The sequence below is a fragment of the Dokdonella soli genome, assembly GCF_039523175.1.
GTDB classification, from domain to species: Bacteria; Pseudomonadota; Gammaproteobacteria; order Xanthomonadales; family Rhodanobacteraceae; genus Dokdonella_A; species Dokdonella_A soli.
Window position 1 is genome coordinate 113,474 of record NZ_BAAAEU010000001.1, and the last position, 55,325, is coordinate 168,798.

58 protein-coding genes, 1 other RNA gene and 1 pseudogene (2 of these 60 running past the window's edge) are annotated in these 55,325 nt (G+C 65.0%); 32 read left to right on the plus strand and 28 right to left on the minus strand.

From position 1 onward, the window contains the following. Positions 1-195 carry the final stretch of a transglutaminase-like domain-containing protein gene (locus tag ABD002_RS00515; RefSeq protein WP_343786034.1) on the plus strand. It extends 1,257 nt beyond the left edge of the window, so the window shows 195 of its 1,452 coding nt (coding positions 1,258-1,452); the start codon falls outside the window, past its left edge; it ends in the stop codon at positions 193-195. Between the two features lie 96 nt (positions 196-291). Here the strand turns inward: ABD002_RS00515 and ABD002_RS00520 are convergent, their stop codons facing one another. Both ABD002_RS00520 and cysK read right to left on the minus strand, forming a co-directional pair. After that, positions 292-804, minus strand: a complete 513-nt coding sequence (locus ABD002_RS00520) for a glutaredoxin domain-containing protein (protein WP_343786725.1) — start codon at positions 802-804, stop codon at positions 292-294. Between the two features lie 9 nt (positions 805-813). Then, positions 814-1,794 (minus strand): annotated as a pseudogene (gene cysK, locus ABD002_RS00525) (cysteine synthase A); the annotation flags it as partial. A 286-nt stretch (positions 1,795-2,080) separates the two neighbouring features. On the opposite strand from cysK, the gene ABD002_RS00530 reads away from it, so the two are divergent. The 5 genes from ABD002_RS00530 to ABD002_RS00550 all read left to right on the plus strand — a co-directional run bounded on the left by ABD002_RS00530 (position 2,081) and on the right by ABD002_RS00550 (position 5,226). After that, entirely contained in the window at positions 2,081-2,959 is an 879-nt protein-coding gene (locus ABD002_RS00530; RefSeq protein ID WP_343786035.1) for an SPFH domain-containing protein, read from the plus strand. A gap of 1 nt (position 2,960) precedes the next feature. After that, on the plus strand, positions 2,961-3,152 hold the full coding sequence (locus tag ABD002_RS00535; protein WP_343786037.1) for a type II toxin-antitoxin system antitoxin: 192 nt from the start codon (positions 2,961-2,963) through the stop codon (positions 3,150-3,152). Beyond that, positions 3,149-3,913, plus strand: coding sequence for a CPBP family glutamic-type intramembrane protease (locus ABD002_RS00540; protein ID WP_343786039.1), 765 nt, complete (start codon positions 3,149-3,151; stop codon positions 3,911-3,913). The genes ABD002_RS00535 and ABD002_RS00540 overlap by 4 nt, the downstream gene beginning before the upstream one ends. Positions 3,914-4,004: 91 nt before the next feature. Then, positions 4,005-4,598: a DUF3887 domain-containing protein gene (locus tag ABD002_RS00545; protein WP_343786041.1), complete on the plus strand. Its 594-nt coding sequence runs from the start codon at positions 4,005-4,007 to the stop codon at positions 4,596-4,598. A 43-nt stretch (positions 4,599-4,641) separates the two neighbouring features. Next, a complete protein-coding gene (locus tag ABD002_RS00550; protein ID WP_343786043.1) occupies positions 4,642-5,226 on the plus strand; it encodes a M15 family metallopeptidase in 585 nt (194 codons plus the stop codon). A 100-nt stretch (positions 5,227-5,326) separates the two neighbouring features. Here the strand turns inward: ABD002_RS00550 and ABD002_RS00555 are convergent, their stop codons facing one another. The 8 genes from ABD002_RS00555 to rimO all read right to left on the minus strand — a co-directional run bounded on the left by ABD002_RS00555 (position 5,327) and on the right by rimO (position 16,287). After that, positions 5,327-8,227 (minus strand): penicillin acylase family protein, encoded by a 2,901-nt coding sequence (locus ABD002_RS00555; RefSeq protein ID WP_343786045.1) that lies wholly within the window; start codon positions 8,225-8,227, stop codon positions 5,327-5,329. A gap of 98 nt (positions 8,228-8,325) precedes the next feature. Continuing rightward, positions 8,326-8,712, minus strand: a complete 387-nt coding sequence (locus ABD002_RS00560) for a DUF423 domain-containing protein (protein ID WP_343786047.1) — start codon at positions 8,710-8,712, stop codon at positions 8,326-8,328. A 70-nt stretch (positions 8,713-8,782) separates the two neighbouring features. Continuing rightward, complete coding sequence (locus ABD002_RS00565; protein ID WP_343786049.1) at positions 8,783-10,027, minus strand: DUF4340 domain-containing protein; 1,245 nt, start codon at positions 10,025-10,027, stop codon at positions 8,783-8,785. Further along, the gene (locus tag ABD002_RS00570) at positions 10,024-11,901 is read right to left on the minus strand and encodes a Gldg family protein (RefSeq protein ID WP_343786051.1); all 1,878 of its coding nucleotides are present in this window, start codon (positions 11,899-11,901) and stop codon (positions 10,024-10,026) included. The genes ABD002_RS00565 and ABD002_RS00570 overlap by 4 nt, the downstream gene beginning before the upstream one ends. A 14-nt stretch (positions 11,902-11,915) precedes the next feature. Beyond that, a complete protein-coding gene (locus ABD002_RS00575) occupies positions 11,916-12,650 on the minus strand; it encodes an ABC transporter permease subunit (RefSeq protein WP_343786053.1) in 735 nt (244 codons plus the stop codon). A gap of 166 nt (positions 12,651-12,816) precedes the next feature. Next, positions 12,817-13,758: an ABC transporter ATP-binding protein gene (locus ABD002_RS00580; RefSeq protein ID WP_343786055.1), complete on the minus strand. Its 942-nt coding sequence runs from the start codon at positions 13,756-13,758 to the stop codon at positions 12,817-12,819. Between the two features lie 245 nt (positions 13,759-14,003). Then, positions 14,004-14,897, minus strand: a complete 894-nt coding sequence (locus tag ABD002_RS00585) for a DUF3025 domain-containing protein (RefSeq protein ID WP_343786058.1) — start codon at positions 14,895-14,897, stop codon at positions 14,004-14,006. A 70-nt stretch (positions 14,898-14,967) separates the two neighbouring features. Continuing rightward, positions 14,968-16,287, minus strand: a complete 1,320-nt coding sequence (gene rimO / locus ABD002_RS00590) for a 30S ribosomal protein S12 methylthiotransferase RimO (RefSeq protein ID WP_343786060.1) — start codon at positions 16,285-16,287, stop codon at positions 14,968-14,970. A 198-nt stretch (positions 16,288-16,485) separates the two neighbouring features. On the opposite strand from rimO, the gene ABD002_RS00595 reads away from it, so the two are divergent. The 9 genes from ABD002_RS00595 (at position 16,486) to pcp (ending at position 24,922) form a co-directional block, all read left to right on the plus strand. Continuing rightward, positions 16,486-18,546, plus strand: coding sequence for a diguanylate cyclase (locus tag ABD002_RS00595; RefSeq protein WP_343786062.1), 2,061 nt, complete (start codon positions 16,486-16,488; stop codon positions 18,544-18,546). A gap of 87 nt (positions 18,547-18,633) precedes the next feature. Continuing rightward, complete coding sequence (locus tag ABD002_RS00600) at positions 18,634-19,311, plus strand: dienelactone hydrolase family protein (RefSeq protein WP_343786066.1); 678 nt, start codon at positions 18,634-18,636, stop codon at positions 19,309-19,311. Next, positions 19,308-19,724 (plus strand): HIT domain-containing protein, encoded by a 417-nt coding sequence (locus tag ABD002_RS00605; RefSeq protein ID WP_343786069.1) that lies wholly within the window; start codon positions 19,308-19,310, stop codon positions 19,722-19,724. The genes ABD002_RS00600 and ABD002_RS00605 overlap by 4 nt, the downstream gene beginning before the upstream one ends. Next, positions 19,724-20,449, plus strand: coding sequence for a 5-oxoprolinase subunit PxpB (gene pxpB, locus ABD002_RS00610; protein WP_343786071.1), 726 nt, complete (start codon positions 19,724-19,726; stop codon positions 20,447-20,449). Before ABD002_RS00605 ends, pxpB begins: the two co-directional genes overlap by 1 nt. Beyond that, positions 20,446-21,522 (plus strand): 5-oxoprolinase subunit C family protein, encoded by a 1,077-nt coding sequence (locus ABD002_RS00615; protein ID WP_343786073.1) that lies wholly within the window; start codon positions 20,446-20,448, stop codon positions 21,520-21,522. The genes pxpB and ABD002_RS00615 overlap by 4 nt, the downstream gene beginning before the upstream one ends. Then, positions 21,515-22,372 carry a LamB/YcsF family protein gene (locus tag ABD002_RS00620; RefSeq protein ID WP_343786075.1) on the plus strand — a complete coding sequence of 286 codons (858 nt, stop codon included), beginning with the start codon at positions 21,515-21,517 and terminating at the stop codon, positions 22,370-22,372. Before ABD002_RS00615 ends, ABD002_RS00620 begins: the two co-directional genes overlap by 8 nt. A gap of 225 nt (positions 22,373-22,597) precedes the next feature. After that, positions 22,598-23,311, plus strand: a complete 714-nt coding sequence (locus ABD002_RS00625; protein ID WP_343786077.1) for a DUF969 domain-containing protein — start codon at positions 22,598-22,600, stop codon at positions 23,309-23,311. After that, positions 23,298-24,269, plus strand: coding sequence for a DUF979 domain-containing protein (locus ABD002_RS00630; RefSeq protein ID WP_343786079.1), 972 nt, complete (start codon positions 23,298-23,300; stop codon positions 24,267-24,269). Before ABD002_RS00625 ends, ABD002_RS00630 begins: the two co-directional genes overlap by 14 nt. Next, complete coding sequence (gene pcp, locus ABD002_RS00635; RefSeq protein WP_343786081.1) at positions 24,266-24,922, plus strand: pyroglutamyl-peptidase I; 657 nt, start codon at positions 24,266-24,268, stop codon at positions 24,920-24,922. The genes ABD002_RS00630 and pcp overlap by 4 nt, the downstream gene beginning before the upstream one ends. A 49-nt stretch (positions 24,923-24,971) precedes the next feature. On the opposite strand, the gene ABD002_RS00640 is transcribed toward pcp, so the two are convergent. From ABD002_RS00640 to apbC, 5 genes are all read right to left on the minus strand, one after another. Continuing rightward, positions 24,972-25,652, minus strand: coding sequence for a hypothetical protein (locus ABD002_RS00640; RefSeq protein ID WP_343786083.1), 681 nt, complete (start codon positions 25,650-25,652; stop codon positions 24,972-24,974). 220 nt (positions 25,653-25,872) lie between these two features. Then, positions 25,873-26,286, minus strand: coding sequence for a hypothetical protein (locus ABD002_RS00645; RefSeq protein WP_343786085.1), 414 nt, complete (start codon positions 26,284-26,286; stop codon positions 25,873-25,875). Continuing rightward, positions 26,283-26,744: a hypothetical protein gene (locus tag ABD002_RS00650; protein ID WP_343786087.1), complete on the minus strand. Its 462-nt coding sequence runs from the start codon at positions 26,742-26,744 to the stop codon at positions 26,283-26,285. The genes ABD002_RS00645 and ABD002_RS00650 overlap by 4 nt, the downstream gene beginning before the upstream one ends. Positions 26,745-26,852: 108 nt before the next feature. Further along, the gene (gene dcd / locus ABD002_RS00655) at positions 26,853-27,419 is read right to left on the minus strand and encodes a dCTP deaminase (RefSeq protein ID WP_343786089.1); all 567 of its coding nucleotides are present in this window, start codon (positions 27,417-27,419) and stop codon (positions 26,853-26,855) included. A gap of 133 nt (positions 27,420-27,552) precedes the next feature. Then, on the minus strand, positions 27,553-28,644 hold the full coding sequence (gene apbC, locus ABD002_RS00660) for an iron-sulfur cluster carrier protein ApbC (protein WP_343786091.1): 1,092 nt from the start codon (positions 28,642-28,644) through the stop codon (positions 27,553-27,555). 121 nt (positions 28,645-28,765) lie between these two features. Between apbC and ABD002_RS00665 the strand changes: the two genes are divergently transcribed. The 7 genes from ABD002_RS00665 (at position 28,766) to ABD002_RS00695 (ending at position 35,228) form a co-directional block, all read left to right on the plus strand. Beyond that, on the plus strand, positions 28,766-29,215 hold the full coding sequence (locus ABD002_RS00665) for a DUF2147 domain-containing protein (protein WP_343786093.1): 450 nt from the start codon (positions 28,766-28,768) through the stop codon (positions 29,213-29,215). 101 nt (positions 29,216-29,316) lie between these two features. After that, complete coding sequence (gene metG / locus ABD002_RS00670) at positions 29,317-31,470, plus strand: methionine--tRNA ligase (RefSeq protein WP_343786095.1); 2,154 nt, start codon at positions 29,317-29,319, stop codon at positions 31,468-31,470. 103 nt (positions 31,471-31,573) lie between these two features. Then, positions 31,574-31,960: a hypothetical protein gene (locus ABD002_RS00675; protein WP_343786097.1), complete on the plus strand. Its 387-nt coding sequence runs from the start codon at positions 31,574-31,576 to the stop codon at positions 31,958-31,960. Between the two features lie 16 nt (positions 31,961-31,976). Continuing rightward, positions 31,977-32,567, plus strand: coding sequence for a putative signal transducing protein (locus ABD002_RS00680; RefSeq protein WP_343786099.1), 591 nt, complete (start codon positions 31,977-31,979; stop codon positions 32,565-32,567). Then, positions 32,564-33,211, plus strand: coding sequence for an RnfABCDGE type electron transport complex subunit B (locus ABD002_RS00685; protein ID WP_343786101.1), 648 nt, complete (start codon positions 32,564-32,566; stop codon positions 33,209-33,211). The genes ABD002_RS00680 and ABD002_RS00685 overlap by 4 nt, the downstream gene beginning before the upstream one ends. Further along, positions 33,208-33,846: an endonuclease III gene (gene nth, locus ABD002_RS00690; protein ID WP_343786103.1), complete on the plus strand. Its 639-nt coding sequence runs from the start codon at positions 33,208-33,210 to the stop codon at positions 33,844-33,846. Before ABD002_RS00685 ends, nth begins: the two co-directional genes overlap by 4 nt. 122 nt (positions 33,847-33,968) lie before the next feature. Further along, positions 33,969-35,228, plus strand: a complete 1,260-nt coding sequence (locus ABD002_RS00695; protein WP_343786105.1) for an OprO/OprP family phosphate-selective porin — start codon at positions 33,969-33,971, stop codon at positions 35,226-35,228. A gap of 94 nt (positions 35,229-35,322) precedes the next feature. Here the strand turns inward: ABD002_RS00695 and dapB are convergent, their stop codons facing one another. The 6 genes from dapB to hrcA form a co-directional block, all read right to left on the minus strand. After that, positions 35,323-36,150: a 4-hydroxy-tetrahydrodipicolinate reductase gene (gene dapB, locus ABD002_RS00700; protein WP_343786107.1), complete on the minus strand. Its 828-nt coding sequence runs from the start codon at positions 36,148-36,150 to the stop codon at positions 35,323-35,325. A 188-nt stretch (positions 36,151-36,338) separates the two neighbouring features. Beyond that, positions 36,339-37,463 (minus strand): molecular chaperone DnaJ, encoded by a 1,125-nt coding sequence (gene dnaJ, locus ABD002_RS00705; RefSeq protein ID WP_343786109.1) that lies wholly within the window; start codon positions 37,461-37,463, stop codon positions 36,339-36,341. Beyond that, a complete protein-coding gene (locus ABD002_RS00710) occupies positions 37,460-38,032 on the minus strand; it encodes a TMEM175 family protein (protein ID WP_343786111.1) in 573 nt (190 codons plus the stop codon). Before ABD002_RS00710 ends, dnaJ begins: the two co-directional genes overlap by 4 nt. Before the next feature lie 92 nt (positions 38,033-38,124). Further along, positions 38,125-40,044 carry a molecular chaperone DnaK gene (gene dnaK / locus ABD002_RS00715; RefSeq protein ID WP_343786113.1) on the minus strand — a complete coding sequence of 640 codons (1,920 nt, stop codon included), beginning with the start codon at positions 40,042-40,044 and terminating at the stop codon, positions 38,125-38,127. A 101-nt stretch (positions 40,045-40,145) separates the two neighbouring features. Continuing rightward, positions 40,146-40,667 (minus strand): nucleotide exchange factor GrpE, encoded by a 522-nt coding sequence (gene grpE / locus ABD002_RS00720; RefSeq protein ID WP_343786115.1) that lies wholly within the window; start codon positions 40,665-40,667, stop codon positions 40,146-40,148. 120 nt (positions 40,668-40,787) lie between these two features. Then, positions 40,788-41,843, minus strand: coding sequence for a heat-inducible transcriptional repressor HrcA (hrcA, locus tag ABD002_RS00725; RefSeq protein WP_343786117.1), 1,056 nt, complete (start codon positions 41,841-41,843; stop codon positions 40,788-40,790). 163 nt (positions 41,844-42,006) lie between these two features. On the opposite strand from hrcA, the gene recN reads away from it, so the two are divergent. Together recN and ABD002_RS00735 are read left to right on the plus strand one after the other, a co-directional pair. Beyond that, positions 42,007-43,689: a DNA repair protein RecN gene (gene recN, locus ABD002_RS00730; RefSeq protein ID WP_343786119.1), complete on the plus strand. Its 1,683-nt coding sequence runs from the start codon at positions 42,007-42,009 to the stop codon at positions 43,687-43,689. Positions 43,690-43,839: 150 nt separating this feature from the next. Further along, positions 43,840-44,448, plus strand: a complete 609-nt coding sequence (locus ABD002_RS00735) for an REP-associated tyrosine transposase (protein ID WP_343786121.1) — start codon at positions 43,840-43,842, stop codon at positions 44,446-44,448. On the opposite strand, the gene fur is transcribed toward ABD002_RS00735, so the two are convergent. After that, a complete protein-coding gene (fur, locus tag ABD002_RS00740) occupies positions 44,421-44,834 on the minus strand; it encodes a ferric iron uptake transcriptional regulator (RefSeq protein ID WP_343786123.1) in 414 nt (137 codons plus the stop codon). The genes ABD002_RS00735 and fur overlap by 28 nt on opposite strands. 92 nt (positions 44,835-44,926) lie before the next feature. Here fur and ABD002_RS00745 point away from each other — a divergent pair, with 92 nt between their 5' ends. Next, the gene (locus tag ABD002_RS00745; RefSeq protein WP_343786125.1) at positions 44,927-45,355 is read left to right on the plus strand and encodes an outer membrane protein assembly factor BamE; all 429 of its coding nucleotides are present in this window, start codon (positions 44,927-44,929) and stop codon (positions 45,353-45,355) included. Here the strand turns inward: ABD002_RS00745 and ABD002_RS00750 are convergent. Both ABD002_RS00750 and ABD002_RS00755 read right to left on the minus strand, forming a co-directional pair. Continuing rightward, complete coding sequence (locus ABD002_RS00750) at positions 45,346-45,660, minus strand: RnfH family protein (RefSeq protein ID WP_343786127.1); 315 nt, start codon at positions 45,658-45,660, stop codon at positions 45,346-45,348. The two genes, ABD002_RS00745 and ABD002_RS00750, sit on opposite strands and share 10 nt — an antisense overlap. Beyond that, entirely contained in the window at positions 45,653-46,087 is a 435-nt protein-coding gene (locus tag ABD002_RS00755) for a type II toxin-antitoxin system RatA family toxin (RefSeq protein ID WP_343786129.1), read from the minus strand. Before ABD002_RS00755 ends, ABD002_RS00750 begins: the two co-directional genes overlap by 8 nt. A 30-nt stretch (positions 46,088-46,117) precedes the next feature. On the opposite strand from ABD002_RS00755, the gene smpB reads away from it, so the two are divergent. Next, entirely contained in the window at positions 46,118-46,609 is a 492-nt protein-coding gene (gene smpB / locus ABD002_RS00760; protein WP_343786131.1) for an SsrA-binding protein SmpB, read from the plus strand. A 130-nt stretch (positions 46,610-46,739) separates the two neighbouring features. Here smpB and ABD002_RS00765 read toward each other — a convergent pair whose 3' ends face one another. Further along, positions 46,740-47,576 carry a sulfotransferase domain-containing protein gene (locus ABD002_RS00765; protein ID WP_343786133.1) on the minus strand — a complete coding sequence of 279 codons (837 nt, stop codon included), beginning with the start codon at positions 47,574-47,576 and terminating at the stop codon, positions 46,740-46,742. 86 nt (positions 47,577-47,662) lie between these two features. Between ABD002_RS00765 and ssrA the strand changes: the two genes are divergently transcribed. The 3 genes from ssrA to ABD002_RS00780 all read left to right on the plus strand — a co-directional run bounded on the left by ssrA (position 47,663) and on the right by ABD002_RS00780 (position 49,681). Further along, positions 47,663-48,017: a transfer-messenger RNA gene (gene ssrA, locus ABD002_RS00770) on the plus strand. 369 nt (positions 48,018-48,386) lie between these two features. Beyond that, positions 48,387-49,133 (plus strand): hypothetical protein, encoded by a 747-nt coding sequence (locus ABD002_RS00775; RefSeq protein ID WP_343786135.1) that lies wholly within the window; start codon positions 48,387-48,389, stop codon positions 49,131-49,133. A gap of 182 nt (positions 49,134-49,315) precedes the next feature. Beyond that, positions 49,316-49,681, plus strand: a complete 366-nt coding sequence (locus tag ABD002_RS00780) for a Rap1a/Tai family immunity protein (protein ID WP_343786137.1) — start codon at positions 49,316-49,318, stop codon at positions 49,679-49,681. 686 nt (positions 49,682-50,367) lie between these two features. Here ABD002_RS00780 and ABD002_RS00785 read toward each other — a convergent pair. From ABD002_RS00785 to ABD002_RS00795, 3 genes are all read right to left on the minus strand, one after another. After that, positions 50,368-51,078: a tyrosine-type recombinase/integrase gene (locus ABD002_RS00785; RefSeq protein ID WP_343786139.1), complete on the minus strand. Its 711-nt coding sequence runs from the start codon at positions 51,076-51,078 to the stop codon at positions 50,368-50,370. A 90-nt stretch (positions 51,079-51,168) separates the two neighbouring features. Beyond that, the gene (locus ABD002_RS00790; protein ID WP_343786141.1) at positions 51,169-51,414 is read right to left on the minus strand and encodes a helix-turn-helix domain-containing protein; all 246 of its coding nucleotides are present in this window, start codon (positions 51,412-51,414) and stop codon (positions 51,169-51,171) included. Then, positions 51,415-51,918: a DUF2975 domain-containing protein gene (locus ABD002_RS00795; RefSeq protein WP_343786143.1), complete on the minus strand. Its 504-nt coding sequence runs from the start codon at positions 51,916-51,918 to the stop codon at positions 51,415-51,417. A 110-nt stretch (positions 51,919-52,028) separates the two neighbouring features. Between ABD002_RS00795 and ABD002_RS00800 the strand changes: the two genes are divergently transcribed. The 3 genes from ABD002_RS00800 to ABD002_RS00810 all read left to right on the plus strand — a co-directional run. Further along, complete coding sequence (locus ABD002_RS00800) at positions 52,029-52,934, plus strand: ABC transporter ATP-binding protein (protein ID WP_343786145.1); 906 nt, start codon at positions 52,029-52,031, stop codon at positions 52,932-52,934. Further along, positions 52,873-53,724: an ABC transporter permease gene (locus ABD002_RS00805; protein WP_343786147.1), complete on the plus strand. Its 852-nt coding sequence runs from the start codon at positions 52,873-52,875 to the stop codon at positions 53,722-53,724. The genes ABD002_RS00800 and ABD002_RS00805 overlap by 62 nt, the downstream gene beginning before the upstream one ends. An 86-nt stretch (positions 53,725-53,810) precedes the next feature. Beyond that, on the plus strand, positions 53,811-55,325 hold the 5' portion of the coding sequence (locus ABD002_RS00810; protein ID WP_343786149.1) for a potassium transporter Kup. It continues 438 nt past the right edge of the window; only the first 1,515 of its 1,953 coding nucleotides appear in the window; its start codon is at positions 53,811-53,813; its stop codon lies off the right edge, out of view.

Genomic DNA, 55,325 nt, shown 5'->3' on the forward strand with positions numbered 1-55,325 from the left:
GTTCCGCACGCCTGGGCACAGGCCTTCGTCGATGGCCGCTGGCAGAGCTTCGACGCGGCCCTGCACGGCTTCGACGCCGGCCATATCGCGCTATCGGTCGGCGACGGCGATCCGTGGCGGTTCTATTCCGGCCTCGATCTGCTCGGCCGCATCGAACTGCGCAAGGCCGAATCGATCGCCGAGCCGATCCAGTAAGGGCGACGCGAAGTGATAAGCGATCGATTTGATCGGGAATATTTGCGTTAGGGAAGGTCTGAACAATTCGCCGTCCGCCGGTAGTTCAGCGGTTCCTTAGCGCGGATGCAGCCAGCCGGGTAGCAGACTGTCAGGGTCGACATGAATGCTTTCGTCGACGAGAACGCCGTGCTGCGCGAGGAGCCGCTGCAGCCGGCCGTCCTTGAAAGCGTCGAGGGTTTCGGTCGCCCCGCCGATGAATTCGCCGCCGACGAAGACCTGTGGAATGGTCTTGCTGCCGCTGCGCTCGCGCAGCACGGCGCGAATCTGTCCACCGCGATCGTCGCGCTGGTAAGCGGTCGAATCCAGATCGACTGACCGGTACGGGATCCGGCAGATTGCGAAGAGTTTGCGCACCGCCCAGCAGAACTCGCACCACTCCAACGCGAACATGACGAGCGGCTGTTCCGCGTCGCCAATGACGCGCGCGACAAAATCCGCGACCTCGGCCGATGCGACCGGTTCGGCTGCCGCCGGCGGTTGCTGAACGATGGGCGCTGCCGCGGACGCAGGCGCATCGAAGCGCGCGCTCGGCGTGGAGCGCGAGATCTCGAGTTCTTCCGTCGTCATGTCGACACCAACGCCTTCGAACAGCGGTGTCGTGAGATAACGCTCGCCGGTGTCAGGCAGCATGCACACGATATTCGCGCCGGTGGTGGCGGCTGCGGAAATCTGCAGCGCACCGGCCAGGGTGGCGCCGCCCGAAATACCCGTGAATATGCCCTCGGCACGCGCCAACTCGCGCGCGCAGCGCAGCGCGTCGGCGCCATTGACCGGCACTATCTTGTCGATCAACTTGAGCGCGACCGCGTCCTCGGTCAGCTTCGGAATGAAGTCCGGCGTCCAACCCTGCATCAGGTGCGGGCGAAAACTCGGATGGCTGTCGACGGGGCTGCCATCTGCGCGACGCGCCTGCACGATGCCGCTGCCGAGCGTCGGCGAGTTGTCCGGCTCACACACGACGATTGCCGTCTCCGGGCGCTGCGCCTTCAGCACGCGTGCGACGCCCTTGAGCGTGCCGCCGGTGCCGCAACCGGTGACCCAGTAGTCGAGCCTGTCGTTTTCGAACGCACCGAGAATTTCCAGCGCGGTCGTGCGCGAATGGATATCGGCGTTGGCCTCGTTCTCGAACTGGCGGCACAGAAACCAGCCATGCGCCTGCGCCAATTCCACCGCTTTGGCCAGCATGCCGGTGCCCTTGAGCGCGGCCGGCGTGAGCACGACTCGCGCGCCGAGAAAGCGCATCATCTTGCGCCGCTCGATGCTGAAATTCTCAGCCATCGTCACGACGAGCGGATAGCCCTTGACCGCGCACACCATCGCCAGGCCGATTCCGGTGTTGCCGCTCGTCGCTTCGATCACGGTTTGCCCTGGGCGCAGCGCGCCGCTGCGCTCGGCGTCCTCGATGACGCCGATCGCGAGGCGATCCTTGACCGAGCCCATCGGATTGAAAGCCTCGATCTTGACGAACAGGTTCACCTGCGGCGGGGCAAGCCTCGTCAGTCGAACCAGCGGCGTGTTTCCGATCGTCCCGAGGACGTTGTTGAATTTGGTAGGCAAGAGTGGATTCCTCGCCTGAACGCAGAGAGATTATGCGGCGCCAGTGTGCTTGGACCAAGCGGAATTCCGCTGCCGCGCCACAGGCGGCGCTCGGCCCGAGGCGGACAGTCACGGGCGGCAGCCATTGGGCAAAACCCGGTCATTACCGGGAGCAGCTCCCCGTAACGGTTCGGGTTGCTGGTCGCATCCGATCACGTGAACAGCTGGGCCGACGCCTACCGAGGGCCGACTAGCAAAATGATATCTTTGTGATATCGTATCTCCATTGACACGGGAGATCCGATCCATGAACGAGCGCAACGCGTTTTCGCTGGCCGGCATTCCGGTCGTCCTGATCCTGATCGCCGGCTGGCTGCTGACCGGCTGGTGGCTGGTGACGACACTGGCGACCCCGTCCGAAGCAGGACCTGCACAGATCATCCCGATCGGCCTCGTGTTCGCCCTGCTCGGCTTCCTCAGCAAGGGCTTCTTCCAGGTTCAGCCGAACCAGGGCCAGGTCGCGCAGCTGTTCGGCCGCTATGCCGGCACCGTGCGCGATGCGGGCCTGCGCTGGACCAACCCGTTCTATGCGAAACGCCCGATCAGCCTGCGCGTGCGCAACTTCGAATCCGGCAAACTCAAGGTCAACGACAGCGACGGCAACCCGATCGAGATCGCCGCGATCGTGGTCTGGCAGGTCGTCGACACCGCCGAGGCGGTGTTCTGCGTGGACGACTACGAGAACTTCGTACAGATCCAGTCCGAATCCGCGCTGCGCCAGATGGCGCAGAGCTATCCCTACGACGCGCACGACGACGGCAAGCCCTCGCTGCGCAGCCATGGCGACGTGATCAACAGCCACCTCGCCAACGAGATCCAGCAGCGCCTCGGCAAGGCCGGTGTCAAGGTGACCGAGGCGCGCATCAGCCATCTGGCCTATGCGCAGGAGATCGCGCAGGCGATGCTGCAGCGCCAGCAGGCCGGCGCGATCATCGCGGCGCGCACGCGCATCGTCGAGGGCGCGGTCAGCATGGTCGAGATGGCGCTCGGCGAACTCGGCAAGCGCGGCGTCGTCGATCTCGACAATGAGCGCCGCGCGGCGATGGTCAGCAACCTGCTGGTCGTGCTCTGCGGCGAGCGCGGTACGCAGCCCGTCGTGAACACTGGCACGCTCTACACCGGCTGAGATGGCCGAGAAGAAAGCCTATCCGCTGCGCATCAGCGCACCGGTGCTCGATGCGATGCAGCGCTGGTCGAACGACGAACTGCGTTCGCTCAACGCGCAGATCGAATACGTGCTGCGCGACGCGCTGCGCGCAGCGGGCCGGTTGAAACCGCCGGCCGACGAGACGGACGACGGCGGAGACGATTCCCGATGAACCGCTTCCCGCCGCAGTTGCGCATCGCCCTGCTGCTCGGCGCCGCCGCCGTGCTCGCCACCGCGGCACTGTTCCCCTACCTGCTCGCACTCAAGCCCGGCGCGCTCACGCTGGCGGCGGCAGCGTACGGATTGCCGCCAGCCGCCGTCATCGCCTTGCAATCGCTGCAGAGCGGGGTGATCTATTTCCTGCTCGCCTGGGCCGGCTTGAAGCTCGGAGCGCCGCTCGGCCTGGAGGCCGGATGGCTCGGCGCGTGGTTGTACGGACGCCCGCGGCCTCACGCATCGAACTGGCTGCTCGCGGCGCTGCTGGGTGCGCTCTGCGCCGGAGCTATCCTGGGCGCGATCGCGCTGTTCGGTACTCCGCTCGATCGTCCTGCCGTCGCTGCACGCGATCCAGCTCCGTGGAGGGGGCTGCTCGCCTCGCCCTACGGCGCGATCGTCGAGGAGACCGGCCTGCGCGTATTCGCGATGGGCTGCATCGCCTGGCTGCTCGCACGCATCACGGCCGGCGTACCGCGCACCTGGACGATGCTCGCGGCGATCGTGCTCGCTGCGCTGCTGTTCGGCGTCGGTCACCTGCCGCTGGCCGCGCAGCTGGGCCCGCTGACTGTTGCGGTCATCGCGCGCGTGGTCAGCTACAAAGCATTCGCCGGACTGGTGTTCGGCGCGCTGTACTGGAAACGCGGCCTGGAGCACGCGATGCTCGCGCATTTTTGTGCGGACCTCGGGCTGCACGTGGTAGCGCCTGCGATCACCTGACCATGACGGCAGCGCCCGCTCAGCGCAAATACAGATTCCCGTGCTAGCGTGCCTCGCGGCACCCAATGTTCACGCACCTGGAGGTCGTCTTATGTCGATTCGTCTGCTTGCCCTGGCGCTCGTCGCTGGTGTTTCGCTTGCCCACGCGGCGCCTCCACCGGAATCCGTGCCGCCGACCGAAAAGAACGCGGCCGCTTCCGAGAACGTTGACGTAGACGCCATGGCGCGTGCAAAGGACGTCGACTCGAACACATCCGCCGCCCACGACCGGGCGCCGCCCGCCGGCGCGGCTCCCGGAGGTACCGCCGCACCGGCACCGCGGCCGACGCCCCTGGCCCCGCCGGATGCCGCCCGGCAACGCCTCGCCGCCGGTTGCGAAACGAACGCGACGAGCCTGCTCGATGCCGCAGAGAAAGGCGACTATGCAGCCGCAACGAAGGACTTCGATGCGAAGATGCGCTCGGCGCTGCCCGTACCAAAGTTCAAACAGGCCTGGGAATCGCTGGCGCAGTTCGGCGCGCTGCAGGCGCGCGGGCAATCGCATGCGTCCGAGAACGAAGGCTATGTCGCGATCACGATCCCATTGATCTTCGAGAGAGCGAACCTGTATGCGCAGGTTGCCTGCGGCAGTGACGGCTTGATCGCCGGCTTCTACGTCAAACCGCTGGCGGTACCGGGTTCGTGAGCGGACATAGGGCGATCGTTCGTTGCTGCCAGAAGGCCGATGCGTGAACGAAGCATTGCCCGAGCCGCCCCGCCGCTGCGACGCGCTTGCGCTCCACACGATCCTGCGCGAAACACGCGCGCTCGGCGTGCCGGCCGACTATGCCCGCTCACGCAACGTGCGCGCGGTTCGCGAGCCGCGCGAACTCGCATACATCGGCCGCGACGTCCATGATCGAGCGCAGTGGCTGACGCCGCGCGCGGCGCGCGCATTTGCGCGCATGCACACGGCAGCCATCGCATCCGGCATCGAGTTGCAACTGGTTTCCGCGTTCCGTTCGGCCGAGTACCAGCTCGGCATCCTCAAGCGCAAGCTCGAGCGCGGCCAGTCGATCGTCGAAATCCTGCGTGTCAGCGCGGCGCCTGGCTACAGCGAGCATCACAGCGGCCGAGCGCTCGACCTGACCGCGCCCGGTTACGCGGCGCTCGAGGAGGAATTCGAGCACTCGCCCGCATTCGCGTGGCTGCGCGAACACGCGCGGCGGTTCGGCTTCGCGCTTTCGTATCCGCGCGGGAACCCGCACGGGATTGCGTACGAGCCCTGGCACTGGTGTTGGCATTCGCCGCGAAAGGCGCTCCGGCGCCCCTGAGAAGCGCACGGCCCATCGATGCCATACATCGATGTTGCCCCGCCCCCTCACCCCAACCCTCTCCCCCAACATGAAGACGTTGGGGGAGAGGGAGTCGATTTTATTGCGGTGTGAAGGTCAGCGTCGATCCGCTCTGCGAGATCGCCACCGATGCCGCGATCGGCAACGCGTGGTACTGGTTGGTCAGCCACAGCGGCAGCTGGTCCGCATAGAACGGGCTGCCGATCACCGCGGAATTGCCGCCGGGGATCACCTCGTTCGCGGCGATCGCCGGCAGCATCTCGCCAACGAAGCGCCGCGCCGAACCGGACCCGAACATGAAGTCGTTCGCGCCGATCGCTCGCAGGCCATGGTCGCCGACGTTGACGGTCTGCCAGGCGCCACCGCGCGCCATCCCCGGCAGACCTGACGCGAGATCCATGTAGCCGTACGGACTGGTCGCGCCGTTCTGTCCCGGGATGCTGAACGGGCCGCCGAGCGGATGGTCGAACACGATGCGGTGCAACTGGCCCCAGCGGTAGTCAGCGAGGTTCGTCGAGCCACCAAATGCGGGAGTCAGCGCGGTGCTCGCGAGTCGGTCGAGCGCCTGCCCGAGGCTGGACAAAAGCACGTAGTCGCGCGCGGCCGCCGCGTTCGGTGCACCCGCCGGCACGCTGGCCGGATGGAAGAATGCGATGCCCGATGCACCCTTGCCCTGCAGCCCGGTGAAATTGTCGAGCATGAACTTGAAGCCGGTGAACGCGTCGCTGTCACCGGGCAGGTAGTTCTGCAGACCCACCTTGGTCAGGCTCGCGTCGATCGTGTTCTGCAATGCATAGCTGCGCCACATCGCCCACAGGGTCGCGGCGACGCTGGCGTCGGCTTCGGCCTGGGTCGGCGTGGGCAGCGCGAGCGGGTTGTCGCCGGGATCGTAGCCCTGCTGGATGCCGGTCGGTGTCGAGAAGTCCCAGGCTTGCAGGCGCGTGATCGCGGCGCCGATGCGCGGGTCGGTGGCGAGCGCGGCCAACGGTTGCCATGCGCCGCCCGCCGTCGCGTTGCCGTAGGCGGCGAGCAGGTACGGCAACACGAGCTCCGCATCGAGCGCCTGCGTGTTCGCCTGCAAAGCCTGCATGTCGGCCACTGTGATCTTGTGTCCACTCGCGATGTAACCCTGGATCACGCGGTCTATGCGGCCCATGCGGAACGCGTCCGCGCCGCCCCAGTCGAGGTAGTAGATGCCGCCGCCCTGGCGATGCATGCCGAGCGGATTGTTGCCGAGCGAGAAGCCGATCGGATCGTTGTTCGCGTTCGCGAAATAGCCTTGCGACGGGTTGATCACGAACGGCATCTCGTCGGCTCGCAGGATCTCGAACGGCGTCGCCTGGTTCGGCTGTGGGTTCTGCACTGGCAGCCAGTCGTGCTGGAGTGCGCCGGAACCGTCGCGGATCAGGAACGGCGGAATGCCGCCGCCCGGTGCATTCTGCGTCTGCAGGTCGGTGCGGATCGGCGCCTCGGCGCTGGTGAAGTAGGCGATGTTGCCGTCGACGTCGGCGTACGCGAAGTTCTGCGAGCCGAAATCGAAATACGTGAGTGCGGTCTGGAAGTCGCTCAGGTTCGCCGCGCGGTTGATGCGGCGGAACGACTCGATCTCCTGCGTCGGGCCCCAACCCGTATACGCGATCGACAGGCCCTTGCCGCTGGCCGCATCGATCTGCACCAACGGGCCGTCGTTGCGACGCGGGATGATCACGGTGATCGCGCCGTTCGTGTAGCCGATCGAGTTGTCGCGCACGACATGGTCCGGCGTGCCGTCGAGTTGGTTCACGTAGAAGCTCTGGAATACCCACTGCACCGGTTCCTGTACGCCGTCATGCACGATCGCGACCGGCAGGCCATAGCTGTCGAATGCGAGGGTTTCCTGGAACACGTCGGTGACGTCGAGCGAGTTGGTTGTCGTGCCCCAGCACACGCGCTGGTTGCAGCCCTGGATCACGCCGGGCGCGCCGGGCACGGTCACGCCGGTGACGTCCAACGGCGAGGCATAACGGCTGTCGGTGGAGTACAGATGCTGCTCGGTGAACACCGGCGGCAGGGAGAGGCTCAGGTGAGGGTCGTTGGAAAGGATCGGTTTGCCCGACGCGGTCAACGCGCCGCTGACCACCCATTCGTTGCTGCCGATCGGCGTGTCGCGGCCGGCCAGCGCCTTCGCGAGCAGCGGGTTGCCTTGCACCTTGTCACGGTAGGCGCTCGCCAGTTTCAGCGTGACAGGATCGATGCGGCCGGGCATCGTTGCAGGGGCGCTCTTCGCAAGCGCCTGCGTCGTCACCACGCCGCCAGGCTGGAAACCCGGCACGGTGACGCGATTGTCAGCGGGAGCGGAACGGCGCACGTCGCCGAAGAACAGTTTGGTGCCGTCGAAACCGGCCGCGGCGCCGGCCTTCTGGTACGCACCGAGTCGCAGTGTCGGGCCGATGTCGAGATCGAACGAGAGCTGGAACGCGAGTCCCTTGCCGACCGCAACCGAATCGACCGGCGTCCACGCATCGGCCTTGGTGATGTCCAGAACGCCGTATTCGGGCGGCAACGGATTCGTCGCCAGCCAGTCGTTCACACCGGCCGCATAGGCGGCCAGCCATCCGCGCGTGTCATCGGACATCGCGGCCCAGCTCTTCTCGGCCGCACGGCGCAGGCCGAGTGTGCGCGCCTGCACGTCGTTGCCGAGCTGTGACGGACCGACCAGCGCGGCCAGGGTTCCGCTGACTTGGCGTCTCGTCAGATCCATCTCGAAGAAGCGGTATTGCGCGTGCGCATAGCCCTGCAGGAATGCGACGTCGTTGTCGCTGGAGGCCTGGATGGTCGGCATGCCACGGGCATCGTAGGAGATCTTGCCCGATGCGGTCAGGCCGGGGGCTGGGAGAGTCTGCGCGACGACTGGCGCAGTCGATACGAGGGCGAGCGAAACAGTCAGCGAAAGCGAGGACAGCGCGGCGCCGCAGCGGCGCGCGAAGAGCGTGCGCGACATGGTTTTCCTCCGGGTGGATAACACTCCGCAACGAAAACGAACGTCTGTTCGAGTCGCGCGATTATGCGACCGGTGTCACAACCCCGGAAGGAAAATCGTCATTGCGGCGCAGCATCGCGCCCTGCGTGCACGGCAAGCGCAAGCCAGCCGATGATGAGGGCGATGCCACCGAGCGGCGTGACCGCGCCAATCCAGCGCGGGGCACCCAATGCGAGTGCGTACAAGCTGCCGCAGAACAGAACGATGCCGACGACGAACGCGAGCGTCGCGACACGCAGTGCCGTCGTGATGCGGAAGCACGCGAGCACACCGACCGCAAGCAGCGCCAGCGCATGCCAGAACTGGTAATCGACGGCGGTGTGCCAGGTCACGAGCGCACGTTCGTCGAGCACGCCGAGCAGCGCATGCGCACCGAATGCACCGAGCGCGACCGCGGTCGCGCCGGCCAGCGCAGCGGCGAGCATCGGAAACGTTGATGACTTCATCGTCGTGGCAGGATCTGGGGCCCTCTCCCCCCAACGATGGAACCGTTGGGGAGAGGGAATCTCAACACCTCTATTGACCGGCCTTGGTCGTTTTCCTGGTTGCCGCGTTCTTCGCTCCCTCAGCCGGTTTCTTCTCCTCGAGCGGCTTCAACAGATCGTCGATCGACTTGTCGATATTCGCGTACTTGTACGCGGGCAGCACAAAGGTCCAGCCGTTGAAGTGCGCGTTGAGGTCGGCGACTTCCTTGTTCAACGACGCGAGTCGATCCTCGCGATCCTTGACCGGATCGCTGACCGCGAGCGGCTTGACCGGCGCTTCGGCGATACTCTTGTCATCCTTCTTCGCGGACGCCGCGGCGGCAGCGGCGGTCTCGAACTCAGCCTTCGCCTTCGCCTGCGCGACGGCAATGCCCTTGTCGGCCCGCGCCGCGTCGAGCGAGGCGACGAACTGTGCCTCGTCCTTGCCATCCCTTTCCCACACGGTCACATCGACGACCAGACCATCGAACGTCGCATAGCGCGCCTTCAGCGCCTTGTCGCCGGCAGTGGCGTCCTTCGCCGGCACGACGTCGTCGAACCGCATGCCGCCCAACGTGGACGCGAGACCGTTCGCGGAGAATTCCGAGCCGGCCTCGCGGCCTTTCGGGATATCGGCGACCTTGAAGTTGGCATCGCCTTCGGCGTCTTTGGCGACGCGCACGCTCTTGCCATCCGCATGCGCGATCGTGGCCGACGCGATGCGGTTCGCCGCGATGTCGACGAGATCCTTCTTCAACCAGTCGGCCGCGCTCTTCTCGACGGTCAGCGTACCCGAGGCAAGCCAGCTCTGCGCATCGCCGGCACGGCGCACGAACGTGCCGGCGCCACGCGGGTTCGTGCTGCCGACGATCAGCTTCAGCGGTTGTGCGAATCCGTCGAGTTCGACCTGCAGGCCCTTCGCGTCCTTCGTCGCGACGTCCTCGACACCGAGTGCCGCGTATTTGTCCTTGTTCGCGGTCTTCTGTTCGAGCAGCTTTGCGTCCGCCAGCTTGAGCAGGAATTCGCGCAGCTTGCCGGTGTCAGCCGCATAGCCGCCCTTCTCCGCGAGACCCCAGCCATTTGCGCCGCGTTCGAGCGTCGCCAGCACCTTGTTGTCGGCACCGGTCACGACGATCTTGCTGACATCATTGACGTGGTCGCGCAGCTCCGGTGCGAGCCAGGCGGTCTTCTCGCCCGCGTTCTCGCTGCGCGGCTTGTTCGTCTGGTTGAGCACGACCGCCGCGACCAGTGCGACGAGCGCGGCGACACCGAGTCCGATCAGGGTTTTCTTGTTCATGCGCGGGCTCCTTGCGCATGGCGCCGACGCTGGTTGCGCCACCACGCAAATGCAAGCGCGGCCAGCGTGACCAGGATCGGCATCAGCGCGATGTTGACGATCTTCAGACGGGTTCCGAGCGACTCGATCTCGGCATCGAGCTGGCGGCGCACCTGGCGCAGCTCCTTGCGGATCTCGAGCTTGCGCTTGAGGAAATTGTCGAGCTCGGCCTTCTGCTCCGGCGACAGGATCTGCGCCTGGTCCTTGCTCTTCGCGCTCTGCAGTTCGGTCAGCTTGCGCTCGGTATCGGAGAGTTCCTTCTGCAACTCCTGCTCCTTCGCGCGGAAGCGTGCGTCGGCGCTGCGCTTGAGCGCCTCGACCGTGGTGAACGGACGCTGCGAGGTCGCGCGGCCGCGGATCGAGATCAGGTCGCTGGAACCGGCCATGTTGTCCAGCGCATTGACCGCGAAATCACCGTTGTTGGCGAACGCATTCATGATCTGCTGGCCGAAGAACGGCCGGATCTGCACCCACAGGCGGTCGCTGAGGAGATCGGTGTCGGCGACCAGCACGACCTGCCCCTCGCCCTTCGATTCGGCCAGCGAACCGGCGTCCTTGCGCTCCGGGAATGCGGTCTTGAACTTGCCGGTCAGCCGCGCCGCGATCACGAACGGCGTGCCGGCCGGCTTGTAGCCTTCAAGCAGCGCGCTCGGATCGGCGAGCATGCGCGGGCGGTCGCTCGGCACGCTCTCCGCATCGGACGTAGTCTGAATCAACGGGATCAGCTTCTCGTCCTTCGCATCCTTCGACAATTCGAAGAAGCCCGCGGACGACACGTTGATGCTGTCGAGGTTCGCGGTGACCACGTCGTCATGGTTGAGGTCGGCCTGGGTCAGGCCGAGGATGCCCGGGTGGCGCACCGGCGGCTGGCCTTCGCCGAGGCTGATCGGCAACGCTCGCGCGCGGTCGAGCACGACCTTGTGCGGGTCGTACTCGATGCCCCAGGCCTTGAACAACTTGGGCAGGTCCGAGGACTTGTCGGCCATCATCGCGGCCATCGGATTGTTCGGATCGGCGCCGCTGTCGTCCAGCTCCGCGCTCGGATCGACGAACGCGAGCAGGTGGCCACCACGCAACACGAACTGGTCGATCGCGTACTGTGCATCGTCGCTGAGATTCTTCGGATGCACGACCACGAGCACGCCGATGTCCTTGTCGACCGCTTTCAGCGTCGCCGCATCGACCTGGCGCATGTCGAACAGCTGCGCCCACTGCTGGTCGATCGCCCAAGGCTGGCGCATCTGCCGCGTCGCCGGATCGAAACCGGCCGCGATCGGCAGGCTCGACAACAGGCCGACGACCGGCTTCTTCGGCGTCTCCAGTTCGTGGATCAGCTTCGCGACGTCGTATTCGAGGAACGATTCCTTGTCCGGCTGCAGGAACGGAATCACCGCCTGCCCGTTCGTCGAATTGGTGCCGGCGAGGCCGAAGAACACCTTGTCGCCGGCGGCCGATACAGGCACCGACTGCAGGCCGAAGCTCGTCGCGCGGTCCTCGTCCTCGGAGAACGGCAACGGGTCGATCACCTGCAGCTTGAGCTTGCCGCCCGAGCGCGAGGCCATTTCCTGCAGCATCTCGCGAACGCGCGTGAAGTAGGTGCGCAACTGCGGCAGGTCCTGCGTGGCCTTGTCGGAATAGAACAGGTACAGGTTGATCGGCTCGTCGATCGATTTGATGATGTTCCTGGTGCCGTCGGACAGCGTGTACAGATGGCTCTGCGTGAGGTCGGCCCGCGCACCGCGGAACACGACGTTCACGAGCAGCATCACCGTGACGAACAGCACGGCCAGCACGATCAGTGCGGTTCCGGAAAGCGCCTTGCGATTGAATGTCATCGTCGGATCCCTCCTCAGGCCGCTTTCTTCATGTCGATGACGACCGCCGTTGCGTACAGCCAGACGCCGATCATCAGCACGAAATAGATCAGGTCACGCAGGTCGATCACGCCCTTGCTGATCGACGCGAAATGCGTGAGGAAACTCAGGCCTGCGATCGCGTCGACCACGCCCTGCGGCGCAACCGCGCGGAAGGAGTCGAGCACCAGCGGAAAGCCGGCGAGCAGCAGCAGGAAGCAGGTGACCACGGTCAGGATGAACGCGACGACCTGGTTGCGCGTCGAGGCCGAGATGCACGAACCGATCGCGAGGAACGCGCCGGCCATCAGCAGCGAGCCGAGATAACTCGCGAAGATCACGCCGTTGTCCGGGTCGCCGAGATAGTTGACGGTCAGCCAGATCGGGAACGTCAGCACCAGCGCGATCGCGATGAACGCCCACGCGGCGAGGAACTTGCCGAACACCGCCTGCCACATCGTCACGGGCAAGGTCAGCAGCAACTCGACCGTTCCGCTCTTGCGCTCCTCGGCCCACAGCCGCATCGACACCGCAGGCACCAGGAACAGGTACAGCCACGGATGGAAATTGAAGAACGGCTGCAGGTCGGCCTGGCCGCGCTCGTAGAAGTTCCCGAGATAGAACGTGAACGCACCCGACAGCAGCAGGAAGATCACGATGAACACATACGCGACCGGCGTCGCGAAGTAGCTGCGCAGTTCGCGCCTGAAGATGGTCAACGTACCGCTCATGTCCGGTCCTCCTTGCCGGCAAGAAACATGAGCGGATTCGCGAAGACCGTTCGCCCTGAGGTATCGAAGGGCGAACCCACGACCGCGTCACGTCCATTCATGCTTCGACACCTCAGCACGAACGGATGGGAAGGTTGCGCGAGTATCGGGAGAACCGAGAGGAAGCTCATGTCCGCGCCTCCTTGCCGACCGCGCCCTGCGTGATCGTGCGGAACACCTCGTCGAGACGGCCCGGCTCCAGCGCGAGTTCGCGCACCGTGACGCCCTGCGCCTTCAACGCATCCCCGACCGCGACGAAGATCGAGCGGCCCGGTTTCGGGAACGCGGTGATGCGGTTGTCCTGCGGATCGACCTCGATCGCCGCGATGTCGGCGACGCGCGCCAACGCGTCCTTGGCTTCCTGCAGGTTCGCGGCGGTCAGCGACACCGCTTGGTGATAGCGCGAGCGCGCCTCCAATTCGGCCGGTGTCGCATCGGCGAGGATGCGTCCGGCCGCGATGATGATCGCGCGATCACATACCGCGTGGACTTCCTCGAGCAGATGCGTCGAGATGATGATCGTCTTGTCGCGCGCCATCGAGTTGATCAAGGTGCGCACTTCCTGCTTCTGGTTCGGGTCGAGGCCGTCGGTCGGCTCGTCGAGGATCAGCACCTTCGGGTCGTGCAGGATCGCGCCGGCGAGTCCGACGCGGCGCCTGAATCCCTTGGAGAGCGTGTCGATGGGCTGTTCGAGCACGCGGTCCAGATGCAGTCGCTCGATCGCGTCGTCGAGGCGCTTGTAGCGCAGATCGCCCTTGAGCTCGCGCACATCGGCGATGAACTCGAGGAATTCACGCACGTTCATCTCGCCGTAGCTCGGTGCGCCTTCCGGCAGGTAACCGAGCGCGCGCTTCGCTTCGAGCGGCTGCGTCTCGACGTCGAAACCCGCGACCGTCGCACCGCCCGAAGTCGGCGCGAGAAAGCCCGCGAGCATCTTCATCGTTGTCGATTTGCCGGCGCCGTTGGGGCCGAGAAAGCCGAGCACCTGACCGGGCTCGACCCTGAAACAGATGCGATCCACGGCAGTGAGATCGCCGTAGCGCTTGGTGATCTGTCGGGTTTCGATCATCGTCGTCTATGCACCTTTCCAGAAATGCACGATTCCCCACGGACCCGAGGTCGCACGGGCTGATTGTTCTCAGTTGGAGACCCTCCGGGCGCCTGCCCTACGAGGCGGCCGACTGCTACCGGCCGCTTTCCGGGCAGGCCAGATCCCGAAGCGCACCGAAAGATACCGCAAAGCTTGCGCAAAGTTCCCGGACGCCGGCGCGCCAACGCACTGCGATTTCGCACGTGCGCCACGCGTGCCGCCGCCTAATGCGCTGGCGCGCCCGGCACAAACGGCGGCGGATAACTGCGACCGTGCCGCAGCGGCCGAAAACACGGCGCGTCGCGATAGAACGCCGGCAATGCGCCGTCAGCGTGCCAGCCCGGAATGCCGACCAGCGGCAACGGTCGCGGCTGCTGCGGATCGGTGAGCAGTTCGCCGTCGCGAATCGCCATCGCAATCCGCGCCTCGGCTTGATCCCAATGCGCGATCGTCGAATCCTCGCCCGTGCAGCGCGACGCGATCTCTTCGGCTTCTACCTGCACCGCGATCGTCTTGGCTGTCGACAAAGCATCGCCGCCGAGGAACTGGCGTTCGAGCAGCGCGTGCCCAAACACAGTGACCGCGATGCGTCTGCGCCAGAGCGCGCGCTCGCGCAGGAACAAACCGGGCCAGTCGTGCGCATCCCACAACGCGATCAGCTCTGGATCGGCACACCAGACGATCGCACCGGCCTCGTCGAACTGGGTCATCGCGCATTGCCCGCGCGTACGCGTCTTCGGGCCGACCTCCGCAATGTCGGCGACTTGCCGTGCGTTGAGCGCGAGTTTCAGGTGCGGATGGCGCAGCCAGACCAGCGCATTGAACAGATCGTGCCAGTTGCCCTCGCGCGTCGCGACGATGCCGCGATCGGCGATGCGCTGCTCATAGTGCAGGCCATCCGCGAGCAGTTCCACGGTCTGCGGGGCGAACACCGGCCGCGCGATGCCGTCGCGCGTGATCGCCTGCCGGCGCCAGGCTTCGAGTGCCGCGCAGTCGGGCCACGCGCCGTCCTGCAGCAGCGCCGCATACTCGCGCCAGTCGGACAGCGGCGGCCGCGCGAGGATTTCGGCGCTCGCGCTCGCGCGCGGTGGTGCCTGGAAGCGTAGTCGTGCGCTCATGGGCGTGCTCGTGCAGCCAATACTTCCCCCGCAGCTCCGCCGCACCGCGGGCTCGCGTGCTGCGTGCCGATCAGGCAGCGAGTCGCGCGATCAGATCGTGCTCGTCCGCATGGACGATCTCGACCTCGACGAACTGGCCCGGCTTGAGCTTCTGGCCGTCGTCGATGCGCACGATGCCGTCGATCTCCGGCGCATCGGCTTTCGAGCGCGCGACCGCGCCGTCGGTGTCGACCTCGTCGACGATGACCTGCTGGCGCGTTCCGATCTTGCGTCCAAGCCGCGCCGCGGAAATTTCCGCTTGCACTTCCATGAAGCGTTCGAGGCGTTCCTCGCGGACCTCGTCCGGCACCGGATCCGGCAGTTCGTTCGCCTTCGCACCATCGACCGGCGAATACGCGAACGCACCGACGCGATCGAGCTCCGCTTCACGCAGGAAGCCCAGCAGCTCCTCGAACTCGGCCTCGGTCTCGCCCGGGAAGCCGACGATGAACGTGCTGCGGATCGTGAGGTCGGGGCACATCGAGCGCCATTTCTGGATCCGCTGCAGGGTCTTGTCGACCGCCCCGGGGCGCTTCATCAGCTTGAGGATGCGCGGGCTTGCGTGCTGGAACGGGATATCGAGGTACGGAAGGATCTTGCCGTCGGCCATCAGCGGTATCACGTCGTCGACGTGCGGATACGGGTACACGTAATGTAAGCGTGTCCACACGCCGAGTTCGGCGAGGCCTTCACACAATCCGTTCATGCGCGTCTGATACGACTGCCCGCGCCACTCGCGCGATGCGTATTTCACATCGACGCCATACGCACTGGTGTCCTGCGAGACGACCAGCAACTCGCGCACGCCGCCCTTGACCAGCCTCTCGGCCTCGATCAGCACCTCATCGACCGGTCGCGACACGAGGTCGCCTCGCATCGACGGGATGATGCAGAAGGTGCATCTGTGGTTACAGCCCTCGGAGATCTTCAGATACGCGTAGTGCTTAGGGGTCAGCTTGATGCCTTGCGGCGGCACCAGATCCAGAAACGGATCGTGCTTGGGCGGCAGCGCCTCATGGACCGCGCTCATCACGCTCGCATAATCCTGAGGGCCGCTGATCGAGAGTACGTCAGGATGCGCCTCGCGGATCAGCTCGGCGCGCTTGCCGAGGCAGCCGGTCACGATGACCTTGCCGTTCTCCTCGAGCGCCTCGCCGATCGCGTCGAGCGATTCGGTTACCGCAGCGTCGATGAAGCCGCAGGTGTTGACGACGACGATATCGGCCGAATCGTAGCTCGGCACGATGTCGTAACCCTCCACGCGCAATTGGGTGAGGATGCGTTCTGAATCGACGAGGGCTTTCGGGCAGCCGAGGCTGACGAAGCCGACCTTGGGGTTGCGGCGTGACATGGAAATACCGAGAGGGGTGTGACAATAGTTTACCCCACGGGCCGACGCGGGGTCGGCGCGAAGCGAACAGGCGCAGCGAGATCTTGGCAGAATGGTCTCGGGGATTTACGCCGATTGCAGCGAACCTGCCCGGGTGGGGAAAGTCGAGTGAAGCTGAAGTGCCATGCAGACAGCCGGCGCGGTATGCGAGGCTCCTGCATGGGCCTCGTATTGTCGTGGGCCTCGATTTGCGCGAGCGCATACGCGGCCGAAACCACCTATCCCAGGGCGCAGGCGGCGGCAGCCGCGCTGCGTACCGCAATGGCCGTCGAAGAATCGCTCTCCTCCGCAGCGAATCGACTGCTCGTGCGTGGCATCGCGGGGCCCCGCGGTGAAGCCAGGCTTGCCTGGATCGCCGCCAACGCGTTCTCGGCCGTAGGCGCAATCACGGCTGCCGATCGCGAGTGGAAGCGCGCTGCCGAACTCGCGCAACGAGACGGCGACACCTCCACCTACGGCACCGCACTCGCTCAGCAAGCCAACATCGCGCTGGCTCGGGGCGACTACGCGCGATGCGCGGACCTGGCCGAAGCATTGGAAACATTGGCGCGTGCCAGCGGCGATTCGAATTACGAGGCGATTGCCCAGGGCAATCTCGGCGTGATCGCCCGCCGGCACGGCCATCTCGACGCTGCGCTCGCCCATCAGCAGCGTGCGCTCGACCTGCATCGTGCCAATCATGATACGGCCGGGATCACGTTGGCGCTGACCGATCTTTCCACGGTCCACCGTGATCGCGGCAGCCTCGCGCAGGCGCTGGATACGGCGCTCGAAGCCGAAGCACTGCGCGAGAAAACCGGCAATCACGTCGAAATCGCCTATCGCAACATCGCGCTTCTGTACCGCGAGATTGAAGACACCACCGCCGCGCGCAGCTATTTCCGCCGCGCGCTCGACACGGCCGCCGGCAATGCCAATCCGCTGGCCTACGCCCCGGTCGTGGGCGCCTACGCCAACCTGCTCAACGATGTCGGCGAGTACGCCGCCGCGCAGGCCGCAGCCTCGGAGGCGCTGGCCATCGACGAGGCGCTGGGCGACCGGCCGCACCAGGGTCTCGAACATCTGGAAATCGGGCGCGCCCTGCTCGGCCAGCACCAGGTGGACGCTGCCGTTGCCGAACTCGAAACAGCGCTCAGGCTCGGCCGCGAGCTCGATCAGAGGGAGATCGTCGCCCGAGCGTTGCTGCATCTCGCCGATGCTGCGCTGCTTCGCCATGACTACCTTCGCGCACACGGCTTGCTCGACGAGGCGATTGCCGGCCTCGAAGCCGCGCAACTGCGCCCGCAGCTTGCGCAGGCCTATGCTTCGCGAGAGCAGCTGGCACATGCCGAGCACGACGATGCCGGCGCGTTGCGCTTCGCACACAAGTACACAACCGCGCGCGAGGAGTTGCTCGGCATTCGCACCAGCCGGCAACTGGCCGCGCTCGAAGTGCGCCATCAGCACGAACAGGCCAAACAACGCATCGTCCTGCTGGCCAAGGACAACGAACTCAAGGCAGCGCTGCTCGAAAAGCAGCGATTGCTGCGGCATGCCTATTTCGTTTCGCTGGTGGGGCTGTGTCTGCTGCTCGCGCTGGTGGGGTGGCGCTTCGCCAGCGTCAGCCGCCACAACCGCATTCTGGCTTCCTGGAATGGCGAAATCGAAAGCCAACGCGCGGCGCTGCGCGACGCCAACCAATTGCTCGAACGCCAGGCACTCGATCTGCATCGAGCCGCCATCACCGATTCGATGACCGGTGTCGCCAATCGCGGTCACGCACTCGAGCAGTTGGCAAGCCGCATCGAGGAATGCGTGCGGGACGGGCGCGAACTGTCGGTGCTGCTGATCGACTTCGATCACTTCAAGCAGATCAACGATCTGTACGGCCATCTGTTCGGCGACGGCGTGCTGATTGCCGGCGTCGAGGCGATGCGAGAATGCCTGCACCCCGACGACCTGATCGGGCGCATCGGCGGCGAAGAATTCATCGTCGTGGTTGCCGGCCGCGGCGCCGACGAGGTCGATGCGCTCGCGGAGCGTCTGCGCGCACGCGTCGCGGAAGAACTCGCGAAACGCGAACCGCAACTGCTCGGCACTGCCACCGTGAGCATCGGCGTGGCAGGCCTCGAACAACTGGAGTCGGCTCCGGGCGCCGAGGCGCTGCTCGAGGCTGCGGATCGCGCGCTCTATGCAGCGAAGCGGGACGGACGTGACCGCGTGCGACGATCCGGGACCTGACCGCACATCGATCCGGGATTTCGCGCTTGCGATTGACAGCGCCGCGCGCCGGCTTACGCTGTGCGCAACGACTTCGCGGAGCGCGCAATGGGCCAGCTCATCCAGATCAACACGGCACGCATGCAATGCATCGGCGCCTATCTGGCCAAACCCGTACGGGCGCCGAAAGGCGGCATCGTCGTCGTGCAGGAGATCTTCGGCGTCAATGCACACATGCGTCACGTCGTCGACCACTTCGCCGAACACGGCTACACCGCGATCGCGCCGGCGTTCTTCGACCACGTCGAGCGCGAAGTGGAGCTCGGCTACGACGAGGCCGGCTACGCGGACGGGAAAAAGCTGGTCGGCGAGATTCCGTTCGACCTCGCCCTCGAGGACGTCGCCAGCGCCGCCGAATCGATCGCTTCAGCCGGACGCATTGGCTGCGTCGGCTATTGCTGGGGCGGCACGGTCGCGCTGCTCGCCGCGACGCGGCTCGGCCTGCCGGCAGTCAGCTACTACGGCGCGCGCAATGTGAACTTCCTTGCCGAGCGACCCAAGGCCCCGCTGATGTTCCATTTCGGCGAGCGGGACACGTCGATCCCGCCCGAAGCAGTCGACAGACATCGCGCGGCGCTGCCGGACGCCGAAGTCCACACCTATCCGGCGGGCCATGCGTTCAATCGCGAGGTCGACCCGAAAGCCTACGACGCGCCAAGCGCGAACCTTGCGCTGGAACGCACGCTGGCGTTCTTCGATCGCCACCTCGCGGCGGCGCAGGCATGACGTTCCTGCTCGATCCGCGCCTCGCCGCCGAAACCCACATGATTGGCGAATTGCCCCTGTCGCGCCTGCTGTTGATGGAGGACGCGCGCTTCCCCTGGCTGATCCTGGTGCCGCGCATCGCCGGTGCGCGCGAGCTGATCGATCTCGACGAAGCCGATCGGCGCAGCCTGCTGACTGAACTCGCCGAGGTCGGGCGCGCACTCGAAACGCTGCTGCGGCCGGACAAGTTGAATATCGCTGCGCTCGGCAACGTGGTGGCGCAACTGCATGTGCACCTGATCGCACGCTACACGGCCGACGCAGCGTGGCCGCGCCCGGTCTGGGGGCATGGCGAGCGCGTCGACTACTCAGCGAACGAGCGCGACACGCTGATCGCCCGGCTGCGCGTCGCGCTGAAATCCGTGCTGACCTGATGCCCACTACCGAGGGCGAATGCGGGTTCACGATCGAGCCGCTCGGCGAAACGCTGCTGATCCTGCATTTCGGCGAACGCATCGATATCGCCCTGAACGCACGCGTGCACGAGGCAGTGGCCACCCTGCACGCGGCCGCGCTGCCGGGCGTCGTCGATCTCGTGCCCGCCTATGCGACCCTCGGTCTGGTCTATGAACCGATGATCTGGTCGCAGGGCGACGGACCGCCGTGGCGGAATCTCGCCGGCGCTGTGCGCGCGGTGTTCGCTTCACCCCCCGGCCATGCGCTGCCAGCGGCCGCGATGATCCAGATTCCAGTCCGCTACGGCGGCGAAGACGGCCCCGATCTCGCGGCAGTCGCCGCGCACTGCGGACTGGCCGAGGCCGAAGTGATCGCGCGCCACACGGCTGCCGGGTACACGGTAGCGATGCTCGGCTTCGCGCCTGGATTTCCCTATCTGCTTGGACTGGATCCAGCGCTGCACACTCCGCGGCGCGCGAATCCGCGCACGCAGGTGCCGCGCGGCTCGGTCGCGATCGGGGGCGCACAAACCGGCGTCTATCCCTGCGCACTGCCGGGCGGCTGGCAGTTGATCGGCCGCACCCCGTTGACGTTGTTCGATTCCGCGCGCCAGCCGCCCTGCCTGTGCGCACCCGGCGATCGTGTGAGCTTTCGTGCGATCGGCGACGAGGAGTTCGCCGAGCTTTTGCGGGGGTCCGCGTGAGCGTCGTGGTACTCAAATCCGGTTTGCTGACGACGTTGCAGGATCGCGGCCGGCGCGGCCTCGCGGCGCTCGGCATAGGCCATGCCGGGCCGATGGACGAAGTCTCATTCCGGCTTGCCAACGCCCTGGTCGGCAATGACGACTCCGCTACGGCGCTCGAAATCACCCTGCTCGGTCCGCGCCTGCGCTTCGACGCCGACGCGGTGATCGCGCTGACCGGTGCCGAGTTCCCCGCGCGCATCGATGATTTCGAGATACCTGCCTGGCAACCGCTGCGGGTCGCAGCCGGCGCGGTGCTCGACATCGGCAACGCGCGACGCGGTGCACGCGGCTATCTAGCCGTCGCGGACGGGTTTGTGGTCGAGCGCACGCTCGGCAGCGCGGCGACCGACGTCAACGCAAGGATTGGACCCCTCCGTGGCCGCGCGTTGGCGACGCAAGACGCGCTTGCGCTTTCCGAAGGAGCGGCTTCAGCCGCGATGCCTTTCGGGTCGTCGCGAGATTCAGCAACGGAAGCATCACCGCTGAAGCCGCTCCTGCCAGAGCCATCGGCAGGCTTGCGGCCACCGTCGAGCCCACAGAACGTCTCGATTCCGGCCTGGTCGCTCGACCCGCGCCCATGGTTCGATTCCGATCCCGCGCGGCCGATCCGCCTGATCCGCGGCGCGCATTTCGACGCGCTCGATGCCGCCTCACGCGCCGCGCTGTTCGACGCCGAATTTCGCATTGCATCCGAATCCAATCGCGTCGGCTTCCGCCTCGACGGCCCGCGTCTCGCGCTCGCCGCGCCGCTGGAACTGGTCAGCGCACCCGTCGCCTCCGGCACCTTGCAGCTGCCACCGGGCGGCCAGCCGATCGCGCTGATGGTCGAGCATCCGACCACCGGCGGCTACCCCCGCATCGGCCAGATCGCCACGATCGACCTGCCCCGTCTCGCGCAGCGAAGGTCGGGCGAGCGCGTGCGTTTCCGCGAGATCAGCCTCGACGAAGCGCAAACGCGTTATCTTGAACGCGAGCGCGAACTCGCGCGCCTGTTCGATGCCATCGCCACGCGCCTCAACGCAAATGACTGAATACGACCACATCCCTGCCGTTCACTCCGAGGTTTCGAAGGGCGGGCCTGCAACGATCGACCTCAACTGCGACATGGGTGAATCGTTCGGCGCCTGGACGATGGGCGACGATGCCAGCGTGCTCGCGCACGTCTCCTCGGTGAACATCGCCTGTGGCTTCCACGCCGGCGATCCGGACACGATGCGGCGCACGGTCGACCTCGCCGCGCGCGCGAACGTCGCAATCGGCGCGCATGTGTCACTGCCGGACCTGCAGGGTTTCGGCCGTCGCGAGATGCGTGTCTCGACCGACGAGACGTACGCGATGACGCTCTACCAGATCGGAGCGCTGGCCGGCTTCGCGCACGCGGCCGGAGCGCGGCTGCACCATGTGAAACCGCACGGCGCGCTGTACAACATGGCCGCGCGCGACGCCGCGCTCGCCGACGCGATTGCGCGTGCAGTGCGCGACTTCGACCCGGCGCTGATCCTGGTCGGACTTGCCGGCAGCGAACTGCCGCGCGCCGGCGAACGCGCCAGGCTCGCGGTTGCGCACGAAGCGTTCGCGGATCGCCGCTACGAAAGCGATGGCTCGCTGACACCACGCCGCGAAGCCGGCGCGGTGATAGAGCACATCGACGCGGCGGTTGCACAGGCGCTGGCGATCGTGCGCGACGGAATAGTCACGACACGCCAGGGCGGGACGCTCGCGCTGCATGCCGACACGATCTGCGTGCACGGCGACCGCACCGACGCCGCCCTGTTCGCTCGTCGCTTGCGCGAGGCGCTCGACGCCGCCAAGGTGCTCATCACCCCGCTCGCAATGAAGCCCTCTCCCCCATCGCCTGCGATGGGGGAGAGGGTTGGGTGAGGGGGCGAGGGTTCGGTTGATGCACGTCCTTGCAGATCGGAAACATGCTCAGATGCGTATTGGTCTACTGCCGACTTCACGCAAGCGCCTGGGCCACATCCTCCGGCTGCCCCCGTCCCCTCACCCTGCCCCCGGCGATGAAGCCGTTGAGGGAGAGGAGACTCGGCTGCCTGGCAACGTCGCCGCATGCCGGCGCGAACAGCCGATACACGAAGAAGGCCGCCGATGAACAACTGGCCGCTGCTGGGCGTCGCGGTGGTGGTGGTCGGCTTCGTGCTGCGCCGCAATCCCGTACTGGTGGTTGTCATTGCCGGTGTCGTCAGCGGGCTCGCCGCCGGCATGGGCACCGGTGACCTGCTCGCATTGCTCGGCAGCTCATTCGTCAACAACCGTGCATTGCTGCTGATGGTGCTGACTCTTCCCGTGATCGGCCTGCTTGAACACTACGGCCTGCGCGAGCGCGCACGCGACTGGATCGTCGGCTTCCGCGGCCTCACGCTGGCGCGCTTCCTCATCAGCTATCTCGGCTTGCGCCAGCTGCTGTCGATGTTCGGCATGATCGATCTCGCCGGTCACGCGCAGACCGTGCGCCCGTTGGTCGCGCCGATGAGCGAGGCGGCGGCCGAGCGCAGCGTCGGCGCACTCGGCGCGGCCGAACGCCATCGGGTGCATGCGCTCGCGGCGGCAACCGACAACATCGGCCGTTTTTTCGGCGAGGATGTTTTTCTCGCATTCGGCGCCGTGCTGCTGATCCAGGGTTTCTACGCGCAGAACGGCATCGCGCTCGAACCGCTGGCGATCGCGCTGTGGGCGCTGCCGACCGCGATCGCGGCGTTCATCGTCCACACGCTGCGCCTGCTGTATTTCCAGCGCCAGCTGGCGCGCAGCGTGCGCGCACAACGCATCAGTGATGTGGAGCGCGCCGATGCTGAAGATTGAACAGGTCTACTGGCTGCTCGGCGCGTTCCTGCTGTTCTCCGCGGCGCTGAACCTGCGCGAACGGCGTCTCGCAATGGCCGGCTTCTGGGCGATCCTCGCCTGCCCGTTCCTGTTCGGCGAGGCGATCCTCGCCGCGCTGGCCGCGGGCACGCGCTGGCCGGCGCAGGCGATGGGCGTCGGCGTGCTTGCGCTCGGCGTGATGGCCGCGCACGGCGGCTTGCGTGCGCATGCAGACAACGCCGAGGCAATCGCCGCGAGGCGTGCGGCGGCGAGTCGGCTCGGCAACCGATTGTTCGGGCCGGCGCTGGCGATTCCGATCGTCACGCTCGCGCTGGTACTGGGCGCCTCGCATCTGCGCTGGCAGGAAACGCCCTTGATCGATGCGCAGCACTCGACCTTGGCCGCGCTCGGCCTCGCCTGCGTGATTGCGTTCGCGGCCGCGCTGCGCGTGACCCGCGCGCCGGTCGTGAGCGGACTCGGTGAAGGCCGCCGTCTGCTCGATGCGCTCGGCTGGGCAGCATTGCTGCCGATGCTGCTGGCCACGCTCGGCAGTGTGTTCGCCGCGACCGGCGTCGGCGACGCGATCGCGGCCATCGTGAGCGCAGTGATTCCGACCGACAGCCGCCTCGCCTGCCTGACCGCGTTCGCGCTCGGCATGGTGCTGTTTACCGTGATCATGGGCAACGCATTCGCCGCGTTCCCGGTCTTGATGGCCGGCATCGGCCTGCCGCTGCTGGTGCTGCGTCACGGCGCGCATCCGGCGGTGCTCGGCTCGATCGGCATGTTGACCGGCTACTGCGGCACCTTGCTGACGCCGATGGCAGCGAACTTCAATATCGTGCCGGCGGTGCTGCTGGAACTGCCGGATCAGTACGGCGTGATCCGCGCGCAGCTTCCGACCGCGCTCGTCCTGCTTGGGGTGAATTTCCTGCTGCTGTGGCTGCTGGTGTTTCAATGACCGAGATGCCGACCATCCTGCTGACCGGCTTCGAACCGTTCGCCGGCGAGCGCACCAACCCGTCGCAGGAAATCGTGCGTGCGCTGAATGGCGAGACGATCGCCGCGCATCGTGTCGTCGGCGCGATCCTGCCGGTCGCATTCGCAGCGACCTTGCCGATGCTCGAGGAACTGCTCGATCTGCACCGTCCCGCGCTGGCGCTCGCGCTCGGCCAGGCCGGCGGGCGCAGCGAGATTTCGCTGGAGCGCGTCGCGGTCAACCTGATCGATGCGCGCATCGCCGACAATGAAGGTCTGCAGCCGATCGACGAGGCGGTCGTCGACGAGGCGCCCGGGGCGTACTTCTCGACCTTGCCGATCAAGGCGATCGAGGCACGATTGCGCTCGCTCGGCATCCCGGTCGCGCCCTCGCTGAGCGCCGGCAGTTTCGTCTGCAACCAAGTGTTCTTCACGCTCGCGCACCTGCTCGCGACGCGCCACGTCGGTACGCGCGGCGGCTTCGTGCACGTACCGTGGCTGCCGGAACAGGCGGCGCGCCATCCGGGCCAGCCGAGCATGGCGCTGGACACGATGATCGCCGGCGTGCGTGCCGCACTCGAATGTGCCGTCGCGACGACGCACGACTTGCACGTCGCCGGAGGCGCTACGCACTAGGGTCTATGGACACTCCGGGCGGCCCGTGCGAGCGCCAACAGACCTGCGGTCAGCAGCCCTTGCCGGCGGCGGTTTCCGCGGTCACTTCGAGAATCAGTTCGCCGGAATCGGCGTACGGAAGCTTCACCTTCACCGCATCGGTCGTGTAGTAGTAGCCGCCCGGGGTCGGCGCCTTCACCGCGTCGCGAACATCGGACTCGTAGGGTTTTCCGACCGCCTCCGGCGAAGTCGCAACCGCGAGGCGCTGCACCTTGTCCAGGGTCACGCAGCCGAGCAGGCGGGTACGGCGAAACGGGCGAATATCCAGATGCAACGGCTTGGCCTCGACCGGGTCACGCACGCCATCGCCGTCGGTGAACACGTAGAACAGCGGCTTGAACACCGCGTTGCCGTGCCCCTTCTCGTTGCGCCGCGCGATCACCTGGATGCGCACCGCGGCATGCGCGAGTTCCTCGGGAAATTCGACAACGCGGTAGCGGCTTTTGCCCTTCGGAAAATCACGCTCGGGCGCTTCGGCGTCGATGCGCAGGCGTTGCGGGTGTCCGGACTGCATCGCGATCGGGCCGTTCGCGGGTGCGTCGACGACAGCCGGCGCTGCGTGACCCGCGCCGAACAGGCGCTCTTTCCATTCGGAGTAGGTTTCGCTGATCAGATGGAGCGGATTGGCCGCGCTTGCATGCTGCGCGACGGCGGTGAGCGCGATGGTCAGGACGAGTCGGAGATGGATCATCGGTAGTCAATTGCGAGCCGCGAGACGCCGTGTGAAGCACGGACCCGTGCAGCGGCTTGGCGGCTCGTCGAGTGCTGGTGAAGAACGATGGAATCAGGATTGCGGAATCGCCATGACGGCCGGTCTCACGACAATCGGCCTCACAACGACTGCCCACAGGACGGACCGGGCGCGATCGCGCTTCGCGAAACGAAGCGCGATCATCCTGCGAAAGAAAAACTCAGTGGGCCGGCGGCGTCGTATCCGACGCAGGAGCCGTTGCTTCCGGCTTGCTGTCGACCGGCGGAGGCGGCGGGGTCGGTTGCGCCGCCGGAAGGTCGATCGGCTTGAGGTCGCCGCCGTCCTGCTCGAACGCCTTCAGTTGCAGCGTACGCGCGATCGAGCCGATCACATGGCGCTGCTCGTCGTCGCCGCCGCGCTTCAGCACGAGCCCGGTCAGGTGCTCGCGATCACGAAGGTCGCCGATGTAACCGTAGAGCTCGGCCTTGCCCATCGTCACGCCGTCAATCGAGTACTTGTCGCCCTTCACCGGCGTGACCATCGCATTGCCATCGCGCACGTCCGAGCGCGCGAATGCGCCCGTCGCGACCACGAGGCCCAGTGCCAGCAGTGCACCGCGCATCAGCGTCTTCATTGTTTGTCCTCCTTAGCGTGTTTGGCTTCTTGCTGTTCCGACCTCGCCTTGTCGCTGTCGGAATCCTTCATCTGCGCCTGAAGCTCTGAAATCCCGCCCTTTTCTTCCAGGTAGGCCTTGAAATGCATTTCATAGGCGAGCCGTGCCAGCGCGACAATGTGCTCGTTCTTGACCTTCTGCTTCTCGCCGCGCTTGAGCAGCACGCTCGACATCGGCAGCGATTCCTCCTGGCGATAGCGGAACGCACTCTTCAGGTCCTCGGCGGTCAAGGGAGCACCGTCGAAGTCGAACTGGTTGTCCTTGTCGGCGAGGATGGTCACGTCGAAGCCCGCGGGAATGTTCGCCGCCGGGACCGTGTCGGCTTTGTTGCGTCCGAACATGCCGCACGCAGCCACCAGCGTCGTCGCGAGGACGAGCGCCGCGAGTTTCAGAAGAGGTCCGACCGAAAAACTCCGCATGGTTCCGATTGCTCCGATTTGTGTGCGCAAACGCGAAGACTACCACCAGTGTGCACGGCCGGCATTGCGTGCGTTGCCGGCTGTTCACCTCGACGTTCACCAGCGGACTCAGGCGTGCGGCAGGGTGACCCCGGTCTGGCCCATGTACTTGCCGCCGCGATCCTTGTAGCTGGTCTCACAGTCCTCGTCGGATTCCAGGAACAGCATCTGCGCGACCCCTTCGTTCGCGTAGATCTTGGCCGGCAGCGGCGTCGTGTTCGAGAACTCCAATGTGACGTGGCCTTCCCACTCGGGTTCGAGCGGTGTCACATTGACGATGATGCCGCAGCGCGCATAGGTACTCTTGCCGAGGCAGATCGTCAGCACCTTGCGCGGGATGCGGAAGTACTCGACCGTTCGCGCTAGCGCGAACGAGTTCGGCGGGATGATGCAGACGTCGGATTTGATGTCGACGAAGCTGCGCTCGTCGAAGTTCTTCGGATCGACGATGGTCGAGTTGATGTTCGTGAACACCTTGAACTCGTCGGCGCAGCGTACGTCGTAGCCGTAACTCGACGTGCCGTATGAGATCAGCCGCTCGCCGCCGTTGCGCTTGACCTGGCCCGGCTCGAACGGTTCGATCATTTTCTGTTGCTCCGCCATGCGGCGGATCCACTTGTCGGATTTGATGGTCATGAGAATCGGGAATGGAGAATAGGGAACCGCAAGAGCACCTCAATGATGGCCGGAGACCGTGAACAGGAGCGCGATCCCGGAACAGCCGACGAGCTATTCCGATTCCCGATTCCCCATTCCCGAATCCCGGCTCTCACGTGTTCTGCACAACGATCTTCGGAAACGAGATCGCCTTGTTGCGCGCCCGCAGCGCCAGCCGCGCAGCCGCTTTGCGTGCGATCTCGCGGTAGCGCACGGTGAGGTCGGACTCCGGCATCGCGACGACCGTCGGCGTACCGCCGTCGGCCTGCTCGCGAATGCGGATATCCAGCGGCAACGAACCCAGCAACGGCACGTCGTACTGCGCCGCCATGCGCGCGCCGCCGCCCTCGCCGAAGATATGCTCCTCGTGGCCGCAGGCCGAACAGACGTGCGTCGCCATGTTCTCGATGATGCCGAGCACCGGCACGTTGACCTTCTCGAACATCTTCAGCGCCTTCTTCGCGTCGAGCAGCGCGATGTCCTGCGGCGTCGTCACGATCACCGCGCCTGACACCGGAATGCGCTGGCACAGGGTCAGCTGGATATCGCCGGTTCCCGGTGGCAGGTCGATGATCAGGTAGTCGAGATCGGACCAGTTGGTCTCGCCGAGCATCTGCTGCAGCGCTTGCGTCGCCATCGGGCCGCGCCAGATCATCGCGGTGTCTTCCTCGATCATCAGGCCGATCGACATGGCCTGGATGCCGTGGCTGAGTTTCGGCTCGATACGCTTGCCGTCCTTGGTGTCCGGCTTGCCGGTCAGTCCGAGCATGCGCACCTGGCTCGGGCCGTAGATGTCCGCATCGAGCACGCCGACGCTGGCGCCTTCGGCCTTCAGCGCGAGCGCGAGATTCGCCGCGACCGTCGACTTGCCGACACCGCCCTTGCCGGAGGCGACCGCGATCACGTTCCTGACGCCCGGCAGCGGAGTCAGGCCCTGCTGCACTTCATGCGCGAACACGCGACAGGACACGCTGACCGCGGCATGCGCGATCGCCGGATCAGCCTCGAGCGCGCGCTTGATCGCGTCGGCAATCGCCGCCTGCGCGGATAGCGCCGGATAGCCGAGCAGGATGTCGACGGACACGTCGTTGGCGGCCACGCCGACTCCACGCAGCGCGCCGCTGGCGACGAGATCTTTGCCGGTATGCGGATCGATCACGCCGGCCAGGATCGTTCTGACCCGCGCTTCAAGGGATTCGGTCATTCGGGGGGAGCAAAACAGGTGGGACCCCTATTATGCCAGCGCGTCCGCTGCGGCGCGCCTTGACGGCCCCGCACGACGGCGGCAAGTTGCGAGCGTTGCCCACCCGCCCGGAGCCCGCGCCATGCTGTCACGTTGCCAACCCGTCCTCTTCGCCCTTGCGTTCGCGTTCGGCGCGCCTGCGCTGGCCGCCGACCTCACCCCGGTCGGCACCTGGACCACGATCGACGACGCCACTGGCAAGCCCAAGTCGATCGTCCAGATCACCGAGAACGCCGGCAAGCTGGAAGGCAAGGTTCTCGAGGTGCTCCAGTCCGACGAGGGCCCGCACCCAACCTGCAAGAAATGCGAGGGCGAGCGCAAGGATCAGCCCGTCGAAGGCATGACCATCCTGTGGGGCGTGAGCAAGGACGGCGACGTGTGGGATGGCGGCCAGATCCTCGATCCGAAGAACGGCAAGACCTACAAGGTGAAGCTCACGGTCACCGACAACGGCCAGAAGCTCGACGTGCACGGCTATATCGGCTTCGCGCTGCTAGGCCGCTCGCAGGTGTGGGAGCGCAAGTCGCCGTAGCGAAACGCGGTGAACTCATCGCAGGAACGACCGAAGTCCTCCTGCGGAACGGTGCCATGCGATAATTCCGCTTTGCAGCAACGAAGCGGAACCCGCGACGCATGAATGCGCCGAAGCGAAACATCCTCGTCAGCAACGCCCTGCCCTACGCGAACGGCCTGATTCATCTGGGCCACATGCTGGAGAACATCCAGGCCGACATCTGGGTGCGCGCGATGCGCATGGCCGGCCACGAAGTGCATTTCGTCTGCGCCGACGACGCGCATGGCACCTCGATCATGCTGCGCGCCGAGCGCGAAGGCATCACGCCGCAGGCGCTGATCGCGCGCGTCTGGGACGAGCACACGCGTGACCTGCGCGGCTTCGGCGTCGAGCACGATCACTATTCGACCACCGACAGCGAGGCGAACCGCGAACTCACCGGACGCATCTGGAACGCGCTGAAGGCCGGCGGCCACACCGAATCGCGCCCGGTCAAGCAGCTCTACGATCCGGTCAAGGAGATGTTCCTGCCGGATCGCTTCATCAAGGGTGAGTGCCCGAACTGCCACAGCAAGGACCAGTACGGCGACGCCTGCGAGGTCTGCGGCAAGACCTACAACCCGACCGACCTGATCCATCCGTACTCGGTGGTTTCCGGCGCGACACCGATCGAGAAGGAATCGCTGCATTTCTTCGTCAAGCTCGCCGATTTCGAGACGATGCTGAAAGGCTGGCTCGCCGAGCGACGTGATGCGGGCGGCCTGCAGGGCGAAGTCGTCAACAAGCTGCAGGAATGGTTCACCGACGGCCTGCGCAGCTGGGACGTGTCGCGCGACGCGCCCTACTTCGGCTTCGAGATCCCGGGCGAGCCCGGCAAGTTCTTCTATGTCTGGGTCGACGCGCCGGTCGGTTACCTCGCCGCGTTCAAGGAGCTCTGCGAGAGCGGCCGCAAGCCCGGACTGACGTCCGCGGACTTCGAGCGCTTCACCCAGTCCGGCGCAAACGACACTGAGATGGTGCATTTCATCGGCAAGGACATCGTGTACTTCCACACGCTGTTCTGGCCCGCGATGCTGCACGGCGCCGGCCTGCGCACGCCGACGGCGGTTCATGTGCACGGCTTCCTGACCGTGGACGGCGCGAAGATGTCCAAGTCACGCGGCACCTTCGTCAACGCGAGCACCTATCTCGACCAGCTCGATCCGGACTGGCTGCGCTACTACTTCGCGACCTTGCTCGGCCCGACGCTCGCGGATGTCGACCTCGATCTCAAGACGTTCGAGGAGCGCGTCAATTCGCACCTGGTCGGCAAGTGGGTGAACCTCGCCAGCCGCTGTGCTGGGTTCGTGCACAAGTTCTTTCACGGCACGCTCGCTGGCGCGTTATCCGCGGGTGAGCGCGCGCAATATGACACTGCGGCGACCAGGCTTTCAGCCTGCGCGGCGCTGTACGAAGCGCGTGACTACGCCGCGGCGACGCGCCTGATCGTCGAGGTTGCGGACGAGGCGAACGCCTACGTCGCGGAGAAGGCGCCGTGGCTGCTCGCCAAGGACGAGACGAAGCGCGACGAGTTGCACGTCGTCTGCACGCTCGCGCTCAACTACTTCCGCCTGCTGTCGATCTGGCTGAGCCCGGTGGTCCCGGCGATCGCGGGCCGCGCTCGCGATTTCCTCGGCGAGGGCTGGACACGTTTCGACGCCGCGTCCACGCCTGCCCTGGGGGCGCGCCTCAATGCATTCACACCGCTGACCACCCGCATCGACCCGAAGAAGATTGAAGCCATGATCGAAGCCTCGAAGGAATCGTTGAAGCCCGCCAGCGATGCGCCCACCTCTTCGGCGGGAGCGGCTTCAGCTGAGACCAGTGCCGGCAATGGGACGGACGCAAAAGGCATCGCGGCTGAAGCCGCTCCTGCGAAAGCAACGGAGTCGCCCATCGCGCCGACGGTCTCCATCGACGACTTCGCGAAACTCGACCTGCGCATCGGCAAGGTGCTCGCCTGCGACTTCGTGGACGGCTCCGACAAGCTGCTGCGCTTCGAGCTCGACGCCGGCGATCTCGGCAAACGCCAGATCTTCTCAGGCATCCGCGCCGCCTATGGCGAACCGGAGAAACTGGTGGGTCGCAGCGTCGTGTTCATCGCGAATCTCGCGCCGCGCAAGATGCGCTTCGGCGTCTCCGAAGGCATGGTCCTTTCAGCGGGCAGCGGCGGCGCGGACCTGTTCCTGCTGGATGTCGAGTCAGGCGCGCAGCCGGGAATGCCCGTCAAGTAATCCGAACCCTGTGCGGCGTCAGGAGAACGACATGTCTGCCCCGCAACCCGTGGAATCTCTCGGAACACGCTTCGGCAACGGCGTGCACCGGCACGCCGTTGCATTGATCAGCCTCGCCGTCGCTCTGTTCGGTACCAGCTACAACACATGGCGTAACCAGACAACGGAATTCCACCGCAACGTGCGTTCGGCCGGCTTCATGATGCTCGACGAACTCGGCCAGCTACAGGAGATCACCGACCGCCGCTTCTACGGCGGCGACCACAGTGACGCCAACCGGATCGGAGGATGGGGCAAGGCCACTGCCGTGCGCGACATGTCGAGCCTCATCTCGGAACCCACCCGCGCTCAAGCGCGGGGATTGTTCGAGACCTGGGCAGCCAATGTGGACAAGCTCGACAGCGGCGACGAGCAGGCCGAACAGGCGATCACCAAGACGATTTCCGACCTGCGTGCACAGGTGCTGCAGGAAATGCAGTCGCTGAACTGACCCTGCAGAGCACGTGATGCGGCGCGCCCACTGGACACCCGATCTATCCGAAGCCCACATCGTCGAGCACCTATTGCGCGAACATGGCGTCATCGCCTGGGCGTTCGACACCGAGATGGTTCGGCAGGATTGGCTGAAAACACTGGCATTCGGCGGCTACCGCGTGATGGTGTCTGATGCCGACTTCGGCAAAGCGCAGGCCGTCGTGAATGCGTATCGCAACGGCGAACTCGCATCGCAGATCGAGGACACCGAGCGTCCCAGCTGCCCTGGCTGCGGCGCCAGTGATGCGTCCGAGGATCTCCGTCCGCGCCGCGCAGTGTTCATGCTTCTGATTGCGTCTGATGGACTATCGATTCCTTTCTTATTCGCAACCCATACAGCATCCGGCGCGTCATGGTTCGTAGCGTCGTACCTCGTCTTGCAGCTCCTGCTCCTGACACCCGGCGTCGCGGCACGCATCGTCAAATGGCGCTATCGCTGCCTTGCCTGCGATCGGACATGGCGGGAACCGCCCGGGCGCGCTTTCCGGGATCTAGCACATGCCGTGGAGGCCGCAAGCCGGGACAGGCATGATCCCGCAAATCCCGTACACCCAAGACCATGATCCAAACCTTGCTCATCGAGCGCATCGACGCGCTGCTTCCACAGACGCAATGCACGCGCTGCGGTTATCCGACCTGCCGTGCATACGCCGAAGCGATCGCCGGTGACCGGGCGGACATCAATCAATGCCCGCCCGGCGGTGCCGCCGGCATCGACGCGCTTGCGGGACTGCTCGGACGTGTGGCCAAGCCGTTGAATCCGGCGAACGGCCGCGAGGAAGCGCCTACGGTCGCACTCATCGACGAAGACATCTGCATCGGCTGCACGAAGTGCATCCAGGCTTGCCCGGTCGATGCGATCGTCGGCGCGGCGAAGCGCATGCACACGATCATCGCGGCCGAATGCACCGGTTGCGGGCTTTGTCTGCCGCCCTGCCCGGTCGATTGCATCGCGCTGGTTCCGACCGCTGACCGGCCTCTCGAACGCGTGGACGTGCTCGATCGCGCCGGGCATGCGCGCCGCCGCTTCGACGCGCGCAACGTGCGCCTCATGCGCGAACGCGGCGAACGCGATGCGCGCCGGGCTGCGGCACAACCGAAGCCCGACGAAAACCCCGCGCCGATCAGCCGCTCGGCCGTGCTCGAGGCGATCGCGCGCGGCAAGGCGCGGCGCCAGCCCGATGCGAAGGACCCACCGGACCGATGAAGCGCGAGAAGATCGTCGAACTGTTCCGCCGCCTGCGCGAACTGAACCCGCACCCGACCACCGAACTCGACTACACGACGCCGTTCGAGCTGCTGGTCGCGGTGATCCTGTCCGCCCAGGCGACCGATGTCGGCGTGAACAAGGCGACGCGGAAGCTGTTCCCGGTCGCGAACACGCCGCAGGCGATCCTCGACCTGGGCGAAGCAAAACTGAAATCCTTCATCGCCACAATCGGCCTGTTCAACGCGAAGGCGAAGAACGTGATCGCCACCTGCCGCCTCCTGGTCGAGCAGCATGGTGGCGAAGTGCCGCGCTCGCGCGAGGCGCTGGAGGCGTTGCCTGGCGTCGGCCGCAAGACGGCCAATGTCGTGTTGAACACCGCGTTCGGCGAGCCGACCATCGCCGTGGATACGCATATCTTCCGCGTCGCAAACCGCACGGGGCTGGCGCCCGGAACGACCGTGCGCATCGTCGAGGACAAGCTCGCCAAGGCCGTGCCGCAGGAATTCCGCAAGGATGCGCACCACTGGCTGATCCTGCATGGGCGCTATGTCTGCAAGGCGCGCAAGCCGGAATGTCCGCAGTGTGCGATCAATGACTTGTGCGCTTATCGTCACAAGACGGTCACGCCCTGACAGGCCGCCACAGAGCCGCAGGAATGGGCGTTTCGCGTTAAATGAATGTTGTTTTGTCATCTAAGCGTAACAGCGGCCAGCCAGACTTCGCGACAGTTTTCCGCCCCGTTTCGAGGATCCCGATGAAACTGCGACATGCGATCGCCGCCGCCCTAATCTGCGCGTTCGGCACCAACGCGATGGCTTACGACCTGCTCAACGACTGGCCGACCAAGTACAAGACCGACGACGGCTACGAGTACGGTTTCAAGGGCCTGTACCAGTTCGACACCAACCGGTTCTCCGGCGACACCGCGAACCCGACCAACGGCAAGGAGATCCTTCCGGACGCGACCGCGTGGCGCCGCAAGGAATTCAACTTCTATGGCAAGACGCCGTGGGGTCTCGACTTCAACATCGGCTACGACTTCACGGTCTCGGGCCACAGGACGGCCACGACCGGCGTCCACGGCCAGTGGATCGACAACTTCGTCCGCTACAGCAGCAAGGACTACGGTGACTTCCGCCTTGGCCAGTACAAGACGCCGGTCGGCTGGGAAGAAGCGTCCAGCTCGAGTGCGACGACGTTCCTGGAACGCTCGCTGCCCGTGCAGGCGACCAACATGGGCCGCCGCATCGGCGTCGACTGGTCGTACTACGGCATTCCCAACTGGATGCTCTATGCCGCGTATTTCAGCGGCGGCGATCTGAACGGCAAGAACAAGGGCAACGGCCCGGCCGCTCGCGTCGTCTGGAATCCGCTCAATCGCCAGCCGGGCGCCGGCTCGCGCGAGGAAAGCGAAGTGATCCACCTCGGCATCGCCGCTTCGCGCGAGGATCGCGATGCGACCACCGACGGCCGCGGGATCACGACGCCGGCGCAGGCACGTTTCCGTGCGCGCCCCGAGGCGAACCTGCTCGGCACGCGTCTTGTCGACACCGGCAATCTCAACAATCCGGGCGGCATCGACCGCATCGGCCTGGAAGCGGCATGGATCCACGGCCCGCTGCTGGTGCAAGGCGAATACCTGACCTTCAGCGCGAGTCCGGCCGGCAAGCCGAGCTACAGCGGCAACGGTTTCTATGCGCAGGGATCGTGGGTGCTGACCGGCGAGAGCCGTCCGTACAGCAAGGGCGCGATCGGCAATATTCGTCCGGTCAACGATTTCGGTGCGGTCGAAGTCGCGCTGCGCTACAGCCAGGTCGACCTCAACGATGGCCCGGTCTTCGGCGGCAAGGAGCACGACTGGACCATCGGTGCGAACTGGTATCTCGGCCAGCACCTCAAGTTCCAGGCCAACTACATCTGGGCCAACAGCACCAAGCGCTACGGCGCGCCGATCAATGGCGACGCCGCCGTCGATCCGCGCGTGTTCGAACTGCGCGCGCAGGTCTACTTCTAAGTTTCCGAGTCTCCTCCAAACGATTCACTCTCCTTGGGGCGCGCAAGCGCCCCATTTTTTTGCCTGCTACGCACGGGGTGCGAGCAGCCAGCGCCTACGCGCCGATGGCCGGACCGTTGCGGCCAGCCAGCACATCGGCCAGCGCATACCTTCCGTGTGGCCGACCGGCGATCCAGCGCGCGGCCACTATCGCGCCGCGCGCGAAGATGTCGCGGTCGGTTGCGCGATGGACAAGTTCGATGCGTTCACCGAGTGTCGCGAACGTCACCGTGTGTTCGCCCACGATGTCGCCCGCACGGGTGACCGCGAAGCCGATACTGCCGGGCGTGCGCGCTGCGTTCACGCCGACATGCGAGAGCCTTGCGACTGCATCGAAATCCCGATCGCGGGCCGATGCGGCTTCACGCCCGAGCGCGAGCGCGGTACCGGATGGCGCATCCTGCTTGCGGCTATGGTGTGCCTCGGCGATCTCGCAGTCCCAGTCCGGCAGCGAACGCGCTGCCTCGGCGACCAGACGCGAAAGCAAGGCCACTCCGAGGCTGAAATTCGCACTCCACAGGACGGCTATCGAAGCGGCCGCGCCGTCGAGCGCCGCCTGCTGTTTCGCAGAGAGTCCGGTCGTGCCGCTGACGAACGCAATCCTGCGCTCCAGTGCAAGACCGAGCGCGTGGTCGAACGCCGCGGCCACGCTGAAATCGATCAATACGGCCGGGGTGAGGTCGGCAGGCAACGATGAGGTGCAGACGATCGCCGGCGCGCGGCTACCGAGCGTCGCGGCGAGCGGCTGGCCTTCGAGATCCGATCCGGATCGCACCAATGCGGCGACCAGCGCGACATCGCCGCGCCCGATCATCGTGCGCAGGATCGCCTGGCCCATACGGCCGGCGGCGCCGTGGACGGCGATCGGGGTGGTTGTGGTCATTGGGCTTCCGTCGTCCGCAGAGCGACGCGTAGCCTAGCGCATCCGTCACCGGATGCATCGCCCGCGCAGGACGTGTTTTGTAGGAGCGGCTTCAGCCGCGATGTTCTCGCGCATTCTGCCGAGCCGGGGAAAAAGCATCGCGGCTGAAGCCGCTCCTACGAGACCTAAGGCGCGTGCAAGCAACTAAACTAGGAGATGACGCGATCCCAGAAGCGCCTGACGCCGTCCAGCCACGAGCTGTTGCGCGGCGAATGCGCGGCGGCGTCCTCGCCGTTGAACGTCGATTCGAACTGGCGCAACAGCTCGCGCTGCTCGGTGGTCAGTCGGACCGGCGTTTCGACCGCGACGCGGCAGAGCAGGTCACCAGTGCGACCGCTGCGCGCGGATTTCACGCCCTTGCCGCGCAAGCGGAACAGCTTGCCGGTCTGCGTTTCCGGCGGGATCGAGATCTCGGCCTCGCCGTCCAGGGTCGGCACCTTGAGTTCCGCGCCGAGCGCAGCCTGGCCGAAACGGATCGGGATCTCGCAGTGCAGGTCATCGCCCTCGCGCTGGAAGATCGCGTGTTCGCGCACACGAACTTCGACATAGAGATCACCGGGCACCGTTCCACTCGGCCCGGCCTCGCCCTGGCCGGTCAAACGAATGCGGTCACCGTTGTCGACGCCGGCCGGAATCTTGATCGAGAGCGTGCGCTCCGAGTGCACGCGTCCCTCGCCGCGGCATTCGCGGCACGGATTGGTGACCACCTTGCCGGCGCCGGCGCAATGCGGGCATGCCTGCTGGATCGAGAAGATGCCGTTCTGCATGCGCACGCGGCCCTGGCCGCGGCAGGTCGTGCAGGTGGAAGTCTTGCCATCCTCGGAACCACTGCCGTCGCAATGCTCGCATTCGACCAGGGTCGGCACCTCGATCTGCTTGTCGGCTCCGAAAACGGCTTCCTCGAGATCGAGCTCGATCAGGTAGCGCAGGTCCGAGCCGCGCCGCACGCGGCCACCGCCGCCCATGCCGAAGATGTCCGAGAAGATGTCGCCGAAGATGTCGCCGACGTCGCCATTGAATCCGCCGCCGCCGCGTCCGCCCATGCCGTGTTCGAACGCGGCGTGGCCATGCTGGTCATACAGGGAGCGCTTGCGCTGGTCGGAGAGGATTTCGTAGGCCTCCTTGGCCTCCTTGAACTTCTCCTGTGCCGCCGGATCATCCGGACAGCGGTCCGGATGCAGCTTCATCGCAAGGCGACGGAACGACTTCTTGAGCTCCTCGTCGTTCGCGCCGCGCGCGACGCCAAGGGTTTCGTAATAGCAACGCTTGCTCATGTGGCGACCTTCTCCATGCGCCGATCAGGGACGAACCAGACCAACGCGACCGTCACATACAGCACGCAGGCGATCCAGGGATTGAGGAATGCCAGCGGAATCGCCAGCGCGTACAGCACGATCGAAAGCTTGCCTTTGGCGTCGCGACCCAACGCCGTCGCAAGCGCGCCATCCAGGCCATTGCAGGCGATCAGCTCGCGCGCGAGCAGAGGCCAGGCCAGCGCCGCCATCAGCAGCACGCCGCCGTACAGCGCGGTCGGCACCGCGGCGAAATGGTTCTCGCTCATCCATGCGGTGACGAACGGGAACAACGAGATCCAGAACAGCAGGTGCAGGTTCGCCCACATCGCACGCCCGTTGATCCGCTCGACGGTCTTGAACATGTGATGGTGGTTGTTCCAGTAGATGCCGACATAGACGAAACTCAGGATGTAACTCAGGAACACCGGCCACAGCTCGCACAACGCCGCCAGCGTCGGCGCGTGCGGCACCTTCATCTCCAGCACCATGATCGTGATGATCACCGCGATCACGCCATCGCTGAACGCTTCGAGTCGTCCCTTGTCCATCGACCATCCCGCCAGGCACCGCATCGCGCGTGTCGAGCGGCGCCGGGCGCCGCTCGAACACGCACCGTTTTTCCGGCTGCGCCGGAATAACCTTACTTGTCCTTCACCTCGGTGAACTCCGCGTCGACGACATCGTCGTTCTTTGCCGAGCCACCGGCCTGCGCATGCGCACCGGCATCCGCGGCCTCACCGGCCGGCGGCGTCGCCGCGGCGGCCGCGAACAGCGATTGCGCGACCTGCTCCAGTGTGGTCGTGCGCGCCTCGATCTGCGCCTTGTCGTCGCCCTTCATCACCTTCTCGAGATCGGCCAGCGCTTCCTCGATGCGGCCGATGTCGCCCGCGACCTTGCCGCCGTGCTCCTTGATCGCGGCGCGCGTCGAGTGCACCAGCTGATCAGCCTTGTTGCGCGCACCGATCAGCTCGTGGAACTTCTTGTCCTCTTCCTTGTTCGCCTCGGCGTCGCGCACCATGCGCTGGATCTCGTCCTCGGACAGGCCCGAGCCGGCCTTGATCTCGATGCGCTGTTCCTTGCCGGTGTTCTTGTCCTTGGCGCCGACGTGCAGGATGCCGTTCGCGTCGATGTCGAACGTGACCTCGACCTGCGGCATGCCGCGCGGTGCCGGCTGGATGCCGGCCAGGTCGAACTTCGCCAGCGACTTGTTGTAGCGCGCCTGCTCGCGTTCACCCTGCAGCACGTGCACGGTGACCGCGGACTGATTGTCTTCGGCCGTTGAGAACACCTGCGATGCCTTGGTCGGAATCGTCGTGTTCTTCTCGATCAGCTTGGTGAACACGCCGCCGAGCGTCTCGATGCCGAGCGACAGCGGGGTCACGTCGAGCAGCAGCACGTCCTTGACGGTGCCGCCGAGCACGCCACCCTGGATCGCCGCGCCGACCGCGACCGCCTCGTCGGGGTTCACGTCCTTGCGCGGCTCCTTGCCGAAGAAATCCTTGACTGCTTCCTGCACCTTCGGCATGCGCGTCTGGCCGCCGACCAAGATGACTTCCTGGACGTCGGAAACCTTCAGACCCGCATCGTTCAGCGCGGTACGGCACGGCCCGATCGTCTTCTCGACGAGATCGCCGACCAACGCCTCGAGCTTCGCGCGCGTGAGCTTGATGTTCAGATGCTTCGGACCCGACGAGTCCGCCGTGATGTACGGCAGGTTCACCTCGGTCTGGTGCGCGCTCGACAGCTCGATCTTGGCGCGCTCGGCGGCGTCCTTCAGACGCTGCAACGCGAGCGGATCGTTCTTGAGATCGACGCCCTGGTCCTTCTTGAATTCGTCGACGAGGTAGTCGATGACGCGCTTGTCAAAGTCCTCACCGCCGAGGAAGGTGTCACCGTTCGTGGCCAGCACCTCGAACTGCTTCTCGCCGTCGACTTCCGCGATCTCGATGATCGAGATGTCGAACGTGCCGCCGCCGAGGTCATAGACCGCGATCTTGCGATCGCCGCCCTTCTTGTCGAGTCCATAGGCCAGCGCGGCCGCGGTCGGCTCGTTGATGATCCGCTTCACTTCCAGGCCCGCGATGCGCCCGGCGTCCTTGGTCGCCTGGCGCTGCGAGTCGTTGAAGTAGGCCGGCACCGTGATGACCGCTTCGGTCACCGGCTCGCCGAGGAAGTCCTCGGCGGTCTTCTTCATCTTCATCAGCACCTTGGCCGAGATCTCCTGCGGCGGCATCTTCCTGCCGTCCGCGGTCTCGGTCCACGCATCGCCGTTGTCGTGCGCGATGATCTTGTACGGCACCATGTTGATGTCTTTCTGCACTTCCGCGTCGGTGAACTTGCGGCCGATCAGGCGCTTCACCGCGTAGAACGTGTTCTTCGGATTCGTGACCGCCTGACGCTTCGCGGTCGCGCCGACCACGACTTCGTTGTCCTTGAACGCGACCACCGACGGCGTCGTGCGATCGCCCTCGGAGTTCTCGATCACGCGCGTCGTACTGCCTTCCATGACCGCCACGCACGAGTTGGTCGTGCCGAGGTCGATACCGATGATCTTGCCCATTTCTGTACTCTCCCGCTCTGAATTCTCATGCGGCCCCGCAGGCCGCGACTGTCGCCAAATCTGGGGTTATGCGCTTGTGTTTCAAGCGCTTTCGTGCGGCGCTACTTCGTGACCGCGACCAGCGCCGGTCGCAGCAGCCGGTCGTTCAGCACATATCCCTTCTGCATGACCGCAGCGACACGTCCGGACGGATGCTCGGCGCTCTCGACCATGCTCATCGCCTGGTGATGCTCAGGATTGAATGGCTCGCCGACCGCGCCGGCGGTCTTCAACCCGTTCGCGTCGGTGACGCGGATCAGCTCACGCAGGGTCAGTTCGACGCCGCTGCGCAGCGCCGCGGGGTCGCCGACCTCCGCAGCCAGCCCGCGTTCCAGATTGTCGAGCACCGGCAGCAGATCGGCCAGCAGTTTCTCGTTGGCGAAGCGGCGGGCCTGCTCGAGGTCACGCTGCAGACGTTTGCGCTGGTTGTCGAGTTCGGCGCGCTCGCGCAGCACCGTCTCGCGCATCTCGGCGAGCTTGGTCTCGTACTCGCCGAGCTGGCGCGACAAGCTCTCGAGATCGCTGTTGACGGTCTCGTCGAGTGTTTCGGGCGGCCGCGTCGCCATCGGATCCGTATTCTCCATTGCTCCTCCAAATCAAAACCCTGCCCTCCACCGGGTGGCGGATGGCTGTCATCGTATTTTCAAGGTACGGCTGGCGACCGGCCACATGGCACGCTCGCGACGAACCCCCGCTGCCGCCCGTTATAAGGTCGGCTGCGACCGCTTCAAGGCGCCGGAAATGATCGCCGCCGTCGCCTGCACCACCGGAATCACGCGTTCGTAGGCCATCCGGGTCGGCCCGATCACGCCGAGTACGCCGAGTACGCGCCCGCCGACCCCGTATGGCGCCGTGACCAGGCTCCAGGTGTCCAGCGCCGCGAATCCGGATTCCTCGCCGATGAACAGGCGTACCCCCTCGGCATGCGAGCAGCGCTCGAGCAGTTGCAGCAGATCGCGTTTGCGCTGGAACGCCTCGAACAGTTCGCGCAGGCGGTCCACGTCGGAGACGTCCTGCCTGCCCATCAGGTTGGTCTGACCGGCGACCAGCATGTCACTTCCCGCGCTGCCCTGGAATGCGGCTTGCGCCACCTCGACCGCGGCCGCAAGCAGGTGGTTCAAGCGCGCCCCCTCTTCCTGCATCTCGCGCAGCAGCCGCGCGCGGATGTCGTCGAGACGCATGCCGGTGAAATGCGCGTTCAGATAGTTCGCGACCTGCTCCAATTCGCTGGGGCCGTAGGCACGCTGGGTGGTGATCACGCGGTTCTGCACCTGGCCGTCGGTGAACACCAGGATCACCAGTACGCGGTTGCTATCAAGCGGCACGAAATCGATATGCCGGAACGGAAACTCGTCGCGCTTGGGCACGCTGACCACGCCGACGAAGTGGGTCATCTCGGACAGCAGCGAAGTCGCGCTGCCCAGCAGGTCCGGGGTCGACGCGTCGGTCGGCAGTTCGCGGCGCAGCTGGTCGACCTCGGGCTCGCCGAGCGGACGCATCTCGAGCAGGCTGTCGACGAACACACGATAACCCTGCGAGGTCGGCACGCGACCGGCCGAGGTGTGCGGCGCGGCGACCAGCCCGAACTCCTCGAGATCGGACATGATGTTGCGGATCGTCGCCGGGCTCACGTCCAGCCCCGACGCCTTCGCCAGCGTGCGCGAGCCGATCGGCTGGCCTTCGGCGATGTAGCGCGCGATCAGCGTGCGCAGCAGTTGCCGGGCACGGGCATCGAGGGCGTGGTGGGATGAGACGTTCATCGGGTTCCGGGTGGGCGCACGGGCGACGCCCTTCGATGCACGCTAACAAGCGGCACCACCTCGATCAATAGGGCCGGAACGGCCCGGATTCAACAGACCGTCTTGGCCGTTACCCGGCCGCATGCTAGCGTTCCGCGGCTTATTCGGGAGTTCCGCGCGGACGATGCTGGAAAGTCTCTACGTCAAGGATTTCGCGATTGTCGGCGAGGCCGAGATCGCGTTCGGACCGGGCATGACCGTGGTCACCGGCGAAACCGGCGCCGGCAAGTCGCTGCTGGTCGACGCCCTGTTGCTGCTGTCCGGTGGCCGCGCCGAGGCGACGATGGTGCGCCACGGCTGCGAGCGCGCCGAGCTGGCCGCCGCGTTCGACCTCGCCGCGCACCCGGACTTGCGCGACTGGCTGATCGCCGAGGACCTCGACGAGGACGGCGCCTGCCAGCTGCGTCGCGTGATCCGCAGCGAAGGCAGCTCGCGCGCGTGGATCAACGGTCGTCCGGTCACGCTGACCCAGCTGAAGACGCTGGCCGGAGGGCTGATCGAGATCCACGGTCAGCACGAGCATCAGGCCCTGCTCGACCGGACCCAGCAGCTCGCGCTGCTCGACGCGTTCGGCGAGCACGGCACCGAGGTCGCCGAGGTCACGCGCATCGCCAAGGCCTGGCGCGAAACCACCGCGCGCATCACGGAACTTTCGCGGGGAACCGACCATGCCGAGCGCATCGAATGGCTGAACCACCAGGTCGACGAGCTCGACCGGCATGCGCTGGCACCTGACGATCTGCTTGCGCTGGAGGAACAGCATCGCCGCCTCGCGAACTCGGGCCAACTGCTGCAAGGCGGCGCCGTCCTGGCCGAGCGCCTCGACGGCGACAGCGAATTCGCGTTGCTGCGCCTGGTCGCGCGCGCGCAGTCCGAAATCGCGCATCTGGCCGTGCTGGACGAGCGCCTCGAACCGATCGGCGAACTCGTCGATGCCGCGCAGATTCAGCTCGCGGAGGCCAGCGATGCGCTGGCGCGCTACCAGTCCGCGCTCGACCTCGACCCGGAGCGCCTCGCCGAGACCGAATCCCAACTCGGCAAGCTGCATGAACTCGCGCGCAAGCACCGCGTGCGCATGCCCGAACTCAAGGCGCACGCGGACAGCCTGCGCGAGGAACTGGAAAGCCTGCGCGGTGCCGGCGCGAGCATCGCGACGTTGCGCGAGGAGCAGCAGCGCCTCGCCAGTACGTATGCGGCCGCGTCGAAGAAACTCGGCAAGAAGCGCGGCACGACCGCGCAGACACTCGGCGCAGCGGTCAGCGCCCTGATGGCCGAACTCGGCATGCACGGCGGCCGCTTCGAGGTGCAACTGGAAGCGCAGTCCGGCGACGAGCCCGATCCGCAGGGCACCGAGCGCTGCGAATTCCTGGTCAGCGCAAATCCGGGCCAACCGCCGCGCGCGCTGCGCAAGGTCGCCTCGGGCGGCGAACTGTCACGCATCAGCCTCGCGATCGAAGTCGCGGCGCTCGGCAGCGACACGATCGGCACGATGGTGTTCGATGAAGTCGATTCCGGCATCGGCGGCGCGGTCGCCGAGGTTGTCGGTCAGAAACTGCGCGCGCTCGGCGAACGCTGCCAGGTGCTCTGCGTGACGCATCTGCCGCAGGTCGCCGCACAGGGGCATCGGCATCTGCGTGTCAGCAAATCCAGCGACGGCGCCTCGACCGAGACGCGTATCGAATCGCTGGATGGCACCACGCGTCGCGAGGAAGTCGCACGCATGCTTGGCGGCATCGAGATCACACGCGAGACGCTGGCGCATGCGAAGCAGATGCTGGGAAGCGCAATGCGATCCGGCGAGGAATGAAAGAGCATCGCGGCTGAAGCCGCTCCTACGAAGAGCCAGCTGTTGCTCCTGTAGGAGCGGCTTCAGCCGCGATGCCTTACCGCCGATTTCCTACGCGAGATTCCGCCTGCGTCGCTGCCGCGACCGGCGCGCAAACGCGATGCTGTCAACATGCAACGACCCAACTACCCGCCATGCGGTAGAGCGCGGCTGCGCAAGGGCCGTACGAGCGAACCAGGCCGCATCTATCTCGTCACGTTCACCACCGTGTCGAGACGACGGGTGTTCACGCAATGGGAACCTGCGGTGGCCGCAATCCGAGCATTGTGCGACCCGTCGCTCTGGCGGAATTCCCGGCTGCTCTGCTGGGTATTGATGCCAGACCATTGGCACGGATTGATCGAACTGGGAGCCACCGATTCACTTTCCGATCTGGTCCGTCGCGTAAAGGGGACGACCGCGCTCGCGGCAAATCGGGCGGTCACAGGATGCACGGGGCCGATTTGGGTCAGCGGTTTCCACGACCATGCGATCCGGGCGGATGAGGACGTAATCACCCTGGCGCGCTATGTCGTGCTTAACCCCGTCCGCGCGGGTCTCGTGACGCACAGCGGGCTGTATCCATTCTGGGACGCGATATGGATCGACGTTCGCGAAGAGCATCGCGGCAGAAGCCGCTCCTACAGGAGCAAGGCATTTTCGCGATCGCAGGCTCTTCGTAGGAGCGGCTTCAGCCGCGATGCCGTTGGGCTTTACCGCTTCTTCACCGGCCTCACATAAAGCACCAGGCTGTGATCCTCGATCACATACCCGTGCTTCGCCGCAATCTCGTGCTGCAGGCGCTCGATCTCCTCGCTGGAGAATTCGATGACCTTGCCGGATTCGACGTCGACCATGTGGTCGTGGTGCTTGCCGCGGTCCAGCTCGTAGACGGCCTGGCCGCCCTCGAAGTGGTGCTTGAGCACCATGCCGGCCGCCTCGAACTGGGTCAGCACGCGATAGACGGTCGCGAGGCCGATATCGTCGTGCTTGTCGAGCAGTTCGCGGTAGATGTCCTCGGCGGTGAAGTGCTTGCCGTCGTGGCTGTCGAGGATTTCCAGGATGCGCATGCGCGGATGGGTGACCTTGAGGCCAGCCTTGCGCAGTTCGGTCGATTCCATGTTCATCCTCCGGCGCCCTCCCTTCCCTGCGAATAACCTTGCGGTTCAGTGGGCTAGTGTATCATCGCGGACTTTCCGAACCTCTGGATCCCTCGCGCATGCGTCTTCGCTGGCTCGCCCTCCTCGCCCTCGCTCCGCTCGCCGGCTGCGGCCTCATCTACAAGGTCGATACGCAGCAGGGCAACCTGTTCGACAAGCCCACGGTCGAGGCGCTCAAGCCCGGTATGAGCAAGCGTCAGGTCACCCTGGTCATGGGTTCGCCGTCGGTGGTCAGCCCGTTCGACCAGAATCGCTGGGATTACGTCTCGACGATCCGGCGCGGCCGCAACAAGATGGAGACGAAGGACCTGACCCTGTATTTCAAGGACGACGCGCTGGTCAAGATCGACGGCGACTATTTCCCGGAGGACCCGGACCAGCTGATCAAGGACGCGCGCAAGTACAAGCGCCAGTATCCCGACGAGAAGGTTCCGGAAGACGAAAAGAAGAAGAAGCGCCAGGGCGGCGGCGGCGGCGATCAGGGCTGATCGCCACCGGCGCGCTGGCGCGAGGCGCGCCGCCGACGGGAATCCTTGGGGTCGGCCTTGAGCGGCCGGTAGAGTTCAACCCGGTCGCCATCGCGCAATCGTGTATCGCGCGGGACCGGCTTCGACCAGATCCCGATCGCGAGCGTTGCCTGATCGAGCGAAAATTCGCGCTCGATGCCGGACGCCGCGATTGCCTCAGCGACCGTAGCGCCCGCGTCGAGATCGAGCCGGCGCAGGAACTGGCGTCCCGGTTCGGCATAGGCGACCTCGACCGTGATCGAGCCGATGGGGTCCTTGTCAGGCATGTGCTTTCGCCGCGGCACGGCAGAAATCGTCGACCATGCGGTTCGCGAGGCCCTGGAAACCGAGCCGCAGCGCCGATCCAACGAGCCGGCCCGAGTATTCGAAGTCAAGCACCAGTGCGATGCGGCAGCCGTCCTCGCCGAGCGGATCGAAGGTCCACTCGCCCTCGAGCGCGTGCAGCGGACCGTCGACCAGATGCATGTGCAGGTGGCGCGGACGCTGCAGCGTGTTGCGTGTCGTGAATCCCTGGGTGAGACCGGCGAAGCGCAGGTCGAGCCGCGCGGTCAGCGCCGTATCGCCATCGCGCTCCAGCACACGGGCCGCGGCGCACCACGGAAAGCGCCTCGGGTATGCTTCGACGTCGTTGACGAGATCGAACATCCGTTCGGGCGTGTGGCGGACGAGCGCGTGGCGGCGGATCTGGATCATCGTTGATCGTTTTTTCTGATTGTAACGGACATGGCCAAGCAGAAATCCAAGGACAAGACCGGCAGCAGCACGATCGCGCTGAACAAGCGCGCGCGCCACGAATACCACATCGACGAGCACTACGAAGCCGGTATCGCGCTGCAGGGCTGGGAAGTGAAGAGCCTGCGCGCCGGCCGCATCAATCTCGGCGACGCCTACGCGATCGTCAAGGGTCGCGAGATCTTCCTGTTCGGCGCCTCGATCGTGCCGCTGATCTCGGCTTCGACGCACGTCGTCGCCGACGACCGCCGCACGCGCAAGCTGCTGCTGCACCGCGAGGAGATCGACAAGCTGATCGGCGCGATCGAGCGCAAGGGTTACACGCTGATCCCGCTCGCGTTGTACTGGAAGAACAACCGCGCCAAGGTCGACCTCGGCGTCGCCCGCGGCAAGCAGGAACACGACAAGCGCGACACCGAGAAGGAACGCGACTGGAACCGCGAGAAGCAGCGCGTGATGCGCGCCAAGAATCGCGCGGCGTAGCTCCACCGTTTCGCCTTCGTAGGAGCGGTTTCAGCCGCGATGCCTTTGTCCGGCGACCCGCACGAGAGCATCGCGGCTGAAGCCGCTCCTACAGGAAGCAAGGTAGCGCTCTGCGGGGCGCGGATCGCGCTCAATACTCCGCCGGCACATAGCCGAAGCGCGCCATTTGCTCGCGATGCGCGCTCACGACGCGTGCCACCTGATCGCGGCTCAAGACCTCGCGCCACTCGTTGATCCTACCCTTGCGGAAGAACCGCGCTCCCTTGTCGGACGCTTCGATGAATCCGTGCTTCTTCTCCAGCGAGGCGAGCGTCTGGAAGCCCGCATGCTTCATGGCCCGCTCGATGCGGGCGCGATCCTGACCGAGGCCGACCAGCCGCGCGACCTTCGCGAACTGCTTGCCAGGCTTGTCGAGAAGATCCTCGTAGCGCAGCACCAGCACGCGCTCGCCGGCCATGTCGGCCCAGCCTTTGACGTGCATCGACCACGATCCGATGATCTGCGAGACGAACTGCGCATCGTTGAGCGTGGCGACGTTCGCGTCGGCGAGACGATCGATCGCCTCGTCCAGACTGATGCCGAAATGGTGCGTCATGCTGATCGCGACATCGAGCGGATTGCGCACGACATAGATCGCGCCGGCAGTGACCTGCATGTTGTGCAGCGGATGGCCGTCGAAACTGCCGGTCATGTTATGCGTCTTCACAAAACGCGTGCCCTGCGCGCGCTCCGCGATCGCTGCATGCACGCGCGGGCGCAGTGCGGCGATCTCGCCGATGTCGAGATCGGCGCTCGGACGCCCCGCCAGCGCGGTGAACAGGTCCGGATTCGCCTCGTCCTCGGCGTAGCGCAGCAGGTCGTTCAGCGGCACGGGCTCGCTGCGGTTCGCGATCAGGTTCGCGAGAAACGCGCGCAGCCAGGTGTTGCCGGATTTCGGATAAGAGGCCAGCCAGACGATGTTGCCCATTGGTCCCCACCATGAACGAACAGACGGATGCTAACAGCTCAGCCTTGATTTCCCGTCACATTGCCGTCACCATCCATGCGTTCCCCGGGGGCGACATGGTTTCGACGGGGGATGCGAAGTAGCTTGGAGCATGCCGAGGGCGTCATCTTCCTCGTTAATCCGGTGGCAAAAAATCTAGACGCGAACGACAACGTCTACGCTCTGGCCGCTTAAGGCCTAGCCCCGAACCCACTTGTGCCTGTGCTCGTGGATGTAGGGTCATTATCACGGGATCGCTTGAAGCTGGCGTCTTTCGGCCGATAGCTAAAACTCAAGAGACTGGTCCTGCGGTGCGCTTTGCTCGCCGTGTTGCCGCAGGACGAGATCAAACGGCAAGCTAAGCATGTAGCGCCGGGCACCTAGTGCCTTCGGACGCGGGTTCAATTCCCGCCGCCTCCACCATCCACAAAAAAGGCCACCCTCGCGGTGGCCTTTTTTGTGGATGGCGGTGCGACCGGATGCGAACCCTAGCGCGCGCAGAGCGCGCCGGGTTCACTGCGAAGGCAGGATGCCGAAGCGAACATCGCCGTCAGGCGATGGCCCTCGCGCCGTGCGCGAGGGTGAGCGCCATGGATGGCGCGAATCATTCCCGCCGCATGCGTTCGGTTCGAACCGCTTCCGGGCCGCGATTGAAACTCAGCCACGATACGGAGAAAGTGCACTCTGACCCCGGCTTTGCCTCGACGCTGTGGCGAGCGCAACGTCATCAAGACGGCCGGCACCGGGCACGAGGCGATAGTTCTGCGCAATGCGCTGAGAGGCGACAACGCTATGGCCATGTGCAAGTTGTGTCGGTTGGACAAGCCGCTGTGCCAATCGCACATCTATCCGGAGTTTCTCTACGCGACGCTCTACAACGACGACGGCCGCATGATGGGCATCACGGGCGTCGGCAGAAGGGGCTGGACCTTGGTGCAAAAAGGGCTTCGCGATGAACTGCTATGCAGAGAATGCGAAGCACTGTTGAACGAGCGCTACGAAATTCCGTTTCAGCAGCAGTGGACGAACCGCTACCCATTGCCGGAACGGGCCAATGAAGGCGAAATGTTCTACGCACAGTTCGCCTATGCCACCTTCAAACTTTTTCACCTTTCTATTCTGTTTCGCGCTGCAGTGTCGAGCCACCCGATGTTCGGCGTGGTCACCCTCGGCAAGCACGAGGACATAATACGGCGCATGATTCTGGGCGGCGATGCAGGTCGCGTAGATCGGTATCCAATCTTCGCAACTGCGTTGATCAATGGCCGCGCCGAAATCGAGCGACGACTGATTGCTGCTCCAACACTCACGCGCGTCGGTGGGCACCGTATTTACGGCTTCACCTTCGATGGAGTTTTGTGGTGGTACAGCGTGTCATCGCATCGCAACCTTGAGTTCGAGAGAGGCGGTCTACAGGGCAACGGCGCAATGGCGTTCTACGTCAGTCCGTGGCACGAGCACGCCGTCACGCAAGCGGCTGCTAAAGCGCTTCGCAATCCAAGGCAGCGCCTCCGGCCAGCGCAGCGGAATGGCACATAGCCCTCGTTGGCAGTGACTACGCTCTCGGCGCGATGGCCTGCGGCAAGACCGTCGAGGAGGCGATCGAGATAGTGGCCAGGTTCGATCCGAATACGAACGAGGTCGTTGAGGAGATTACGGCTGACCCTGTGAAGGCGCGAAAAGCGCGATAGGATGCCGTCGACGCCCAACCGGAGACAGAGATGGAGAAGCCGCTTCTTCTTCTGAGTGGAGCACTACTTACGGCATGCGCAGCGGCACACGCCTCATCGTCCTACGTCAGCGCATACGACCTGCATTCACAGTGGCAGGCGGAGCAGCGTTTGGCTTCCAGTACGGCAAGCACGGCCGACGGTATCGACGCAAACCGCTACACCGCCTACGTAAGCGGCGTGGTCGACGCATTGGATGGAGCGTCTATTTGCATCCCCGATGGTGTGAAACTCGGTCAGCTTGTGGCGATGGTCGGCAAGTATCTCGACGACCACCCCGACCAATGGAACCAAGCGGCTTCAACACAAGTGTTGCTCAGCCTGTGGCCGCGCTTCCCGTGTGCGAAGAAGCACTGAGCACCCTCCGATCCGAACACCAATGGGGTCGTTGAGGAGATTACGGCTGACCCTGTGAAGGCGCCGCGCAAAGCGCGATAGGAGTCGGCGGGCTACTTTCGCAGCCCGCCTATCCTTTACCTAGTCAGAAGTAGATACAGGGCAAGCGCCGCTTTCGCGAGCATGCCAAGATCTATGCTGACGTCCAAACGGACGTTCATCATGGGGTTGATCCCGTAATGACGCGTCCGAGCGCTCAGACGCGTCGGTTAAGACGTGCCTGGACTACTTGTAACGCGCGGTAGCTCGCGCGGGCAGGAGCTTAGCTAGCAACGCTACCCACCAGCGGACGCTAATGTGATTCCCGGGAACCCCTTAGTCCTTTCGGACTGGAGTTGCGGAGATTCGCACTTCGCGCCCTTGGGCGGCTTGACCGGCCACCCCGGCCCCGGGTCATCGGGGCCTTCCGCGGCCAAGAGCTTAGGCCTTTAGCGGCGGCAGCGTTAATGCTGCACGCATGTGATGGATTTCTCAACTTTATGGTCCCCGGATAATTCACCGCAAAAATCCGTTGGGGTATCAAAATCAGAGGCTCGGTGCGTTGTCCCCCGTAGGGGTCGCGCCGTACCCTTCGAACACCGCGAGCCCTCCCGCTGCGGCTCGAATTGGCACGAAGGGACTCCATCGATGCGATGAGAGGCGATGGATCACTCCGGCCGGTTGCTCTCTACGGACGCGAACACGCTGAGTGCCATCTCCACCACCTCGGAGTAGTGAATGCCTTTGGCGACCGCAAGTACGGTCGCGTCCCAAGGGCCGTCCGAGTAAACGTCGTGAGCAAGATTGCCCCCTTCGTGACCCACGAAGCTCGCCAAGTGGCTAGGTGTGACGCGCCTGTTCTCAAGGAGAGTGATGACGGTCCGTCTGAAGGAATGGAAGTCTGTCTCGCCTATCAGCCCCCGTTTCGTCCTCCAGCGGCCGAAAGCTTTGGAGACTGCCCACGACAGCTTGCCGTCGTATCCTCCCGGCTTCAATTCCTCGAACAGCGAGCCGGCTGCGTCGCGCTGCATATCGAGACGCCTCTGTATCACTGACGCGGGCAACGAGTGGCAAACGGCGATCGTTCGAACACCGGCTTCCGTCTTGCTCTTCTCGATGCGCAGCAAGTACCCCTCCTGCGCCTCGCGAACGTCTTGCCGCCTGATATTGCACAGCTCATCAAGGCGGGCCCCCGTGTAGAGCCCTAGCAGCATCAAGTCCGCGAGCGCGTGATACGCAGGGCGCTCACCGAACAATGCGACAAGCTCGGCATCGGTGTACCCACGCTTCTTCACCGTCGTCGACTTCGCCCCCTTCTTCTTGAGCCTGAACCCATGCCACGGGTTGGCATTGCGGGGGACTATGAGCTGTTCTCCCATCCACGCCCAGAACGCGTGCAGCGACTTCAGCTTGCGGGATCAAAACCGGGGTCAGAGTGCACTTTCTCTGTTGGACACGCACACTCGCGCTCAATCATCGCCTTCCGCATCACGCACCGATAGATCTTCCGGCGCGTAGTCATATGCGATCAAATCACCCGGCTGGCACTCTAGAGCCGCGCAGAGTTTGACCAGCGTGGAAAAGCGCACGCCGCGCACCTTGCCAGACCGGAACAGCGACAGGTGCGTCTCGCTGACGCCGATGAGCGCAGCCAGTTGCTTCGCTTTCATGTGTTTCGCCGAAAGCACGTCGTCGAGCGTGATTCGAATCGGCATCTAGAAGATCTCGTCCAGTTCCGCTTGCAGCTCGGACGCGCGTCCCAACACCTTCGCGATGATGTTGAGCGACAGCCCTATCGCGCCAAGCACCAGCCCGGAAACGTCGAAGGCCACCCAATAGCCCTGGCCGAATCCAAGCATGTAGGCCACCGAGGGGAGCAGGAAGACGCCGATGAGTGCGCCCGCAGCCAGCATCGCGCCGACGCGATCGAGCATCCGCGTAATGGTCGATGCGTAGAGCTCGCCCCGTGCGAACGCCGCCAGCGTCTGCCGGATCCACCACAGCGACAACAGATAGAAGACCTCGGGGCAGGCAGTTGCGAACTGATAAGCCAGGCGGCGCAACTGCGTACCACCGAACCCGTGCATGGAAAGCTCTATCGCAAGCTGGCTGAAGTGCTCGAGCACGAGCATCACCGACAGCACGACCGACAGGCAGGTGACGAACCGCCTCAAGCGTGCGCTGCGATGCCGGATGTTCGCCGTGGATTCGTCGACCATGGGCGCCTCTAATTTATCCTTGACTTAAATTTTTCTCCTGATAGTTTAACTCTAACAGCAATTTCTTCAAGGCTTCACCACCCGCTCGCATCCCGACCGGACACGCTTCGATGTATTGCCTCGAAACGAAAGACATCTTTCATCGGTACTCCAACGACGACGTCGTATTGGATGGCATCAGCCTGCAGGTGCCCCAAGGCAGCATTTATGGATTCCTGGGGCCGAACGGCGCCGGAAAGACGACGACGCTGCGTCTGATCCTCGGGCTGCTCAGGAAGCAGCGGGGCGCGATTTCGATCTTCGGCAAAAGCTTCGACGCACATCGCACTGAGATCCTGAGGAATGTCGGTTCGCTGATCGAGAGCCCTTCTCTCTACGACCACCTCACGGCGACCGAAAACCTGGCGCTGCTGCAGAAAATCTACCGGGTCTCCAGGGAGCGGATCGACAAGGTCCTGGAGCTCGTCGGGCTGTCCGGCACCGGACACAAGAAGATCAGCCAGTTCTCGCTCGGCATGAAGCAGCGGCTGAGTATCGCCGTGGCGCTGCTCCACGGTCCTTCGCTGCTGGTTCTCGATGAGCCCACCAACGGACTCGATCCGAACGGGATCGTCGAAATGCGGGATCTGCTGAAAAGGCTCAATCGAGAGGACGGGATAACGATCGTCATTTCGAGCCACCTGCTGTCCGAAATCGAAAAGCTGGTGACGCATGTAGGCATCGTCCACGGAGGCAGAATGATGTTTCAGGGCACGCTGGACGAACTCAGGCTAAAGCGGCAGCAGATGGCGGCGGTCACGCTCGGCACGAACGACGATCGGCAGGCGCTGCACATTCTCTCGGAGGACGCTCCGAACGCCCGTATCGTCGACGGCAGAATCGTGATGCCCGCGATGTCCAACGAGCAGATCGCGGGCATCAACCGGCGTCTGGTCGAACGAGGAGTGGACGTCCATGCGCTGGGTATCGCCGGAGGCGATCTGGAAACGATCTTCATGGACCTCGTGGGGCGCTGAGATCATGGCGATCGATTTCATCCATGCCCTTCAGAGCGAATGGCTCAAGAAAAAGCGCAGCCTGGCTTCATGGCTGATCCTGACCGGAGCCTTCTTCACGCCGGCGATCGTCATCGTTGCCCGGCTGGTGAACCACGACAAGTTGCGACAGCTGTATTCGACGGACGGCTTCTGGACTCTGCTATGGAGGAATTCCTGGGAATCGATGGCCATCTTCTTCCTTCCGATGGCGGCGGTCCTGGCGACCAGCCTGATCACGCAGATCGAGTACAAGAACAATGCATGGAAGCAGGTGCATACGCTGCCGCTGAGCCCAACGACCATCTTCTTCTCGAAGCTCGCCGTCATCCTTCTGATGATGGTGCAATTCTTCGTCCTGTTTAACCTCGGCATCTATCTGTCGGCGGTCGTTCCCTATCTACTCATCGGCAATGTCCCCTACCCGACCGCACATGCGCCGCTTGCCTCGTTCTTGGTCCAGAACATGCTGTACTTCGTCGATTGTCTTCCGATCGTCGCTGCTCAGTATCTGCTGAGCCTTCGTTTCAAGAATTTCCTGGTGCCGATCGGATTCGGGTTTCTGACATGGGTCGGAGCCCTGGCCGCACTATCCTGGAAATTCGGATATGTCATCCCTTATTCGTACAGCATGCTGACCTATCTGAAGGACAACCCCGCAGGGCGGGCGATCGTCCCGGCCTTCGATGTTCATTGGCTCGCCATCGGTTACTTCGTCCTATTCATCGTCGTCGGTTACGGGCTCTTCGTTACCAAGGCGCAGAAGGGGTAACACAGCAAACGCGATGCCGACCGAATCGCGGGCGAGTACCTCGTGCGCCACACGCGCACCTCGTCGATGGGACAAGTCCAAAATTATTGAAACACGCGCAGGGCATCCTCGCGCACGAGCTGTTTTGCTCAATCGCCATGCCCTACCATCACGCGATGACTGCTACCTCCCAAAGCTCTTCGGCCCGTCCGAACACCCCCACCTTGCTGGCTGCCGGGGTAGGCGCGCTCGGCGTGGTCTTCGGCGACATCGGCACGAGCCCGCTGTATACGCTGAAGACCGTCCTGGACATGACCGGCGGCAACCATCCGCAGACCATTCTCGGTGTCGTCTCGCTGCTGGTCTGGACGCTGATCGTCGTCACCGGCGTCAAGTACGCCGGCTTCGCGATGCGCATCAGCAACGACGGCGAAGGCGGCATCCTGGCGTTGATGGCCTTGCTCGGGGTCAAGCGCCACAAACGTCCGATCATCGTCGCCGTGGGTTTGTTCGGCGCTGCGCTGATCTATGGCGACGGCGCGATCACGCCCGCGATTTCCGTCCTGTCGGCGCTGGAAGGCCTGAACATCGTCGAACCTTCGCTGCAGCCGTACGTGTTGCCGATGACCGTCGCGATCCTGCTCGGTCTCTTTGCGCTGCAACCGATGGGAACGGCCAGGATCGGCCGCGCGTTCGGTCCGGTCATGGCGATCTGGTTCGTCACCATGGCTGTGCTCGGAATCTGGGGCATCGTGCAGCACCCATCCATCCTGTGGGCATTGAATCCCTTCTATGGCCTGGACTACCTGCTCCACAGCAACGGCAGCGGATTCCTGGTCCTTGGCGGCGTCTTTCTCTGCGTCACCGGCGCCGAGGCCCTCTACGCCGACATGGGGCATTTCGGCGCCGGCCCGATCAAGCTCGCCTGGTCGGCCCTGGTGTTTCCGAGTCTGGTTCTGAACTACGCAGGCCAGGGCGCCATCGTGCTCGCCGGTGCGCCGATCACCGGCAACATCTTCTACCGGCTGTGTCCAGCGTCGCTCACCTTGCCGCTGGTGATCCTGTCGACGATTGCGACCATCATCGCCAGCCAATCGATCATCACCGGCGCGTTCTCCATGACCCGGCAGGCGATCCAACTTGGATGGATGCCGCGGTTGAAGATTTCGCAAACCTCGGAGGAAGGTTACGGTCAGATCTACGTCGGCGCCGTTAATTGGATCCTGATGCTGGTAACCATCGGCCTGGCCCTGGGTTTCCGGAAATCCGACAACCTGGCGGGAGCCTACGGCATAGCCGTATCAGCCACGATGCTGATGACGACCGTTCTGCTGTTCATCGCCATGCGCGAAATCTGGAGATGGAATCTCGCAGCGAGCGGCGCGGTCGCCGGACTGTTCTTCATCGTCGATTCCGCGTTCTTCACATCGAACATGACGAAGCTGCTCGAAGGCGGCTACGTACCGTTGACGCTTGCCGTGCTGACCTATCTCGTCATGTATATCTGGCACAGGGGCGTCACCGCAGTCGGGGACCGGCTGAGGGAACATCCGGTTCCGATCGAGGAATTCATGGCCGGCATCGCACGCGACAAGGTGGTGCGTGTGCCGGGAACCGCCGTG

Bases quoted from the DNA above. Each gene is read 5' to 3' on its own strand.
- smpB (WP_343786131.1), top strand. From the start codon at position 46,118: ATGGCCAAGCAGAAATCCAAGGACAAGACCGGCAGCAGCACGATCGCG.
- rimO (WP_343786060.1), bottom strand. From the start codon at position 16,287: ATGTCACGCCGCAACCCCAAGGTCGGCTTCGTCAGCCTCGGCTGCCCG.
- ABD002_RS00620 (WP_343786075.1), top strand. From the start codon at position 21,515: ATGACTGAATACGACCACATCCCTGCCGTTCACTCCGAGGTTTCGAAG.
- ABD002_RS00540 (WP_343786039.1), top strand. From the start codon at position 3,149: ATGAACCGCTTCCCGCCGCAGTTGCGCATCGCCCTGCTGCTCGGCGCC.
- ABD002_RS00695 (WP_343786105.1), top strand. From the start codon at position 33,969: ATGAAACTGCGACATGCGATCGCCGCCGCCCTAATCTGCGCGTTCGGC.
- nth (WP_343786103.1), top strand. From the start codon at position 33,208: ATGAAGCGCGAGAAGATCGTCGAACTGTTCCGCCGCCTGCGCGAACTG.
- ABD002_RS00535 (WP_343786037.1), top strand. From the start codon at position 2,961: ATGGCCGAGAAGAAAGCCTATCCGCTGCGCATCAGCGCACCGGTGCTC.
- ABD002_RS00805 (WP_343786147.1), top strand. From the start codon at position 52,873: ATGCGCTGGGTATCGCCGGAGGCGATCTGGAAACGATCTTCATGGACC.
- grpE (WP_343786115.1), bottom strand. From the start codon at position 40,667: ATGGAGAATACGGATCCGATGGCGACGCGGCCGCCCGAAACACTCGAC.
- ABD002_RS00560 (WP_343786047.1), bottom strand. From the start codon at position 8,712: ATGAAGTCATCAACGTTTCCGATGCTCGCCGCTGCGCTGGCCGGCGCG.
- ABD002_RS00800 (WP_343786145.1), top strand. From the start codon at position 52,029: ATGTATTGCCTCGAAACGAAAGACATCTTTCATCGGTACTCCAACGAC.
- ABD002_RS00600 (WP_343786066.1), top strand. From the start codon at position 18,634: ATGGGCCAGCTCATCCAGATCAACACGGCACGCATGCAATGCATCGGC.
- ABD002_RS00530 (WP_343786035.1), top strand. From the start codon at position 2,081: ATGAACGAGCGCAACGCGTTTTCGCTGGCCGGCATTCCGGTCGTCCTG.
- ABD002_RS00520 (WP_343786725.1), bottom strand. From the start codon at position 804: ATGACGACGGAAGAACTCGAGATCTCGCGCTCCACGCCGAGCGCGCGC.
- ABD002_RS00790 (WP_343786141.1), bottom strand. From the start codon at position 51,414: ATGCCGATTCGAATCACGCTCGACGACGTGCTTTCGGCGAAACACATG.
- metG (WP_343786095.1), top strand. From the start codon at position 29,317: ATGAATGCGCCGAAGCGAAACATCCTCGTCAGCAACGCCCTGCCCTAC.
- fur (WP_343786123.1), bottom strand. From the start codon at position 44,834: ATGAACATGGAATCGACCGAACTGCGCAAGGCTGGCCTCAAGGTCACC.
- recN (WP_343786119.1), top strand. From the start codon at position 42,007: ATGCTGGAAAGTCTCTACGTCAAGGATTTCGCGATTGTCGGCGAGGCC.
- ABD002_RS00710 (WP_343786111.1), bottom strand. From the start codon at position 38,032: ATGGACAAGGGACGACTCGAAGCGTTCAGCGATGGCGTGATCGCGGTG.
- ABD002_RS00765 (WP_343786133.1), bottom strand. From the start codon at position 47,576: ATGGGCAACATCGTCTGGCTGGCCTCTTATCCGAAATCCGGCAACACC.
- ABD002_RS00565 (WP_343786049.1), bottom strand. From the start codon at position 10,027: ATGAACAAGAAAACCCTGATCGGACTCGGTGTCGCCGCGCTCGTCGCA.
- ABD002_RS00645 (WP_343786085.1), bottom strand. From the start codon at position 26,286: ATGAAGACGCTGATGCGCGGTGCACTGCTGGCACTGGGCCTCGTGGTC.
- pxpB (WP_343786071.1), top strand. From the start codon at position 19,724: ATGCCCACTACCGAGGGCGAATGCGGGTTCACGATCGAGCCGCTCGGC.
- ABD002_RS00680 (WP_343786099.1), top strand. From the start codon at position 31,977: ATGCGGCGCGCCCACTGGACACCCGATCTATCCGAAGCCCACATCGTC.
- ABD002_RS00595 (WP_343786062.1), top strand. From the start codon at position 16,486: ATGGGCCTCGTATTGTCGTGGGCCTCGATTTGCGCGAGCGCATACGCG.
- dnaK (WP_343786113.1), bottom strand. From the start codon at position 40,044: ATGGGCAAGATCATCGGTATCGACCTCGGCACGACCAACTCGTGCGTG.
- ABD002_RS00575 (WP_343786053.1), bottom strand. From the start codon at position 12,650: ATGAGCGGTACGTTGACCATCTTCAGGCGCGAACTGCGCAGCTACTTC.
- ABD002_RS00775 (WP_343786135.1), top strand. From the start codon at position 48,387: ATGGCCATGTGCAAGTTGTGTCGGTTGGACAAGCCGCTGTGCCAATCG.
- ABD002_RS00745 (WP_343786125.1), top strand. From the start codon at position 44,927: ATGCGTCTTCGCTGGCTCGCCCTCCTCGCCCTCGCTCCGCTCGCCGGC.
- apbC (WP_343786091.1), bottom strand. From the start codon at position 28,644: ATGACCGAATCCCTTGAAGCGCGGGTCAGAACGATCCTGGCCGGCGTG.
- dcd (WP_343786089.1), bottom strand. From the start codon at position 27,419: ATGACCATCAAATCCGACAAGTGGATCCGCCGCATGGCGGAGCAACAG.
- ABD002_RS00585 (WP_343786058.1), bottom strand. From the start codon at position 14,897: ATGAGCGCACGACTACGCTTCCAGGCACCACCGCGCGCGAGCGCGAGC.
- dapB (WP_343786107.1), bottom strand. From the start codon at position 36,150: ATGACCACAACCACCCCGATCGCCGTCCACGGCGCCGCCGGCCGTATG.
- ABD002_RS00630 (WP_343786079.1), top strand. From the start codon at position 23,298: ATGCTGAAGATTGAACAGGTCTACTGGCTGCTCGGCGCGTTCCTGCTG.
- ABD002_RS00570 (WP_343786051.1), bottom strand. From the start codon at position 11,901: ATGACATTCAATCGCAAGGCGCTTTCCGGAACCGCACTGATCGTGCTG.
- pcp (WP_343786081.1), top strand. From the start codon at position 24,266: ATGACCGAGATGCCGACCATCCTGCTGACCGGCTTCGAACCGTTCGCC.
- ABD002_RS00685 (WP_343786101.1), top strand. From the start codon at position 32,564: ATGATCCAAACCTTGCTCATCGAGCGCATCGACGCGCTGCTTCCACAG.
- ABD002_RS00750 (WP_343786127.1), bottom strand. From the start codon at position 45,660: ATGCCTGACAAGGACCCCATCGGCTCGATCACGGTCGAGGTCGCCTAT.
- dnaJ (WP_343786109.1), bottom strand. From the start codon at position 37,463: ATGAGCAAGCGTTGCTATTACGAAACCCTTGGCGTCGCGCGCGGCGCG.
- ABD002_RS00795 (WP_343786143.1), bottom strand. From the start codon at position 51,918: ATGGTCGACGAATCCACGGCGAACATCCGGCATCGCAGCGCACGCTTG.
- ABD002_RS00640 (WP_343786083.1), bottom strand. From the start codon at position 25,652: ATGATCCATCTCCGACTCGTCCTGACCATCGCGCTCACCGCCGTCGCG.
- ABD002_RS00545 (WP_343786041.1), top strand. From the start codon at position 4,005: ATGTCGATTCGTCTGCTTGCCCTGGCGCTCGTCGCTGGTGTTTCGCTT.
- ABD002_RS00665 (WP_343786093.1), top strand. From the start codon at position 28,766: ATGCTGTCACGTTGCCAACCCGTCCTCTTCGCCCTTGCGTTCGCGTTC.
- ABD002_RS00780 (WP_343786137.1), top strand. From the start codon at position 49,316: ATGGAGAAGCCGCTTCTTCTTCTGAGTGGAGCACTACTTACGGCATGC.
- hrcA (WP_343786117.1), bottom strand. From the start codon at position 41,843: ATGAACGTCTCATCCCACCACGCCCTCGATGCCCGTGCCCGGCAACTG.
- ABD002_RS00555 (WP_343786045.1), bottom strand. From the start codon at position 8,227: ATGTCGCGCACGCTCTTCGCGCGCCGCTGCGGCGCCGCGCTGTCCTCG.
- ABD002_RS00650 (WP_343786087.1), bottom strand. From the start codon at position 26,744: ATGCGGAGTTTTTCGGTCGGACCTCTTCTGAAACTCGCGGCGCTCGTC.
- ABD002_RS00605 (WP_343786069.1), top strand. From the start codon at position 19,308: ATGACGTTCCTGCTCGATCCGCGCCTCGCCGCCGAAACCCACATGATT.
- ABD002_RS00625 (WP_343786077.1), top strand. From the start codon at position 22,598: ATGAACAACTGGCCGCTGCTGGGCGTCGCGGTGGTGGTGGTCGGCTTC.
- ABD002_RS00735 (WP_343786121.1), top strand. From the start codon at position 43,840: ATGCAACGACCCAACTACCCGCCATGCGGTAGAGCGCGGCTGCGCAAG.
- ABD002_RS00755 (WP_343786129.1), bottom strand. From the start codon at position 46,087: ATGATCCAGATCCGCCGCCACGCGCTCGTCCGCCACACGCCCGAACGG.
- ABD002_RS00785 (WP_343786139.1), bottom strand. From the start codon at position 51,078: ATGGGAGAACAGCTCATAGTCCCCCGCAATGCCAACCCGTGGCATGGG.
- ABD002_RS00580 (WP_343786055.1), bottom strand. From the start codon at position 13,758: ATGATCGAAACCCGACAGATCACCAAGCGCTACGGCGATCTCACTGCC.